The organism is Streptomyces sp. NPDC006510, from assembly GCF_040611955.1.
In the GTDB taxonomy this organism is placed as follows: domain Bacteria; phylum Actinomycetota; class Actinomycetes; order Streptomycetales; family Streptomycetaceae; genus Streptomyces.
In genome coordinates, this window is record NZ_JBEXPH010000067.1 from 1 (window position 1) to 42,669 (window position 42,669).

Below are 42,669 nucleotides of genomic sequence, written 5' to 3' on the forward strand. Positions count from 1 at the left end.
GACCAGTGCCAGGGCGGCCACCGCCGCCCCCGCGGTCAGGCCCGCTCCGGCAAGTGCTCCGCGGCGGCGGACAAGGGTGCGCCGGCCGGCCGCGACCGCCGTGTCGACGCTGGTCCGCAGAGGCGGCTCGTCACGGAGCCCGGCCTCCAGAAGGGTCTTGACATCGTGGTTGTTCATCGCAGTACGACCTTCCTTCGAGTGGAATCGGCTGGAGGGGCGAACGCCCCGAACGTGTCGGAGTCCGCGTCGTCTCCCAGGAGGGAACGCAGGCGGGTCAGTGCCCGCGCGGTATGGCTCTTCACCGTGCCGGTGGAGCAGCCCATGGCCGCGGCGGTCGCGGCGATGTCCAGATCGGCCCAGTAGCGCAGCACCACCACCGCCCGCTGCCGCGGCGGCAGGACGGCCAGCGCGGCACGTACCTGGAGCCCCAGTGCCGGGTCCGCACAGGGCTCGGCGCGGTCGGGCAGTACGCAGGAGGGCTGTTCGCGACGCCAGCGCCGCCGCATGTGGTCGACGCAGGCCCGGGTCAGTACGCGGTGGGCGTACGCCTCCATGTTCCGTATCTGGCGTCGCCGCCCCCACACGGAGTACAGCTTCGCCAGTGCCGTCTGCGTGATGTCCTCGGCATGGTGCCAGTCACCGCACATCAGGTAGGCGGTGCGGCGCAGGTGCACCAGCCGCTCCTGGGCGAAGCCGCGGAATTCCTCCAGGTCACCGGTACGCAATGCGTGCCTCCGTTCGTCTCTGCCCCCTTCGACGGAGCGGGCCGGATGCGGGGATGTCACGAGCCGCCAGATCTCTCCGAATATTTTTTTCTGACGCCCAGTGACCTCCCCGCGCCCGGCCCGCTCCGTCGTTCCTGTCGAGACATGGAGACGACCGGCGCCCGCGTCCGGAGCGTCCGCCCCCGCGGTACGGGCGGACGCTCCCGCGGGGCCACGCGATTGAGAGGACACGTATGCGAGGCATACGTACGGCAGGCCCGCCGACCGCCGTCGTGCTGGGCGCACTGCTGATCGGTACGGCGGCCGCACCGCCCGCCGGGGCGGCCCCGCCCCGCGCGGCCACGGCGGCCGGGGCGGGGTCGGTGGTGCAGATGACGCTCATCACGGGCGACAAGGTCACCGCCCGGGTCGGCGCCGACGGCACGGTGTCCGTGGTCACGGTACGGCCCGGCCCCGGGCGCGAGGACATCGCGTTCACCCAGCAGGGCTCCGGCGGTTCGGTGTCGCTGGTGCCGCAGGACGCGGTGGCGCCGCTGCGCGCCGGGCACCTGGACCCACGACTGTTCGACATCACGGGGCTCGTGGCCCAGGGGTACGACGACGCCCACAGCCCGCAGTTGCCGCTGATCGTCACCTACGACAAGGCAGCGGGCGGGAGAACCGCTCCGCAGCCGCCGGCCGGGGCGCCGGCCGTGCGCGCCCTGACGAGCGTGCACGGCGCCGCGCTGCGGGCCGACAAGAAGCGGGTGTCCCAGGTCTGGAAGGAGTGGGGCCCCGCCGCGTCGAAGCGGAAGTCGGCGGCCGCCCTCGCCCCGGGCGTGGCCAAGGTGTGGCTCGACGGCAAGGTCGGCGCCAGCCTGGACCGCAGCACGGCCCAGGTCGGCGCGCCGCAGGCATGGAAGTCCGGCTGGACCGGAAAGGGCGTGAAGGTCGCGGTGCTGGACACCGGAATCGACTCCACACACCCCGACTTCTCCGGCTCGATCGGCGAGTCGGCGGACTTCACGCAGGGCAACGGTGCCATCGGCGGCGCCGTCCCGGACGGCGACGGTCACGGCACGCACGTGGCCTCCACCGTCGCCGGGAACGGCACCGCGTCCGACGGCCGCTACCGGGGCATGGCCCCCGACGCCGAACTGCTGGTCGGCAAGGTGCTCGACGACAACGGCGGCGGGCAGGAGTCGTGGGTCCTCCAGGGCATGGAGTGGGCCGCGGCACGGGCGCCCATCGTCAACATCAGCCTGTCCGGCGCCGTCACCGACGGAACCGACCCCCTCTCGCAGGCCGTCGACAACCTCTCCGCGAGCCACGGCACGCTGTTCGTCACGGCGGCCGGCAACCTCGGACGCCCCGGTACGGTCAGCACACCCGGTACGGCCGATGCCGCACTGACCGTGGGCGCCGTCGAACGCAACGACGCGCTCGCCGGCCTGTCGAGCCAGGGGCCGCGCCTGGGCGATCACGCGGTCAAGCCCGACCTGACGGCACCGGGCATCGGCATCGTCGCGGCCCGCGCAGCCGGCACCGGCGGCACCGACGGCACCGACGGCAACAACACGGCCAACGACCGCTACACCGCCCTGTCGGGCACCTCGATGGCCACGCCGCACGTCGCCGGCGCCGCCGCGCTGCTCGCCCAGGCCCACCCGGACTGGAAGGGGCCGCAGCTCAAGGCCGCACTGACCTCCTCGGCGAAGCCGATCGCCGGGCAAAGTGCGTACGAGCAGGGCGCCGGACGCCTGGACGCGGCGCGGGCCACCGCCCAGAGCGTGTTCGCCACCGCCGAGGAAACCGGCGTGTACTTCACCGACCCGAAGGCCACCGAGCCGGTCACCCGCACCGTCACGTACCACAACACCGGCACGGCGAAGGTCTCCCTCACCGTGGCCGCCGCCACCACCGGCCGGGCCGGCGAGCCGGGGCCCAAGGGTCTGCTCACCGTGTCGCCGACCGGTCTGACCGTCCCCGCCGGGGGCACGGCCCAGGCCACGGTCACCATCGACCCGGGCGCCGCGGAGGCCGGCACCTCCTTCAGCGGCCGTCTGACCTCGACCACCGAGGACGGCACCGTGGTGACCGGCCCGGCCTTCGCGGTCACCAAGGAGGCCGTGCACCGCCAGGTCACGGTCGAGGCCGTCGACCGCAACGGTGCGCCCCTCGGCCCGGGCTCACGCGAACAGGGCTTCTCCTCCGTACAGTTGACGAACCTCGCCGACGGCCGGACGTTCCGCCTCACCTTCGACGACGGCACGGCCACCGCACGCGTGCCGGAGGGCCGCTACAACCTCGGCGGCACCCTGGTCACGCCCGGAAACGACGACGCCGCACCGACGTCGACCATGTTCCTCCAGCCCGAGCTGGACATCCGCCAGGACAGCAGACGCACGGTGGACGCCCGGCAGGGCAAGCCGATCACCGTCGCCGTCCCGGACCCCGGGGCGCAGCCCTACTCGCTGTCGGCCGGCTACTGCTACCGCCCGGCCGGGGACGGGACGTGCACGGATCAGGGCGCCCTGCTCGGCAGGCCCGGACGGCTCTACGCCGTACCCGGCAAGCAGGTGTCCGACGGCACGCTCGACTTCTACGTCCGCAGCATCCAGAACGGCGCGCAGGCACCGAAGGGACGCCTGCCCGACCGCTACGACCTGCTGCTCCTCACCACCGGTTCCCTCCCCGACCCGGCCTTCCGCCTGGCCCGCAAGGACCTGGCCGCCGTCAAGAACGACTACTACGCGCAGGGGCCCGGTACGGCGGGCAGCACGTCCAGCTGGCCCACCGAGAACGGTCTGGGCGGGATGAGCATCGCCGAACCGGACTTCGCGCTGCCCGCGGCACGCACCGAGTACATGACCGTGCGCGGGCAGCAGCGCGAGACGTACTTCAGCCAGCAGACCGGCGGGGGTGGCGAGTACGTACCGCTGCCCGTCACCCAGACCGGCATCGTCTCGTGCACGGCCGGCAGCACCTGCGCCGACCGGTGGAACGCCGCCGTCATCGGCCCGGGCCCGGCGCCCGTCAAGAACGACGCGCCGTCGTTTCGCCGCGCCAGTGACGGCACCATCAGCGCGGAACCGCAGCTGTTCAGCGACGCGGCCCCCGGGCACTACGGCGGCCCGATGCCCGACTGGCTGCAGGACACCGTGCACATCACCCTGGCGAGGAACGGCCAGAAGCTGGGCTCCAGCGACTCCCCCAGGGCCGCCTTCGCCGTCCCCGAGGACGCGGCCACCTACCGGCTGACCGCACGGGCCACCCGCGAGGAGCCGTGGGCATCGCTGTCGACGACAGTGGAGACGGCATGGACCTTCCGCTCCGCGGCGGTCGCACCCGGCCCCGACGGCGCGGTGCGCACCGACGCGCTGCCACTTGATGTCGTACGTTTCATCGCCCCCGTGGACACCACCAACCGGACCGCCCGGACCGAGCACACACTGACCGCACGGGTGGAACGGCAGGCCGGCGCCGCGGCGTCCCGGACCAGGAGCCTCACCGTGCAGGTCTCCTTCGACGACGGCGCGACATGGCAGGACGCCCCGGTCACCCCGGACGGCACCGCGAGCCATCGCGTCACCATCACCCCGCCCGCAGGGTCCGGCTCCTTCGTCTCCCTGAAGGCCACGGCACGCAGCACCGATGGCGGAACCGTGGAACAAACCATCCTGCGCGCCTACCGTCTGGCCCCCTGACCGCGGCGAACCGCCCCGGGCAACACACCGTCCACTCCCTGGGCCGCCCCGGCAGACACTGACGCCGATGGGGAATTCAGATGTTGGGCCCGGCGCGAGCCGAAGCTCGCACCGGGCCCTTCCGTCCAGGCCGGTGCTCGTACGAGGATGCGTGAATGGTGACGGAGGCGGAGTGGGAGCGAGTCCAAGGTGAGCTGCGCTTCGGTCAGGTCCTCACGGGCACAGTCGTCCGGGTGCCCAAGCCCGGGGTGATCGGTGTCTTCGTGGACATCGGCCTCAGTGTCGAAGGGTTCGTCGACGTCGTGCTTCTGCCTCGCGGGCGAAGCGAGGACTGGCCCGTCGAGGGGACTGTGACCGACTTCGAGGTCTGGTGGGTGCACAGTGATCACCCGCAGATACGGCTGAAGCCGGCTGATCCGCAGTACCTGTGCGAGGACTTCGCCGACTTCGTTGCCCGATACAGGCCCACTTGGCCATCCGAAATCGGCAAAGCTCTAAAAGGCCCGAAGCCATCAGCTCCGTAGGAACTGCTCAGCCCCAAGCCCTGCAAGGCGGTTGCCCGTCACCGACCCACGCTTCCTGGCTTTCGGATCCCTCGGCCGGACGGACCGCGACCGCGTCGATCTCGAAGGGCGTCCCGGGCAGCGCGAGCGAGGCGACCCCGCTGAGCGTCGGGGCGGGCAGCCGGTCGGCCCAGGCCCCGTGCAGCGCCCTGCCGAGGATCTCCAGCTTCTCCGGGTCATGGTCGACGATGTACGTGCCGAGCCGTACGACGTGTTCGAAGCCGAGACCGACACCGGCGAGCGCGATGCGCAGGTTACCGAAGGACCGATCGAATGGTTCTGACATGCCCGAACTCCAGCGCCTCCGCCCCGACCACGCGCCCGCCCTGCTCACGTTCGAGCAGGAGAACCGCACGTGCTTCACCACATCCGTACCGGACCGGGGCGACGCCTACTTCACCGGCTTCGACGCCCGCTACACCGCCCTACTCACCGAACAGGCCACCGGGCTCTGCCACTTCCGCGTACTGGTCGACACCGACGGCGAGGTGCTGGGCCGCTTCAACCTGGTCGGCTACGTGCGGGACTTGAGTAGAGGTCCCGAAGTCGGGGCTGGATAGCCACCACCTCAACCAAGGCATAGGCGGACCAGCGGTTTGTCAGTCCGACTTGATACAACTGCATGCGTAGCTGACGAGACGAGGGGACTCCGTCATGCCCAACGACATGGCAGGCAACGCGGCTCCGGTCGCCGGGCTCTACGAGACGCTGATCACCCGGCGCCTCGAAGATCGCATGAAGCAGTTTGACTTGGCAGGCTGGCGCTCCATCGACGAAGTGGTTGGCGCTGAATCTGCGCCAGCCGTGCTGACGCGCCACATTGCGAGCGTCGTGCGAAGGGTCCTCCAGGGTCTCTCACCTGCGGAGCAAGTAGTCGCCGCCAACCACATACTGGATTCGCTCAGCACCATCGAAGGCGCAACCGAGTGGGTCGATCTCGTCATCGAAGGCCCCCGACAGTTGCTGGCAGTCGCAGAGCAAGAGGCTCCCGGTGTCTACGCAATTCGCCCGGCGACGCCCCTCTCCGAGACAGCACTGATCACTAATTCCCCCGAAGACCCGAGCCTGGGTTTCGAACTGCGAGCCGAGTTGGCTACAGCAGACCGCGTTGATCTCCTCTGTGCCTTCGTGAAGTGGCATGGACTCCGAGTTCTTGAGCAGTCGCTCTCCTCCGCGCGCGATCGCGGCGTCCCCATCCGCGTGCTGACAACCACCTACATCGGAGCCACCGAGCGTCGCGCGCTGGACCGTCTGGTCCGTGAATTCGGTGCTGAGGTGAGGGTCAACTACGAGCTCCGCTCGACACGCCTGCACGCCAAGGCGTGGCTCTTCCGTCGCGGCAGTGGCTTCGATACCGCGTACGTAGGTAGCTCGAACCTGTCCAAGGCGGCACTGCTGGATGGGCTCGAATGGAACGTGCGACTGTCATCGGTGGCCACCCCGTCTGTCATCCGCAAGTTCGAGGCAACATTCGATGCCTACTGGAGCGAGCGCTCCTTCGAGCCGTACGACCCCGACAGTGACGCATCACGACTCGACGAAGCGCTCGCCCAGGCTGGCGGGTCCAGTCGGAACGGAAGCACCGCCATCACACTCTCTGGACTTGAGGTTCGTCCTTACCCTCACCAGCGCGACATGCTCGAACGCCTCGAAGTGGAACGCATCGTCCACGACCGGCACCGCAACCTCCTCGTTGCCGCGACCGGGACGGGCAAGACCGTGATGGCAGCCTTGGACTTCAAGCGCCTGCGGCAGACGCTAGGCCGCGATCCGCGACTGCTCTTCGTCGCTCATCGCAAGGAGATCTTGGAACAGTCTCTGCGCGTTTACCAGAACGTATTGGTGGACGCGAACTTCGGCGAACTCTTCGTCGGAGGGGAGATCCCCGACAATTGGACGCACGTCTTCGGTAGTGTCCAGTCACTCAACTCACGTGCGCTGGACCGCCTCGCTCCAGACCACTTCGATGTCATCGTGATCGACGAGTTCCACCACGGCACCTCCCCGACGTACCGGAGGATCCTGGATCACTTCGAGCCGCAGGAGCTCCTCGGGCTCACTGCAACCCCGGAACGCATGGATGGACTGAACATCCAGGACGAGTTCTTTGGCGGCCGGATCGCCGCAGAGATGCGCCTCTGGGAAGCTCTAGAGAACGACCTGCTCAGCCCCTTCCACTACTTCGGTGTCACCGACAACACCGACATGAGCGCCATCGCCTGGAAGCGTGGATCGTACGACGCCGGGGACCTCAGCAACCTCTTCACTGGCAATGACGCACGAGCCAGGCTCGTCGTGCAAGCCGTGAGGGACAAGGTTGCCGACCCGGGCTCGATGCGCGCCTTGGGCTTCTGCGTGTCGGTCGCGCATGCAATCTTCATGGCCGACTTCTTCCGTCGAGCCGGCCTCAACGCAGTCACTCTGTCGGGCGAGACCCCGCGTGATGAACGCAAGAAGGCCCTGGATCAGCTCAAAGCAGGAACAGTCCAAGTCATCTTCTCTGTCGACCTGTTCAATGAGGGGCTCGACATCCCAGACGTCGACACCCTGCTTCTCCTGCGCCCCACTTCCAGCGCCACAGTGTTCCTCCAGCAGCTGGGCCGAGGCCTGCGTCGGACCGAGGACAAGGCCGTCCTCACCGTCCTGGACTTCATCGGTCAGCACCGCAAGGAGTTCCGCTTCGAGGAGCAGTTCCGCGCGCTGACCAACCTCACCCGCAATCGTCTGCTCGCCAACATCGAGCACGACTTCCCGCAGCTGCCATCTGGCTGCCAGATCATCCTTGAGTCGAAAGCCAAGGATCTGATCATTGACAACATCCGCAGCCAGATCAGTGTCAACGTCGCTCAGCTCGCCCGCGAGGTCGCCGACTACGCCGAGCCTCGACTCACCCAGTACCTCCAGGAGAGCCGCCGGGAGCTCAAGGAGTTGTACCGGGGCAACGGGAACTCATGGACAGGTCTGCTCCGCAGAGCAAAGCTCCTCCCAGAGTCCGGGCCAGACGGAGAATCCTCACTGCTGAAGCGCGTCTCAGCCTTTCTCCACGTCGATGACCCACTCCGAGTCGCCGCGTACAGCAAGCTGCTCACCGACGATGCCCCCGCGTACAGCGATCTCAGCGAGCAAGAGCAGGCATTCGCCCGAATGTTCTTCTTCTCGCTGTGGCCACTGGGCGGCGGCTTCAGCAGCTACCAGGAGGGATTCGACACCCTCCGCCCGCAACACGCCTTCCGCGACGAACTCCGCCAGGTCCTCACTCACGTTCTAGACCAGGCTGACCACGTGCCCGTCCCGCTGCTCGGCAAGCATGCGAGCCTGCCGCTGTCAGTCCACGCCTCGTATAGCCGAGAAGAGATCCTTCCCGCCCTCGGACAGTCCTACGTCGGTGGCTTCATGCCCGGCCACTTCCGCGAGGGCGTGAAGTGGTGCGAGAACATCCAGACTGATGCGCTGCTCATCACCCTCGAAAAGGATGAAAAGGACTTCTCCCCGGAGACTCGCTACAAGGACTACGCACGGAACGAGCATCTGTTCCACTGGGAGTCCCAAAACCAGACCTCAGAGACGTCCCCCACCGGCATCCGCTACCAGACCCACAAGGAGAAGGGCACCCACGTCCTCCTCTTCGTCCGCCGCTATAAGAAGACGGACATCGGCGGACCTCAGCCGTGGATGCTTCTTGGCCCTGCCGAGTACGTCGAGCACAAGGGCAGCAAGCCCATGGGAATCGTCTGGAACCTCCGTCACGAGATGCCAGCCGACGTGTGGACCTACTCAGCAATCGCTGCGGGTTGATCCACTGAGGCGCGGCCAACGCAATGAGCTGGGCCTCTGGCACGGCGACACGCATTGGCCTGCCAGACCTGTTGACCTAAAGGCTCTCCGAGCGATCTGCCCATCTAGATCGATGTTGCCCCAGGCAGGCTGTGTCGATCTGATGCTCCCGCTCCACGTAGAGGTCGCCGAGCACCTGGCGGTTGAGGGTGTCTATGACCTTGAGGTCATCAGTGATGAGGCGCGCCCCGTTGTCAAAGAGAACATGACAGTTCGGGCAGAGACACAAAATATTGCTACGGACGTCACGACCATCGTGTGGCCTGCCTAACGCATGTATGTGCGCGCCCTCGCTGTACCTCGCGCCATTGATGTCGACCACAACTGGGACGCGACACATCTGACAGGTGTTGTCGTAGAGAGCTTTTATGGCGCGAGCTTCCTGAGTGTTGCGCACGAGCCGCTGGGTGCTGACATACCTCGCGGCTGCTACCTGCCGAGCCAGGGCCGCCTGGTCATCCGCAGGTGTGTCGCTCACCTCGGCCGCGTCCCAACGCTCCCCGGCCGAGGACTTCGCGAGGCGGAACTGCCACATGAGGTGCCCGCGTTCAGTGCGCACATTCCAGTAATCCTCAACGAGGTAAAGACCGCGGTATACGTACCCTTCGGTCGCCTTACCCCGCCTGATCCCAAGTCCCCGTACGTATCGGATGGGTAGCCCCTCCCGATAGTTGATCAGCATGCCCTCATTGACCCCAGACAGGGACTGGTCCTCCGTGAGATGCCCACCCTCGTCCGGCTTTCCTCCTTGCGCCGTATAGATGATGACGTCGCCCAAATCCTCGTCACCGGCATAGCCTCCACTGGCAACTATCGAGTCGACGCCCTCATGTGAAGTCCCTGAGATCCCCCGACCCCGAAACCGGTGCACGTCTGCCGCGTACAGGGCATCGTGCGTTCGGAACCACTGCTCCTCTCTCACATTTGGAGGCGGGCCGAAATAGATGGGCTTCGATGGCGACATGCGAACATGCTGCCGATTACTGACGTTCGATCAAGCTTTTCAGCCGATCATGGCCATTTCCCATCGATCAGTGTCCCGAAGCAACCACTTTTTTCCGGTGCCCTGCGGAAGGGTGAGCGACCCCACCCCACCGCCATGGCACCCGTGAGCCCGCCACCTGACGCCGAGCCTCGGATGTCGCAGCTGACATCCAGGTCATCTAGCTCCTAAGCGATTTCATCGAGTTCAGCGAATGGCGTTGTTTCACACTGAACCTGCCGCCTCAGCTTCGAAGCGAGTTTGTGCGCAGTCGAGGGCATCGTCCGGATCACAGCCATGGGCACGGAACCAGTGGAGGAGATCGACGATCAGGCCGATTGCCAGCTCCCTCCCCAAGGCCAGACTCAGCCGCTCGCGACGCGCGCTCGCCGGGACACTGCCAAGCCCGCAAAGTCCCAATAAGGCTTCTGCCTTGGCAACTTGCGGGCCGTGAACGTGATCGCTTGATGACTGAAGGCCGGTAGACAACTCACACCAGGTGACCTTGGAGTCACCGCGGAGGATGACGCCCCAGCGATCGGCCACACCGTCCACAAGAGTCATTCCCCTCCCCACCTCACTCCCCTCCGCCGCCGCGACGAGCGTCGGAAGCCCCTGCAGGTCGGGGTCGCTCACCTCGATGCGAAGGCGACCACCGTTCATCGACACAGCTAGACAACATGGAGTTCCGGGGCCCACATGCGTAACTACATTTGAGACCAGTTCCGTAACGCAGATCTGTGCCGCGTAGACGACTTCTGGCAGGCCCCAGAGCTCCAGGTGCGATCGCATCACTTGCCGCAGGCCGGCGAGCCCTTCAGCCTCAGCCGCGAACGCCAGATCCCACGCCTTCCTGTCCACCCCGAAACGACACTCACCCAAGCTGCTCACTCCTACACTCACTAGATCGTCACTCTGCGCACCTGACATCTCTCATACAGTTGCAGTGAAACTCTCAAAATGGAACTCCCACATCGGCGCTTGCGGAAGCACACCAGCTGACGCGCGCCCCCGAAGTGCGCTGTCTTGCTCAATGCGCTCCACACGATGCACGCTCTTGAGGATCAACACGAGGGACCAAAGCCATGCCAGTTGGACCAACCACCCGCAGACGCCAACTCGGCGCAGATCTGCGCCGCCTCCGCGAGCACAAAGGCCTCACTCTGGAAGAGGCCGGGGCTCGGGTTGGCATCTCCAAGGCGACCTTGAGCCGCTACGAAACGAAGGAAGGCACGGTCAAGTGGCCAGCCGTCGACGCCCTCTGCCGCGAATACGGCGCATCAGATCAAGAGCGTGCGTCGCTGGTCGAACTGGCCAAGGGAGCTCGAATCCAAGGCTGGTGGCGGTCACTGGCCGACCCGATTCCCGAGTCGATGAACCTCATGCTGACCCTCGAAGACGAGGTGGTCAGCGAGGACCACTACGCCTGCATGTACGTGCCTGGCTTGCTCCAGACACGCGAGTATGCAGAAGCGGTACATCGCGCCTCGGAGAGGCGATGCACTGACCAGGAGATCCACCACATGGTGGACATCCGCATGAAGCGGCAAGAGCTCCTCGCTCGGACCGAGCCACCACACATCTGGGCGGTGATTGATGAAGCAGTCATCCGGCGCATCGTGGGTGGCCGCGACGTCATGCGCGAGCAGGTGAAGCATCTATGTGCACTGGCCGCCCAACCGCACATCACGGTGCAGATACTGCCGTTCGAAGCAGGCGCCCACGCGGCAGCAGTGGGCAGCTTCGTCGTCCTCGGTGGCCCCGCACCCGAACTTGACGTCGTATACGTGGACATCATTGGTGGTGGCCTCTTCATGGAGAAGACGCAGGAACTTGCGCGCTATAAATTGGCGTTCGAGTACCTGCGTGCGCAGGCGTTGGATATCGATCTGTCTGCCACGTTCCTGAATCGAGTCTGTGGAGAGCTTTGATGGATCACGAACAAGCACACTGGTTCAAGTCGTCGTACAGCGGCGGGAGTGGCACGGAGTGCGTCGAGGTCGCAGACCTGGCATCGGTCATCGGTGTGCGCGACTCGAAGCAACCCCGGGGGGCTCGACTGACTGTGCAACGAAGCGCCTGGACCGAGTTCGTACGGGGCCTGCGAAGCTCCGCGCCCGGGAAGTGCACAGTGCACTCGTGACCAGGCATGACGCCCTCTGGTAGCAGTCAAGCCAAGCGAGCGCCCTTAGACGCAGTGCACGTCAGCGAACGTCGATGCTCCGGCGGGCCTGGGCGATCGCGCGTTGTGCGTCGACTCCAAAGACGGCGGATTCACTCAGGGCCTGCCGCGCCTGCTGGTATGTGGCGATGGTGTCGGTGTCGTCCAGCCACAGTTCGGCATACCAGTCCTCGGTGACCACGAGGCGGCCGTCGAAGCACCAGATGCCACTGGCCGGAGGGACCTTCGCTGTTGCTTGGAGGGGGCCGATTCCGAGGTGGATGGTGTCCATGCCGATGACGCCGTCCAGGCGGTCCAGCTGGGCGGCGAGTACATGAGGAGGGCAGATCAAGGTGTGCAGCACGGCTTCCCACATCAGGGCGTTGAGGAGCTTGCCCGGACGGTATAGCCTCTCCTGCCGCTTGATTCGGGAGCGGGCGGCTTCTTCCGTGCCTCGGACCGAGTTCTGAAGCTCCGCGTACCTGAGGAACACATGGCGCGCATAGTCAGCCGTCTGGAGCATGCCCGACACCGTGGTCGGTTCCCGCTTGACCGCCCCGCAACACACTCCCCGCTCCCTCGGCACGAGGATGATCACCGTCCGCCCGTGAACGCCACGGCGGATGGATGGGGTGGGCATGAGCGCAGGGTTCGGCACGGGTCGGGTAGGTAGCAGTCGTCGTGGCGTGTTGGCCGGGCTGGGTGCTGTGTTGCTCGCTCTGCCGCTGTCCGGGTGCGTGCTTGGGCGGTACGCGGATGTGCCGGCCGTCACCGGGGTCTCGGCTGCGGAGATCGTCGGGACCTGGCGGTGCGTCGATGGCACGGAAGTCACCATGCGGGCGGACGGTACCGCTGTCGTGAAGCGACTCGACGGACAGGACTTCGACTTCGACGAGCAGTGGCGGATGTCCGGCACCGGGACGTGGGAGCTGACCGACCGGCCCATGGGCTGGAGCGACGGTCAGCACGTGTCCTTGAGCGTCACTCGGTGTACGTCGTCGGCATGGCGCGAGCCGACGGGTGCGGCGGACGAGACGGTCGTCGGCGACGACTCCAGGGAGCCGCTCCGGACTCGTACACCTGGATCCTGGAGCTGGAGCGACGCGAGGAAGGGCTGGCTCTGTACTTCTTCTTCAGCGACCCCGACAACCGCAACACGTACGTCCTGGAGAAGGCACGGTAGCCGTCAGCCTTCGCCCGGTAGAGCCGCCGGTGTTGTGTTGATCCTTGCGAAGCGTTCTCGCCACGGCAGGTGGTCGGGCTCCGGTGAGGGGGCTTCGGCGTACATGGTGTTCGCTGCGATCAGGCGGCACGGGGTGCATTCCGTCTCGTCCAGCAGGGGGCGGAAGGCGTGCTTCTTGCCCGGGCCCTCGCACTCGATCAGTTCGCGGGGGCGTACGGGGTCGAAGGACTGCGGGGTTGTCCGAGGTTCGGGGAGTTTTTGGACGAGGCGGTAGCGGAGGAAGCCGACTGCCGATCGCACGCCTTCTCTCGGGCGTTCGGCGAGCAGGGCCTGACGCAGGTCGGACTCGCTCAGGCCGCGCTCCAGCCACTTGACCGCCTCGACGGCCAGCTTGGCGGCCTCGCGTACGCCCAGGTGCAGTTCACGGCGGGAGTGGCGCAGGGAGAGCAGGACGCGTTCGGCGCGGGCCAGCAGGGTGGGGTCCGCCGTCGAGGCCGGGCGCTCCGGTTCGGAGGGTGGGTGGGGAGTGGTTTTATCACTGTGGTCTTCTACCGGTTCATAGCCACCGGCCGTCCGGGCAGCCGGTTCGCCGACCGTCGGAAAGTGCGTACTCGGTGGCACGGCGACGGGCGAGGGGGCTGGTGGGGTTCCTCGTACGTGGGCTGCCTGCTCACCCGTCAGGGCGGTGTTCGCGACCAGTTGCTCGGTGATCCAGCGGCCGCCGTCGGCCTGGCTGCGCCACTCGTGTACGTAACCGTTCTCGACCAGCTGTTGCTTCGCCTTCTGGTACGCGCGGCCCTTGATGCCGAGTTTGTGGGCCAGTTCGCTCAAGGGCTTGAAGGTGGTGTGGTCGGGGAGGCCCTGGACGTACAGGAGCAGGATCTTCGCGTCACTGCTCAGACGCGGGTGGCGGACGACATCGTGTGATGCCTTCGTATAGCGCGCGGAGGGCGCGATAGCATGACGCAGCATTTCCGGTGGCTCTCTTCCACTGGTTGTGTAGGCCCTCGGATTGGTGTTGGCGCACCGCTGAGGGCCGCCCTATGTGCGCATGAACACACAGAGCGTGACGATTTCGTCACCGTACCGCATATTCTTCATCTGCCGCCACGCGTGCGGGACTTCATCCCCAGCGGCAGCCAGGACCCGCGCGCCCCGATGGCACCAGGTCGGTGTGATTTGACTTTGGCGCTACATATTGCGAAAGCTAGATGCGTAATGCAGGAGGCTCGGGAAGGCAGGGCGATGGAACCACTGGCCGTACACAAGGCGCTCGCCAATCCCGCGCGCCTGCAGTTCATGCAGTGGCTGAAGGAGCCGGAGAAGCATTTCGACGAGGACTCCTACCGACAGCAGGGGCTCGGCTTCCACATCGGCGTATGCGTCGGTGACATCCAGAAGCGCTCCGGGCTGGCCCAGTCGGTGGTGTCCGGCTATCTGCAGACCCTGAAGGACGCGGGGCTGCTCACCTCGGAGCGCATCGGCAAGTGGACGTACTACCGGCGCAACGAGCCGGTGATCGCCGAGTTCGCCGCGTACGTCCGCGACGAGTTGTAGTTCACCTCCGGCTCCCACGTACACCCTTGACCGCCACCCTGATGCATCTACTTTTCTAGATTCGATGAAAGGTACTGATCGTTCCGATGAGAAAGACCTCCCTCACCGTCCTGGTACTCGCCCTGGGCGTGTTCGGGATCATCACCACCGAGATGGGCATGGTCGGTGTACTCCCCCAGGTCTCGGCCGAACTCGGTGTCACACCGTCCGCCGCCGGCTGGCTCGTCGGGGTGTTCGCCCTGGTCATCGCGGTGTCCGGGCCGTTCACAACGCTGCTCGCCTCCGGCATCGACCGCAAGAAGGTGCTCGCCGCCGCAATCGCGGTGTTCGCCGTCTCCAACGCCGTCTACGCGCTCACCACGCAGTACGAGGTGATGCTCGCCTTCCGCGTCATTCCCGCCCTCTTCCATCCCGTGTTCTTCGCGGTCGCGCTCGCCACCGCCGCGCGGTTGGTACCCGCGAAGGACGCGACCCGGGCCACGACGACCGTGTTCGCCGGTGTCACCGTCGGCTTCGCGTTCGGTGTGCCGTTGTCCTCCTACCTCGCCGAGCATCTCTCGCTGGCTTCGGCCTTCTGGTTCGGCGCCCTCGTCAACCTGATCGCCTTCCTGGGCATCCTGCGGTTCGTACCGTCGATGCCTGTCGGCCAACGCGTCTCCTACGGCGCACAGTTGAGCGTTCTCAGGCGGCTGCGGATGTGGCTGACCATCGCGTCCATCGTTCTCGTCTTCGCGGCGATGTTCTCGGTCTACGGCTACTTCGCCGAGTACCTGGGTCAGGTGACGCACATGGACGGTACGTGGGTCAGCGCCATGCTGATGGCGTTCGGCATCGTGATGATCCTCGGGAACTTCGCCTTCGGCAGCCTGCTGCGACGCAACCTCGTCCGCACCGTCGTCGCCTACCCGGTGCTGTGTCTGCTGGTGTACGTCCTTCTGTACGCGGTCGGCCCGCTGCTCGCGCCGATGGTTGCGGTGGTACTGATCTGGGGCGCCGTGCACTCGGGCGGGCTCATCGTGAGCCAGAGCTGGCTGGGACGGGACGCGAGCGACGCGCCCGAGTTCGGCAACAGCCTCTTCATCTCGTTCTCCAACCTCGGCATCACCATCGGGACCGCGGTCGGCGGGTGGGTCCTGGCGGAGTACGGGGCCCGTCACCTCGCCTGGGTCGGAGTCGGGTTCGCGGTCGCTGCTCTGATCGTGATGGCGCTGCGGCTGGGACTGGATCGCGGCGGTGAGCGGCAGGGGACGCCGGCCGAGCGGGGCTCGCTCGCTGCTGGGGAGGTCCGGGCCTGAGCGACGGGGCTGCCGGGGGCGATGGGGGCGACGGCACGCACGGGGACGCTCTCTCATGTGCGGCGTGCCGGAAGCTGCAAAGCGTGTCACGCGGAGTGTCAGAATGCCGTGGCCATGACAACATTGGGTTCCTTTCGCCCTATCCCCCCACACACGGAGGCGACGATGCGTCGCAGCATTCGGGCCGGCCTGGCCCTCCTCTTCGCGGGGCTCGCGGTCATGGTTCCCGCGGCGTCGGCACACGCCGACGCCGTGGTGACGGTGAACGTTCCCAGCGGCCTTCCGCTCCAGATACGGTCCGCGCCGGGCCTGGGCGCCCAGGTGATCGGCAGCCTCGCCAACGGCAGTGGCGTGACGATCAGTTGCTACGGCCGCGGCGACACCGTGGAGGGCATCGGCGGTGCCACCGACATCTGGAACAAGCTCCCGAACGGCGGCTGGATCACCGACGGCTTCCTGGAGACCGGCTCGAACGAACCGGTGGTGCCCGCCTGCTCCGGCGGCACCCCGTTCAGACTGCCGTACCGGGTCGGCAGCGCGTACACCGTGACCCAGACCCCGGGCGAGGGCTACTCGCACAACGACGACTACAACCGGCACGCGGTCGACTTCGCCACGCCCACCGGGACCCCGATCGTCGCCTCGGCGGGCGGCACCATCTACTTCGAGGGCTGGAACGGCGCGGGCGGCATCATGGCGCTGGTCGACCACGGCAACAACCAGTGCACCCAGTACGCCCACCTGAGTTCGACGATCATCAACACCGGCGACACGGTGGCCCGGGGCCAGCAGATCGGAACCTCCGGCGCCACCGGCAACGTGACCGGTGCGCACCTGCACTGGAACGTCGTGTACTGCGACAGCCAGCTCAGCCGCGAGATCCCCAACACCGTGGAGACCGGTACCAGTTACCCCACCGGCTCCGCGCCGGTGAGCCAGAACGGCTGACGGCCCCGGTCGCCTGCCACCCGTGCTTTCCGCATCCCGCGTCCCCCGCCACCGCCCGGTGCCGGGGGACGCGCTCGTTCCCTCAAGGTGTGCCGCGCCGGCCCTGTCGCGCGCAGTGGGAGTCGGGCGGCACGCGGAGCGCGAGGGAGCGGCTTGCCGATGCAGCGGGTGCGGCCAAAAGAGTGCCTCCCACGCCATCTCCTGGGCACGATGCCAGGACTTTCGGGAGACTGACGGCCAGTGCTGGCGGGGTCCCTTGAACAGTTCGTACCGAGAGGCGATTTCCGGCCACAACACAACACCCCTTACCCTGCGATACATCGGTCACCAACGGTCGGCCGGGACAGAAGGGCGACAACATGACCTCCGAGACCAACACATTGGTCACCATCGATGCCACAACTACCTTGCTGGAGGCGGAACTTCCTCGCCTGGAGCAGCACCAGAAGAGTCTGGAGAAGGAACTCGCGACCGTCACCGAACGTCTGGAGTCGGTGCGGACCGCACTGACCGCACTGCGTGCACTGTCGGCCGCTCCCGCCAACACCCCCTCCACCGCCCCCGCCCACGCCCCCGCCTTCTCCGCGGGCGTGGACGCGAACGCGGTGGCGGAGTCGGGTGGGACGGACGACGTCAACGCCGGGGCAGCGAGCGCTCCCGCCCCCAAGATTCCGCAGCAGGCGCAGGATTCCATCGATTCCAGCGCCTCCGTGGAATCCGTGGACTCCGTGGACTCCGCCGCCCAGGCGGAGACCCCGCAGGAGCAGGCGGCACCCGCCCCCGCGCGCCGCGCCGCCCGCAAGGCACCCGCCGCGCCCAAGGGCCGCAAGCAGGCCGCCGCCAAGCCGAGGGCCCAGCGCGGCCAGGCCAAGAAGGACGTCGCGGCCAAGCCCGTCGAGGACGCCAAGGACGCCAAGGACGTCAAGGACAGCAAGGACGCCAAGGACACGGAGTCCGCCGCACCGGCCAAGGCCACCAAGTCGGTCAAGGCAACCAAGCCCGCCGCACCGGCCAAGGCAGCCAAGGCGGCGACCAGGACGGCCAAGCCCGCGAAGGCCAGGGCTACGAAGAAGGCCGCGACCGCCGCAGCCGCCGCACCGGCCGTCGACGACAGCGGCAGCCTCACCGAGCTGACCATGAAGGTGCTCGCCGAGTCCGGCGACACCCCCGTCCGCGCCCGTGACGTCACGAAGGCCCTCGGGCGTGAGCTCACCCCCAACGGCATCAACACCGTTCGCAGCACCCTGGACCGGCTCGTCGCCACCTCCCGGGCCCACCGCGCCGGCCGGGGCCTCTACCAGGCCCCCGCGAACTGACCCTGCCACAAGGGGAGTTCGCCGGATGCCTGGTACCGCCCGCTCGACGGGCGGCGCCAGGCATCCCGGTGGTGCGAGCAATGAGGCCGCGGCGCGGGAAATCACCTGTCCGATGCGACAGGGCATCGGTCTGTAGGTTGCCCGCATGTCTTCATCACTGCGCCTCGAAAAGGTCACGCCGGACAACGTCGAGGCCGCCTGCCAACTGAAAGTACGGCCCGATCAGGACGGACTCGTGAAGCCGGTCGCCTGGTCGCTGGCCCAGGCCTACGCGACACCCGACATCGCCTGGCCCCGGCTGATCTTCGACGGCGAGCAGCTCGTCGGCTTCGTCATGGCCTTCTTCGACGTCCGGTTCCACCCGGACGACCCGAACGACGACAGGCTGCGCTCCGGGCTCTGGCGGCTGAACATCGCCGCCGATCAACAGGGGCGGGGATACGGCCGCTTCGCCGTCGGGGCGGTGTGCGAGGAGATCCGGCGGCGGGGGCAGACGCGGGCGACCGTGTCCTGGGTCCCCGGCGAGCACGGGCCCGAGCAGTTCTACTTCAAGCTCGGATTCCGGCCGACCGGGGAAACGAGCGGGGATCAGGTCGTCGGTGAGCTGGAACTCGGCGACGCGTAGTGGCATGACGTGGCGTGGCGTGGCGTGGCTTGTCATGGCGCGGCATGTCGTGACGTGACGTGGCATGACGTGGCGCGGCATGTCGTGACGTGTCGTGGCGTGACGTGTCGTGCTGTGGCCGGAAACGATCAGTGGGACGGCGGGACGGTGGGACACCGCCCGGTCAACCGATGTGAGCTGCGATGATCCGCGCGCACTCCATCGGCTCGCTCCGCGTCGTGTCCACCTCCAGGTCGTAGGTCACGCCCTGGTGGACCACGTCCGCCTGTGAGACCGCCATGCCTGGGACACGGTCGCCCCGCGCGATCTCACGGGCAGCGGCGACGGCGCCCTCGCACCGGACGCCGACCCACAGCACCCGGAGTCCGCCGAGCGCCTTCTGCCACCGCTGTTGGGACGCCGCACCGCCGAGGAACACCTCGTCGACGATGACCCCGGCTCCCGTACGGGCCATCGTGGCGACCCCCTCGATCCATGCCGTCTCCAGCGTACGGAACCCGGGGCCGACGACCACCTCGCCGTCCGGGGCGAACTCGATGCCCGCGTCCGACGCGCGCATGGACGCGGGCATCGCCTGGATCAGGGTGTCGACCCCGAAGGTCAGCCACGGGTCCGGCAACACCGCCTGAAGACACCGGGCTATGCCGGACTTCCCTGAGCTGGAGCCACCGTTGAGCACGATCATCTGCGTCTTCACCGGGCCACACTACAACCTGGCTGCGGTGCGATGTGGTGCAGGGCGAGGTGGTGCGGTGCGAGGTGGTGCGGTGCAAGTGATGGGGGGCCGACGCGAATTCGCCCGTGGTCCGCCCGGCCCTCGGTGGTCAACACGGTGAGTCCGAGGCATGACCGTATGGCCGTCGGCAGAACCGATTCAGCAGCTCCCGTCCGGGTGACGGAACCTCACATTCGGCAGTAGTCGCAGGTCAGCGGCACAGACTTGGGCCGTTTCCGATCCCCGCACAAGGAGTTCCCCTCATGCGTCTTCGTTCCACCGTTGCTGCCGCCTTCGGCGCGCTCGCGCTCATCGTCGCCGTGCCGACCTCGGCCGGCGCGGCCACCGGAGACTTCACGTACGCCTACACCGGTCTCGACGGCGCCCCGCGACTCGGCTACCTCGTCGACCCGCCGAGCCGGATGTGCATCACCCTGCCCGAGGTGGCCGATCCCAATTCGTCGAACCCGGCCCACACTCCGTGGAACTTCACCGACTCCAGCGCGACCGTCTTCACCGACCCCGGCTGCGAGGGCGACTACTTCACCCTCCGGCCCGACGGCGGCCACGCCGGCAGCCGGCTGAAGCTCCGCTCGGTCGTCTTCAGCTGATCCCACCGCACCGCGCAACCACCACCCCGGTACGAGCCGCCCCCGCGCCCGTGCCGGGGTGGCTTGCGTTTGGTGAAGTCTGCCCGGGGCGACTTCACCGGCGTTGGTGGCTCGCTTTCGTAGCTCGCGTTCGTAGCTCGCGTTCGTAGCTCGCGTTCGTAGCTCGCGTTCGTGGCGAGGTGGTTGTCACGTCCCTGCCTCGCGGGTGCGGGAATGGGGGCCGGTCGTCGCAGGTTGACCGGGTATGCCGACGCCACCTGTGATTCTCCTGCTGTCCGGAAGCCTGCGCAGCGGTTCCTCCAACGAGACCGTGCTGCGCACCGCGCAGGCCGTGGCGCCCGCCGAGGTGCGGACCGTTCTCTACGACGGCCTCGCGGGGCTCCCGCACTTCAACCCCGATGACGATGCCGATCCGCTGCCGGGTCCGGTGGCGGAGCTGCGGGCGGCGATCGACGAGGCGGATGCCGTTCTGGTCTGTACGCCGGAGTACGCGGGGACCCTGCCGGGGGCGTTCAAGAACCTGCTGGACTGGACGGTCGGCGGTACCGAGATCTGCGACAAGCCCACCGCCTGGGTGAACGCCGCGGCTCCCGGCCGCGGCCGGGGCGCGGAGGCCACGCTCCGTACCGTGCTCGGCTACACCGGTGCGGACATCGTGGAGCCGGCCTGCGTACGGATCCCCGTGGGCCGGGACGCGGTCGGCCCGGACGGGGTCATCACCGATCCGGGCGCCCGTGAGCAGCTGGGGCAGGTGCTCGGGCTGCTGACGAAGCGGGCCGCGGAGGTCGGGCGGGACGGGTGAGGGCGCGTACGCGCCCTCGACGAACGGCCCGTACGCGCCCTCAACCCCCCTCGCTCGCGGACGGTCACATCGCCAGCGTCCTCCGCAGTGCCTCGGCGAACTCCTTGGGCTGTCCCAGGAAGCCGCCGTGGTCGCCGGGGAACACGACCGGCCGCGTGCCGAGCAGTTCGGCCAGGGCGACGGACGTCCGGTAGGTGACCAGGCCACCCGAGTCGGCGCCGAGCCCGATGACGACGCGGGCCGGGGCAGCCGTCATCGCGGCGATGTCGGGCACGTAGCGGGCGGTGCCCCGCAGGTCGTGGCCGAAGAAACGGGCGCCGTTGGCGATGTCCCGGAGCGAGGGCTCGTCCGGTTGTGCGGCGGGGGCGCCGTCGTCGCAGCCGTCGTTGTCGAATCCGGCACCGGCCATGAACTTCATCCATGCCGCGCCCTGGCCCTCCTTGTGGAAGGTCTCGATGATGTCCTCGGTCATGGCGCGCTGTTCGGCCGCGTCGGGGAGGATCTCCAGGACGGGCGGCTCGTGCGCGACGAGCGTACGTACCCGGCCGGGGTGCCGGGCGACGAGCGCCAGCCCGGTCACCGCGCCGCCGCTGCTGCCGAACACATCGGCGGAGCCGGCCCCGAGCGCGTCGATGATCGCCGCCACGTCGTCCGCCCGCCGGTCGGGTGTGGTGTCCTCGTCGGGGTCGTCGAGCGTGCTGCCGGAGATCCCCCGCGGGTCGTGGGTGACGACGGTGTGGTCGTCGGCGAGCGCGTCGGCCAGCGGTGCGAAGGACGCGGCGTCCATCGGCGACCCCATGACCAGCAGCAACGGTCCGGCGCCGCGCACCTCGTAGTGCAGGTGCGCGCCGGGGACGTGGAGGGTGTGGGTGACGGTCATGCCGGTGGTCCTTCCTCGATCGGCGGCCCGCGTCCGGGGCGCCGTTGTGCTGACAGAGGTAGGACTCCGGCCGCCGGGGAAACTCATCGCCCACCCCCGGCCGCCCGACAACGGGACAGCCGCTGACAGAATGGGCGAAATGGCGACACCTTCTGAGCCCCCGCCCCAGCCCTGGCCGGACGGCGAGCCCCTGCACGCCGACCTCCTCGCGGCGAAGAGGCTGGTCTACGACCCGAGCGGGCTCGTGTGCACGCGGCCGGTGCCCGAGGCGGAGAGCGTCGAGTACGGGGCGCATGGGTTCACCGTGGACGGCTCCGCCGTCAGGTTCCGGGTGGCCCGGACCACCCCGACGAAGGCCGGCCAGTTCGTGACGGTGTGGAAGCGGTCCGCGGGCGGTGAGCCGATCCGGCCCTACGACTCCGTCGACCCGGTCGACCTCTTCGTCATCAGCACCCGTGACACCGGCGGCTTCGGGCAGTTCGTGTTTCCGCGGGACGTGCTCCGCGAGCGGGACATCGTGTCGACGGGCGGGTCCGGCGGGAAGCGCGCGTTCCGCGTCTATCCGCCGTGGGTGACGACGTCCGGTCGACAGGCCGGCCGTACGCAGGAGTGGCAGGTGGAGTACTTCCTGCCGGTCCGGGAGGGCGAAGCCGAAGGCGAGGGCGAGAACGAGGGCAAGAACGAGGGCGAGGCGGTCGACCCGGTCCGGTGCCGGGCGCTCTACCGCCCGTGACGGCGCCCGCCGTCAGCGGTAGTCCTCCGGGTGGCCCTGCATCCAGGTGTTGACGCGGTCGCGGGTGCCGATCAGCTCGGAGCGGTGCTTCTCCAGGTTGTCCGTGGAGATGTCGCCGTTCAGCGTCCTGCGCAGGGCGGCGATCCGGGCGATCGGCTCCTTGAAGTGGCCGGGACCCTGGGCGTCCGCCTTCATGGCCTTGTCCAGGCGGGCCAGTTCGTCGTGGACCCGGCCCAGGAAGCAGCCGCGGTCCGACGCGCCCGGGGTGCAGTTGTCGTTCAGCGTGGCCTGGAGCCCCGCGAAGGCGTCGCGTACGGCCTCCGGCCTGGTTGCGCTCCACCTCGGCCGCCTCGGCCGCCTCCGCCTCCGCACTGGCCTCGTCCGCACTGGCCTCGTCCGCCGCGCTCTGCGCCACGACGGCCTTGTCGGCGGCCTTGGACGCGGCTGCGGCGTCCACGGACGGCGCCACATACGGAACGTCACCACCCGGCCCCTGCGAGGTCCCGGCGGCCGAGCAGCCCACCAGGAACGCCCCGAGAACTACTGCCGCGACCAGGGTCGTCGCAGTGCCGCGCGACCGGAAACCCGGGCGCCGCGTCAGCCTCGGAGAGACGCCGCGTTAGCCTCGAAGACCCGGGCCACGGGCCCGGACAACACGGATGAGAAGGCGAAGGTGGCAGCGATGGCGAAAGTTCCGGCAGCGGCGGTGGCGGCGAGCGGGCTGGTCGGCGGGTACGCCGTCGCGCGGTGGACCAGGAAGCGGCCGCTGGGCGGGGTCGCCCTCGCCGCCGCGGGCACTGTCGCCGCGTACGAGTGGAACCGGCAGGCCGGGCCGCGCGCGGCCGCCGCGCTGACCACGGCGTATGTCGCCGCGTTCGCCGGTTCGCACCCGCTGGCCAAGAAGATCGGCGCCTGGCCGGCCGTCTTCGCCGTGGCGGGCGGCATGGCCGCCGCGTCGTGGGCGGTCACCCGCCGGGCCGCCTGAAGCACATACGGCAGGGGCGGGGACTCCGAAGAGCCCCCGCCCCTGCCGCTGTCCCGGCTCCGCTACGCCCCCAGCACCCACGACACCGTGTAGATCAACAGGCCCGCCAGTGCACCCACCACCGTGCCGTTGATCCGGATGAACTGCAGGTCGCGGCCGATGTTTGCCTCGATCTTCTTCGACGTCTGGCCCGCGTCCCAGCTCGCGACCGTGTCACTGATCAGCGAGGTGATCTCCGCCCGGTAGGTCGTGACGACATAGACCGCCGCGTCCTCCAGCCAGCCGTCCAGCTTCGCCCGGAGACGGCTGTCCGTCGCCAGCCGCGCCCCCAGCGCCATCAGTGAGGCCCGCGCCCGCAGCCGCAGCTCGCTCTGCTCGTCCTCCGCCGCCGCGATGATCATCGTGCGCACCGACGACCAGGCCGAGGCGATGACGTCCTGGACCTCACCGCGTCCCAGGATCTCCGACTTCAGCCGCTCCACCCTGGCCCGGGTGTCCGAGTCCGTCTGGAGGTCGTCCGCGAAGTCCGTCAGGAAGGTGTCGATCGAGGCGCGCGCCGGGTGTCCCGGCATGTCCCGCATCTCCGTGACGAAGCGCAGCAGCTCCTTGTAGACCCGCTCCCCCACCCGCTTGTCGACGAACCGCGGCGTCCAGCCCGGAGCCCCGCCCTGCACCGCGTCCATCACGGAATCGCCGTGCAGCACCAGCCAGTCGTGGGCGCGTACGCAGATCAGGTCCACCATCCTGCGGTGGCCGCCGTCGGCGACGATCTTCTCCAGCATCTTGCCGAGACCGGGCGCGACTTCCGCCGCGTTGGCCCGCCGGGTGATCGCCTCACCCACCACGGCCTGCACATCGGAATCCCGCAGCACCTTCAGCGCACCGCGCAACGCGGTCGACAGCTCGGCGGTGACCCGGTCCGCGTGCTCCGGCTCGGCCAGCCAGGCACCGAGGCGGCCACCGACACCGAGCGCGTGGATACGGCCCCGTACGACATCGCCGGAGAGAAAATTCTCGCCGACGAAGGAACCCAGAGAGGCTCCGAGCTGGTCCTTCTTGGTGGGGATAATGGCGGTGTGCGGGATCGGCAGGCCGAGCGGACGCTTGAACAGCGCCGTGACGGCGAACCAGTCGGCCAGCGCACCCACCATCCCCGCCTCGGCGGCCGCGGCGACGAAGCCCGGCCAGCCGCCCACACCCGCGTTCTTCGCCCAGGTGGCGAGTACGTACACGAGCGCGACCAGCAGAAGGAGGCCCGTGGCCGTGGTCTTCATCCGGCGCACACCGCGCCGCTTCTCCTCATCGGCCGCCGTGTACGCGAACGAGGCGAGGGGGGCAGGACGGCCACCGGGCACGGGACGGGCCGCACCCGCCACCTGCTCCCCGGCACGCCCCTGCGGCCGCGCGCCCTGTTCGCCGGCTCCGGCCCGATCGATCCGTTCCATCCGCTCCACCCGTCCGCGTACGCCTCGCCCCCGGTGTCCCGTACGCATTGTCCCTACCTGACCTACTCCCGGGCCGCACGTCAAGTCCCCGACGCCCTGCCCCATCATGGGATCAGTCCGATTGATCACGAGGAGAAACACCGCCCATGCCCAGGCGCCAGGGGTACGCCCTGCTCATCGCCCTCGTGGCGGGCACCGCCGCGCTCGCCGCCGCCGTGGCGTTCGCCGGCCCCCTGCTGTTCTCCGGCTCCGGCACCCGGCCGAAGCAGCTCGCCGTACCCGATCCGCGGTCCGTGGCCCGTACGCCCGCCGCCCCCGCCCACTCCACCGGCCTCTGGGCCGCGACCTGGACGGCGGCCCCCGTCGCCGGGGTGGTCGACTCCTACAACGGCAGCGCCCTGCACCGACGCACCATCCGTAACGTCGTACACACCAGTATCGGCGGCGACGCGGCCCGGATAACCCTCTCCAACGCCTTCGGCACCCGCCCGCTGGTCGTGGACCACGCCACCGTGAACACCCGACCCGTGACCTTCGGGGGCGCCGGCACCGTGACCGTCGCGCCGGGCGGGCAGATCGTCAGCGACCCCGTCACCGTCCCGGTCGCCGCCGACTCCGACCTCGTGGTCACCCTGCGCACCCCCACCGCCGAGGGGCCCGTCACCATCCACGAGCGCAGTCACCAGACGTCGTACGTCGACACCGCGTGGGGCACCCGGCGGACCGACGGCTGGCGCTACCTCACCGCGGTCGACGTGCACACACGGGCCGCCGGCGGAACGGTCGCCGTGATCGGCGACTCGCTCACCGCGGGCACCGGCTCCACCCTCGACACGAACAGCCGCTGGCCCGATGTGCTCGCCGACCGGCTGCACGGCCGGTACGGGGTGGCCAACGCGGGCATCGCGGGCAACCGCATCCTGCGCGACGGACGCGGCGTACGGGCGACCGCCCGCTTCGACCGCGACGTACTGGACATCGCCGGGGTGAAGACCGTCGTCATCGCGCTCGGCATCAACGATGTGCAGATGTCCCCGCAGGAGTCCGACCCGCAGCGCATCGCGGACGCCCTGCGGTCCATGACCATGCGCGCCCACGCACGCGGACTGCGGGTCGCCGGGGCGACACTGATGCCGTACGAGGGATTCCCCACCTGGACACCCGCGCGCGACGGCGTACGGGAACGGGTCAACGCGCTGATCCGGGCGGGCGGGATCTTCGACCACGTCATCGACTTCGACGCGGCGGCCCGTGACCCCTACCGCCCGACCCGGCTCCGGCCGGCGTACGACAGCGGCGACCATCTCCATCTGAACGACGCGGGCTACCGGCAGCTGGGGTCCCTGGTGGACCTCACGGCGCTGGTGCCCGACCGGCCCGAGTCCGACCAGCTCTGACGACGGGGCGCCGAAACGGCCTGCCGGCGGGGCGCCGGGGCAGAGGGCAACGGGGCGGGCGCTCCCCCGGTTCAGTCGTCGGACCGGCCCTTCTCCAGCCGGCCCCGCCCCTGCCCACGCTCCCTGTCCAGCTCCCGCAGCCGCTCCAGCTCCGCCTTCCTCAGCCGGTTCTTCTCCGCCTTGCTCCGCTTGCGCTCCACACCGACGCCACCCATCAGCGCCAGCCCGGTGATCCGCACCCGCGGGGCGTCCGGCGACGGAACCCCGTCGTCCTTCGTGCGCTCCCCGAAGCCGCCCATGATGCCGATGCCCTTGACCTCGACATTCAGCTCCGGCGGCACCGTCACCTGCATACCGCCCATGATCGTGAAACAGCGGATGACCACCTCGCGGGCCTCGAAGTTCGCCTCGCGCAGATCGATCTCACCGCCGCCCCACATGGTGAACGCGGTGAACTTCCGGCCCACCGTCCAGTTCCCCCGGCGGCCGAACCCACTCCACATCGCGAACGCGCCGCCCGATGTGGCGGGCCTGCCGATCCGGTCCGCCCACCGCATCGCCGAACCGGTCCGCGCCGGCGCCGGACCCACCGGGGCCACCGCCGCACCCGGCGCCGGAAGATCCCGGACCAGCGGCTGCAACTCCCCATGCGTACGCGCCTTGTAGGTCGCTTCGAGCCGCTGCTCGAACTCGTCCATCTCCAACCGGCCCTCGGCAACCGCCTCGCGCAGGATCTCGGCGACGCGCTCACGCTCGGCATCGGAAGCACGCATTTCCGGAAGGTCACTTGTCATACCGCGCAGCTTATTGAACGCCTACACCCTCGTCACAGCCCTACATGCCGGTCGCGGACTCATACATCTTCGCGATCACGGCCTCGATGTCCGGCTCCCGCACCGACAGGTCGACCAACGGATAGTCCGCGGCAATCCGGGCGACCAGCGGAGCGGCCGATTCCGAGGCCGGGAAGGCCAGCCACTGCCGCGGCCCCTCCACCTTCACCGTACGGACCGAGGGCGCCGACTCCAGCCGGATCGGCGGCAGTTGATGCTCCAGGTCGACCACCAGCGTCCGCTCGCTCTCGCCCACCTCATGCAGACCGGCAAGGGCGCCGTCGTACATCAGACGGCCGTGGTCGATCACCATCACACGCTTGCAGAGCTGCTCGATGTCCGTCAGATCATGGGTCGTGAGCAGCACCGTCGTACCGCGTTCGGCGTTCAGGTCCCGCAGGAATCCCCGGACCTTGGACTTGGAGACGACGTCCAGACCGATCGTCGGCTCGTCCAGGTACAACACCTCGGGATCGTGCAGCAGCGCCGCCGCGATGTCGCCACGCATCCGCTGCCCCAACGACAGCTGCCGCACGGGGACGTCCAACAGCTCACCCAGGTCGAGGAGTTCGACACAGCGATCCAGGTTCTCCCGGTAGCGCGCGTCGGGAATCCGGTACATCCGGTGCATCAGCCGGTACGAGTCGCGCAGCGGCAGGTCCCACCAGAGCGTGGTGCGCTGGCCGAACACCACACCGATCCGGTGCGCCAGCCTCGTACGCTCCCTCGAAGGGTCGATGCCCGCCACCCGCAGCCGGCCGCCGCTCGGGGTGAGGATGCCGGTCAGCATCTTGATCGTGGTCGACTTCCCCGCGCCGTTCGGGCCGATGTAACCGACCATCTCGCCACGCGCGACGCGGAAGCTGATCGAGTCGACCGCCCGGACCTGACGGCGTTCACTGCGCAGGAAACCGGTCTTGCGACGCACGTCGAAGACCTTCTCCACGTTGTCGAGCTCGATGAAGCCGGTGTTGACGCCGACATCGGTGTCGGTTCCGGAGCGGGTCTCTGTTTCCATGTCCATGTCCATGCCCTGCCTCGCTGGATGTTCCGGATCAATTTCCTGTGCTGCGGTACGCGCGCAGGCCCGAGCGCCAGGCCAGACCGGCCGGCAGCCAGAACAGCACCGCCACCACCGGGGGCAGGAACGCCACCCGGTCCGGCAGTCCCAGCGGGTACTCCCGGCCCAGCACGTACAGCGCGGGCAGCCAGTTCACGAAGGCCAGCGGCACCACGAACGTCACACCGCGCACCAGGTCCTTCGCGAAGACCGACGGCGGGTACTGGAGCAGGGTGTTCCCCCCGTACGTGAAGGCGTTCTGCACCTGGGAGGCGTCCTGCGCGATGAACTGGAACGCCGCCCCGGCCACGAACACCGCCCCGAAGATCGCCGCCCCGCTCAGCAGCATCATCGGCATCATCGCCACCTTCAACGGCGTCCATGCGATGTCCAGCGCCACCAGCGCGTACCCCAGCACCAGCACCCCCTGGACCACCCGCCCCATCCTGCGCAGCGCGAACCGGTCCGCCGCCACCTGGGCCAGCACCGGGACCGGCCGTACCAGCAGTGTGTCCAGCGTGCCGTCGCGCACCCGGCGGCCCAGCCGGTCCATCGAGCCCAGCAGCAGGTCGGCCAGACCGAACGCGGTGCCCGAAACCCCGTACAGCAGGGCGATCTCGGGCAGTGTGTAGCCGCCCAACCGGTCCACGTGCGAGAACATCAGCAGGATCGCGACGAAGTCGAAGGCGGTCGCCGCGAAGTTCCCGAACGCCGTCATGGCGAACGAGGCGCGGTACGCCATCGTCGAGCGCAGCCACATCATCGCGATCAGCCCGTACGCCCGGACACCCTCGACGAACCTCGGCCGATCGGCGAACACCGCCTCGGGCCAGTCCGCGGGCCGGCCGCCGGGGGCACTCGCCGTCCCGGCCACCTCCACCGCACCGGTCGTATCAGCCACCCTGGACCACCACCCTCCTCGTCGCCACCGACTGCACCATCCGCCCCACCGACAGCAACGCCAGCGCCCAGCCGGCCTGGAAGGCGTACGCCCGCACCAGCTCCCACCCCGGGTACTTGCCGAGGAACACATCGACCGGCACCTGGAGCAGCGACGACCACGGCAGCACCCGCGCGACATCCCCCAGCACCCCGGGGAACAGCGTCAGCGGGAGCAGCATCCCGGAGAAGAACATCCCGGCCAGCCAGGCCATCTGCGCCATCCCCGCCCCGTCCAGCAGCCAGAACGCGGAGAGCGCCACCAGATAGCGGATCCCGAAACTGACCACGACGCCCAGCGCCACCGAGACGAGGAAGGCCAGCCAGATCCCCGGCGAGGAGGGCAGCGCCAGCTCGAAGGCGAGCGATCCCACCAGCATCGGCACGATGCCGCGGCCCAGCAGATGGAACGCGGCGCGGCCCAGATCGCCCGCGAGCCACCACAGTTGGAGATCCGCGGGCCGGTAGAGATCGACCGCGATGTCGCCGGTGCGGATCCGCTCGATCAGCTCGTCCTCGAAACCGCCGCCCATCATGGAACAGGTCATCAGCAGCGCCTGCCCCAGCCAGACGTAGCTGAGCGCCTGGGACATGTCGTAACCACCGAGCTGCGGCCGCTCGTCCCACAACGCCACATAGGTGTACGCGAGGATGAACCCGAAGACGGTATTGGTGAAGACTCCCGCCGCCGTGGCGGTCCGGTAGGTGGCGTAGCGCCGGAACTGTCCCGCCGCCACCACCGCGTAAAGCCGCATCGCATACACCCCCCATCGCCCGGGTGCCCAACGGCTTTGGACACCAAAGCGCAAGACCCTAGTCCAAGGGAGACGGCCGCCGCGACCGCTTTTCGGGCGTCGATCCGGGGGCGATCCGGGGGCGATCCGGGCGTCGATCCGGGGGTCGATCCGGTGCTTATTCCGTAGAAAAGGGCACTATGGGGGAACTGACCGCGGCCGAGGAGTCTGCACGGACATGAGCGACGAGCCACAGCAGCCGAGCGGGGAACACGAACCCCGGGGCTGGGCCCCCAGGGATCCGGCTGCCCACGGCGGCGCCGGTGCGTCCGGCAGGCCGGACCGCGAAGGCGGCAGGGCGAAGAAACCCAAGCGCACCGGATGGCGCCGGGCCGTCCCCACCTGGCGGATGACCCTCGGCGCCGTCCTCCTCCTCGCCCTGCTCCTGATCGGCGGCTTCATCGCCGGGTACGAACTCGTCGACATCCCGCCCGCCAACGCCAGCGCCACCGCGCAGTCCAACGTCTACCTCTACAAGGACGGCAGCGTCCTCGCCCGCTCCGGCGAGATCAACCGGGAGAACGTCAAACTGGCCCAGGTCCCGCTCACCGTCCAGCACGCCGTCCTCGCCGCGGAGGACCGCGACTTCTACTCCGAACGGGCCGTCGACCTCAAGGCCATGACCCGCGCGGCCTGGAACACCCTCACCGGCAAGGGCAAACAGGGCGGCTCGACGATCACCCAGCAGTACGTCAAGAACTACTACCTGGGCCAGGAACAGACCGTCGTCCGCAAGGTCAAGGAGTTCTTCATCGCGGTCAAACTCAACCGCGAGGAGTCCAAGAACCAGATCCTTGAGGGCTACCTCAACACCAGCTACTTCGGCCGCAACGCCTACGGCATCCAGGCCGCCGCCCAGGCCTACTACTCCAAGGACATCGGCGAGATCACCACCGCCGAGGGCGCCTACCTCGCCTCCCTGCTCAACGCCCCCAGCGCGTACGACGTCGTCGTCCACCCGCAGAACAAGGCCGCCGCCCTCGGGCGCTGGAACTACGTACTCGACGGCATGGTCAAGGAGAAGTGGCTCGGCCCGGCCGAACGCGCCGCCATGAAGTTCCCCGTACCCGGCAAGGTCAAGCCGTCCACCGGACTCTCCGGACAGCGCGGCTACATCGTCCAGGCCGTCGAGGACTACCTCACCAGCAACAAGGTCATCGACGAGAACACCCTGGCCACCGGCGGCCACCGGATCACCACCACCCTGGAGAAGAAGAAGCAGGACGCCCTCGTCGAGGCCGTCGACGACAACGTCATGTCCCAGACCAGCCCCGACCGCAAGGCCGACCGCAACGTCCGCGTCGGCGGCGCCTCCATCGACCCCGGTACCGGCCGCGTCGTCGCCATGTACGGCGGCGTCGACTACACCAAGCAGTACGTGAACAACGCGACCCGCCGCGACTACCAGGTCGGCTCCACCTTCAAGCCCTTCGTCTTCACCTCCGCCGTCGCCAACCGCTCCACCACCCAGGACGGCCGGCGCATCACCCCCAACACCATCTACGACGGCACGAACAAACGCATGGTCCAGGGCCCCGACGGACCCACCGGCTACGCCCCCGCCAACGAGGACGACATCAGCTACGGGCCCATCACCGTGTCCACCGCCACCGACAAGTCCGTCAACGCCGTCTACGCGCAGATGGCCGAGGACGTCGGCCCCGGCGAGGTCAAGCAGACCGCCATCGACCTCGGCCTTCCCGAGAACACCCCGGACCTCACCGCGTACCCGTCCAACGCACTCGGCGTCTCCACCGCCAGCGTCCTCGACATGACCGAGGCGTACGCCACCCTCGCCAACCACGGCCGGCACGGCGCGTACGTCCTCGTCGACCGGATCAGCAAGGACGGCGAGGACCTCCAACTCCCCGACAGCGGAAACACCGAACAGGCCGTCAGCCGCGAAGCCGCCGACACCACGACCGCGATCCTCCAGAGCGTCGTCGAGGGCGGCACCGGCACCGCCGCCCAGGCCGCGGGCCGCCCCGCCGCGGGCAAGACCGGCACCGCCGAGGAGGACAAGGCGGCCTGGTTCGCCGGCTACACCCCCGACCTCACCACCGTCATCGCCGTGATGGGACAGGACCCCGAAACCGGCGTACAGAAACCGCTGTACGGAGCACTCGGACTCGCCCGCATCAACGGCGGCGGCGCGCCCGCCCAGACCTGGGCCCAGTACACCGAGGCCGCCCTGCGCGGCACCACGGCCGAGGACTTCGACCTCGAACTCGAAAGCGGCGCCGAGGAACCCGCCCCGCCCACCGGCGAGGAGACCAGCCCCGAGGGCACCACATCGCCCTCCGAAACCACCTCCGGCACCGCGCCCAGCACCCCCGGAAGCACCCCGCCCAGCAGCCCGTCGAACCCCGGAAGCAGCGAACCCGCCACCGGTGGCACGAACACCGGCAGCCCGACCTACGGCACGACGGACAACGGCGGCGCACAGAACGGCGGCGGGGACGGCGGCCCCCGCGGCGGCGACAACGGCGGCGCGGACGGGGGCGGCGGGACGGGCGCGGGCGGCCTCAACGGCGGCGGGGACGACAACAACCTCCTCCCCGGCACCCAGGGCACCCCGGCCCCGCGTCAGTGACCCGAGGTCGCCTTCAGCCCCACGACGGCGACCAGCAGCAGACAGACGAAGAAGATCCGGGCGGCGGTCACCGGCTCGTTCAGCACCACCATGCCCAGCACCGCCGCACCGGCCGCGCCGATCCCGACCCACACGCCGTACGCCGTACCGATCGGCAGCGTCCTGGCCGCATGGGACAGCATCACCATGCTCGCCACGATCCCGAGGCCGGTGAACACGCTCGGCCACAGCCGGGTGAACCCCTCGGTGTACTTCATCCCGATCGACCAGGCCACTTCCAGCAGACCGGCGACAACGAGCAGAACCCAGGCCATGACGGCACCTCCGACGAGACAGAACACGCGAACAACACAGGTGCGTCGTCTTTTCGAAGCCCGGTACGGCGCGTCTCGTCGGGGTCCCCCCACCGTAGCAAAGAACAGGCAAAAGGCCTGGTGACACCGGTCACCAGGCCTTGCACCCACAGCTGCGGACAGGGACTACAGATAAAGCCCGGTCGAATCCACCGACCCCTCGAACCGGTCCGCCGCCACCGCGTGCAGATCACGCTCGCGCATCAGCACATACGCCACACCGCGCACCTCGACCTCGGCACGGTCCTCGGGGTCGTACAGCACCCGGTCGCCGGGCTCGACCGTCCGCACGTTCTGGCCCACCGCGACCACCACGGCCCAGGCCAGCCGACGGCCGACCGCCGCCGTCGCCGGAATCAGGATGCCGCCACCGGAACGCCGCTCGCCCTCGGGCGTATCGGACCGGACCAGCACACGGTCGTGCAGCATACGGATGGGCAACTTGTCGTCGGTGTTCTCGCTCACGCCCCGCAACCTACCTGCCCGCCGCGGTTCCACGCCTCTCCGGGGTGCGCGGACCGCGGCATCAGCTCTTCCGGCGCCGCTTCGACGCCACGACCAGACCCACGACACCCGCCGCGAGCAGCGCCGCCGGAATCACCCGCTCCAGACGCGGGGCCCCGTCCTCGGACACGAACTGCGCCTTCACGTCCGACACGGCCCGGTTCACCGCGACGAACGCCCGCCCGGCCGTCCGGTCCACGGCCTCGGCGGCCTTGGCCTTCACATCACCCATGATCGTATTCGGGTGCACCCGCACCCCGATCTCATCGAGCACCACCGCAAGCTGCTCACGCCTGCTGATGATGTCCGCCTCGATCTGCGCAGGGGTCCTGGCATCCGACACTGCGCCGCCTCCGTGGTCGTCGTCCGGTAAACCTTCATCGCCAGTCTGTCAGCTCGACCGCCCACGCACCCGGCGGCACCCCTATTACGCTCGGTCCCGTACACCCCACGTGCCACCTGAGGAGAACCATGAGCGAGCGACTCCAGCCCGGCGACACCGCCCCCGCCTTCACGCTCCCCGACGCCGACGGCAACGAGATCACGCTCGCCGACCACAAGGGCCGCAAGGTCATCGTCTACTTCTACCCGGCCGCCCTCACCCCCGGCTGCACCAAGCAGGCCTGCGACTTCACCGACAACCTGGAGCTGCTCGCCGGTGCCGGATACGACGTGATCGGCGTCTCCCCCGACAAGCCCGAGAAGCTCGCCAAGTTCCGCGAGAAGGAGAACCTCAAGGTCACCCTGGTCGGCGACCCGTCCAAGGAGACCCTTGAGGCGTACGGCGCCTTCGGCGAGAAGAAGCTCTACGGCAAAACAGTGACGGGCGTCATCCGCTCCACGATCGTCGTGGACGAGGACGGCAAGGTCGAGCGCGCCCTCTACAACGTCAAGGCCACCGGCCACGTCGCCAAGATCATCAAGGACCTCGGCATCTGAGCCGAGGTTCTGCCCAGCCCCGGAATGCCCTGCACCGCTTCAGCCCCGGCCGAAGCGGTGCAGGGCATTCCGCATCTTGTCGGATATCGGACGTGACACTCCGGTAAATGACTCGTTGATCCGTACGAGGCTGCGAACACGCGGCCGGACGCGGAGGGGAACGTGGCAGTGAGCCCATACACGCGCGAGATCCTTGAGCGGGCCGCCTCGTCATCGCGGACGCTGTCCGAAGCACTGACGAAGCTCGGGGTCGATCCGAAGAGCTCGACGCGGCGATACATCGCCGATCGCATGAGGAAAATGGGTATCGCCACCGGACACTTCGAGCGTGAGGGCACACGCTGGACCAGAGAAGTCCTGGAGCCTGTGATCGCTTCCTCGACGAACATGTGCCAGGTGCTGCGGAGCCTCGGCCTTGAGGTGGTGGGTGGCCATCACGCCCATATCAGCCGCCGGGTGAAGGCCCTCGGCATCGACACATCCCACTTTGCACCGCCCTCCAGGAAGGGGGAACGAAGGCGCCGTCGCCCCGAGGAGCTTCTGGTCGACCAGAATCCGTCCCATGCCCGCCGAATACCGGGTGACCGACTCAAACGAGCCTTGGTTGCCGTCGGCGCCGAGCAGCGCTGCGCGATGTGCGGCACGGAGCCCGTCTGGCGAGGCCGGCCGCTCCCCCTCGAAGTCGATCACATCGACGGCGACTGGCGGAACAATCAAGCCCGGAATCTACGTCTCCTCTGCCCCAACTGCCACTCGACGACGGACACTTACCGCGGCCGAGGCAAGGGAGGTCGCAACTCGGCGCCGGGTAGGACGCGATGACCACCGGCACCCGATACACGCGCGAGCGGCTGGTCGAAGCAGCAGAGAAGTGCGGCAGCATCGACGAAGTCATCGCGTTCCTGGGCACACGCCCCTACGGACACCTCCGTCGGTATCTCTTCAAGCGTTTCAAGCACTTCGGCATCGACGTCTCACACTTCCGCAGCCGTGTCCACCACGGAAGCGGGCCGCGTCCCTCCAGGGCGAAGCTCGCCGAAGCCGTCGCCGCGTCCGTCTCCCTGGCAGGCACACTCCGGCTACTGGGCCTGGCCGACACCGCGGGAGCAAGGAATCGTCTGCGGCGTTGGCTGGCCGAGGACGGCCTCATCACCGCACATTTCCTGGGCCAGGGGCACCAACGGGGACGAGTCGGCCCCACCCCGCCGAAGACGCCCGAGCACGTGCTGATCAAGCACGATGGCGAACGCCGCACGAAGACCGTCCTGCTCCGTCGCGCCCTGCTGGAGATCGGTGTCCCACAGGAGTGCGCCGAGTGCGGAACCGGCACCGTGTGGCAGGGCAAGCCGATGACCCTGGAAATCGATCACATCAACGGCGACTGGAGCAACGACCGGGCCGAGAACCTCCGGTTGCTGTGCCCGAACTGTCACGCCACTACCGACACCTGGTGCCGAGGGGGCAGTACCCGAAGCACCTTTTGACGCCCTTCGCTCCCACCAACTCCGCGTAGCACGGTAACCTTGGCTTCGTTCTGCGCCCGTACGCCAACTGGTGAGCGGCGACTTTTAGGTAGTCGTGTTTGTGTCGGTTCGAGTCCGACCGGGCGCACCGAATAGCCGAGCACGCCCGGCCCTCTCAACGAGGGGCCGGGCGTCGCTGTCTCACCCCACCAGCTCCCGCACCACCGGCACCAGTGCCCGGAACGCCCTGCCCCGGTGGCTGATCGCGTTCTTCTCCGCCGGGGTCAGTTCCGCGCAGGTGCGGGTGTAGCCCTCGGGCTGGAGGATCGGGTCGTAGCCGAAGCCGTTCGTGCCGGACGGGGTGTGGCGCAGGGTGCCCGTCAGGCGGCCCTCGACGACGCGTTCCGTGCCGTCGGGGAGGGCGAGGGCGGCCGCGCAGGCGAAGTGGGCGCCGCGGTGGGCCGCGTCGATGTCGGAGAGCTGGGCCAGGAGCAGGTCCAGGTTGGCCCGGTCGTCGCCGTGGGTGCCTGCCCAGCGGGCGGAGAAGATGCCGGGGGCGCCGCCGAGCACGTCCACGCAGAGGCCGGAGTCGTCGGCGACGGCGGGGAGGCCGGTGGCCTTGGCGAGGGCGTGGGCCTTGAGGAGGGCGTTCTCGGCGAAGGTGACGCCGGTTTCCTTGACGTCGGGGACGTGCGGGTACGCGCCCGCGCCGACGAGCTCGTGGGTGAGGCCGGCGTCGGCGAGGATCGCGTGGAGTTCGGTGATCTTCCCGGCGTTGCGGGTGGCGAGGATGAGGCGGGTCATGTCACCCAGTATCGGGGGTGGTCAGGGCGTGCAGACCTTGCCGATCTCCGCGGCGGCGTCGGTGACCGGGGTGATGTCGGGGGTGGCGTCGCCCTTGTCGATGGAGTCGCGGACGTTGCCGACACCGGCCTGGAGGTCGTCGACGGCCTTGCCGAGGTCGGCGTTGTCGGTCTTGTCGCCGAGCTCGCCGAGTGACTTCTCGATCTCGTCGAGGGCTTCGGCGGCCTGTGTGGGGTCGCCGGCGGCGTTGGAGACGGCCTGCTGGAGGTTGTCGACGCTGGTGGCGATGGCGTCGGCGGTGCGGACGCAGTCCAGTGCCTTGTCGACGGCGCCGCAGCCGGACGCGGCGGTGAGGGCGAGGGCGGTCAGGGTCAGCGCGACGGTGATGCGGCGGTGGCGGGCGGCCTTGGCCATGGTGCGGTTCCTCCCCGGATGCGGATGCGCGGACGGGCGCACGGTTCGGCCCGTGCGCCCGTGTTCGTAACGACGCCTGTGGTGCGTATTTGGTTGCTTCTTTACTCGCCCGGGGTGTGGGCGAGGGCCTCGTGCTGGATGGCGGTCAGGTCCGCGCAGCCGACCGTGGCGAGGTCGAGGAGGGCGCCCAGTTCCTTGCGGTCGAAGGGGGTGGCCTCGGCGGTGCCCTGGACCTCGACGAAGCGGCCGTCGCCGGTGCAGACGACGTTCATGTCGGTCTCGGCGCGGACGTCCTCCTCGTAGCAGAGGTCGAGGAGGGGGGTGCCGTCGACGATGCCGACGCTGATCGCGGAGACGGTGTCGGTCAGCGGCTTGCGGCCGTGCTTGACGATCTTCTTCTGCTGGGCCCAGGTGACGGCGTCGGCGAGGGCGACGTAGGCGCCGGTGATGGCGGCGGTGCGGGTGCCGCCGTCGGCCTGGAGCACGTCGCAGTCCAGGACGATGGTGTTTTCGCCGAGGGCCTTGTAGTCGATGACGGCGCGCAGGGAGCGGCCGATGAGGCGGCTGATCTCGTGGGTGCGGCCGCCGATCTTGCCGCGTACGGATTCGCGGTCGCCGCGGGTGTTGGTGGAGCGGGGCAGCATGGAGTATTCGGCGGTGACCCAGCCTTCGCCGCTGCCCTTGCGCCAGCGGGGGACGCCTTCGGTGACGGAGGCGGTGCAGAAGACTTTGGTGTCGCCGAAGGAGATGAGTACGGAGCCTTCGGCGTGCTTGCTCCATCCGCGTTCGATGGTGACGGGGCGGAGCTGTTCGGGGGTGCGGCCGTCGATACGAGACATGGCGTCGACTTTATCGGGTGCGGGGGTGGCGTCCGTTCGGGTGCTGGGGCGCTCCTGCGGGGCCGCCGTCCGGGTGCGGCGCAGGCCCCGTCCGGGTGGGCGGGGCCTGTGCGGTGCCGGGCGGCCGGTTCAGTGAAGGGTTCGGCGGCCGTTCACATCATGTCTTCGATGTCGGCGGCGATGGGGTCGGCGTCGGTGCCGATGACGACCTGGATCGCGGTGCCCATCTTGACGACGCCGTGGGCTCCGGCGGCCTTGAGCGCGGCTTCGTCGACCTTGCTGGGGTCGTGGACCTCGGTGCGAAGGCGGGTGATGCAGCCTTCGATCTCGTCGATGTTCTCGATTCCGCCGAGCCCGGCGACGATCTTCTCAGCCTTGCTGGCCATGGCCTTCTCCCTGGTTCTCCACATGCGTGCGACGGCCCACCCTGGGTCCGTTTCGTCACCGTAACGCACGTTTGGCCCAGCTTCGCGAGCGGGTGGCTGGACCGTCCCCAATGATGACGATCACCGGTGCCCTGTCTTCCAGGCGGGTTACGCACCGTACCTCAATTGGTCTACACCAGTCTGCAACGACCGCCGAACGCGCCTTGTTCCGGGAGGATGCCGATGAGCTCAAGCAGCGCCGCAGTGCCGCAGAAGACGTGGTGGAACGGTTTCTTCCAGGGCCTCCAGAAGATGGGCCGCAGCCTCCAGCTCCCGATCGCCGTACTGCCGGCGGCCGGCATTCTCAACCGGTTGGGCCAGCCGGACGTATTCGGCGACGAGGGCCTGGGCTGGAACAACATCGCCAAGGTGTTCGCGGCCGCGGGCGGCGCGCTGCTCGACTCGGGGCTCGGCCTTCCGCTGCTGTTCTGCGTCGGGGTCGCGATCGGCATGGCGAAGAAGTCGGACGGTTCGACCGCGCTCGCCGCGGTGGCCGGCTTCCTCGTCTATTACGCGGTGCTGCACGCCTTCCCGGTGGATTGCGCCCCGGGTTCGACGTTCACTTCGGGCGGCACCTGGTTCGGCACCTGTGTGACCGGCGACGCCAAGGTCACGGCCGCCGAGTACCAGAATCCCGGGGTGTTCGGCGGCATCGTGATGGGCCTGCTGTCCGCCTGGTTCTGGCAGCGGTACCACCGGGTCAAGCTGGTGGACTGGCTGGGCTTCTTCAACGGCCGCCGGCTCGTCCCGATCATCATGGCGTTCGTCGGCCTCCTCTTCGCGGGGCTGTGCGCCTGGCTGTGGCAGCCGATCGGTGACGGTCTGACCAGCTTCTCCAAGTGGCTGGTGGATCTGGACTGGGTGGGCTCCGGCATCTTCGGTATCGCCAACCGCGCGTTGCTGGTCATCGGCCTCCACCAGTTCCTGAACACCTTCGTCTGGTTCCAGTTCGGCGACTTCACCAAGCCGGACGGCACGGTCGTGCACGGTGACATCAACCGGTTCCTGGCGGGCGACCCGACGGCCGGCCAGTTCACCTCCGGCTTCTTCCCGATCATGATGTTCGCCCTCCCCGCGGCGGCGCTGGCGATCTACCACTGCGCCAAGCCGCATCGCCGCAAGGCGGTCGGCGGCATGATGCTGTCGGTCGGCCTGACCTCGTTCGTCACGGGGATCACCGAGCCGATCGAGTACTCGTTCCTCTTCGTCGCGCCGCTGCTGTACGGGATCCACGCGGTGCTCACCGGTGTCTCGATGGCGGTGACGTGGGCGCTCGGGGTGAAGGACGGCTTCAGCTTCTCGGCGGGGCTGATCGACTACGTCATCAACTGGAGTCTGGCGACCAAGCCATGGCTGATCATTCCGATCGGCCTGGCCTTCGCCGTCATTTACTACGTGATCTTCCGGATCGCGATCACCAGGTTCAATCTCCAGACGCCGGGCCGCGAGCCCGACGAGCTGGAGGAGGAGATCGAGAGGAACCTCACGAAATAGCACGTGGGCGGGCCCCCGTCCCGCCCGGAGCAGGCTTTCCAAGGCCCTCGGACCCCAGGTGGTCCGGGGGTCTTCGGCATGTCACCGAGCGTGGGTGATAGCTCATGCGAAGTAGTCGGAATTTGCAGGTTCCTTATCCAGCGCTCACCGTGCTACAACTGGTCTACACCACTGAGTGGTCCAGACCACGTGGCGCTCTGCCGCGTTTTTCGAGTCGCCGCCTTTCCCCCCCGTCAACGACCTGGGCGGCGCCTTGTCCCATGGAGGAAGTTGATGTCCACGGCAGACACCGCACCCGCGGTCACCAAGAAGAAGGGCGCCGGCGTGATGTCGGTCATGCAGCGCATCGGCCGCAGCCTCATGCTGCCGGTCGCGGTGCTGCCCGCCGCCGCACTGCTGGTCCGGCTCGGCCACGACGACATGCTCGGCAGGGCCTCGTTCCCCGGCTTCGTCACCAAGATCGCGAGCTTCATGGACGCGGGCGGCAACGCGATCCTCGACAACATGGCGCTGCTGTTCGCCGTCGGCATCGCGATCGGCTTCGCGAAGAAGTCGGACGGTTCGACCGCGCTCGCGGCCGTCACCGGCTACCTGGTCTTCCAGAAGGTGCTCGCCACCTTCACCGACAGCAACCTTCCGCAGGTCGCGACGGTGGTCGACGGCAAGATAGTCATGACGGACGCCCCCGTGGACGCCAAGGTCCTCGGCGGTGTGGTGATGGGCATCGTCGTCGCGCTGCTCTACCAGAAGTTCTACCGGACGAAGCTGCCCGCCTGGGCCGGCTTCTTCGGCGGCCGCCGCCTGGTCCCGATCCTCTCCGCCTTCGCGGGCCTGCTCATCGGCATCGTCTTCGGCTACATCTGGCCGGTGCTCGGCACCGGGCTGCACAACTTCGGCGAGTGGCTGGTCGGTTCCGGCGCGGTCGGCGCGGGCATCTTCGGCGTCGCCAACCGTGCGCTGATCCCCGTCGGCATGCACCACCTGCTGAACTCGTTCCCGTGGTTCCAGGCCGGTGAGTACCACGGCAAGAGCGGCGACATCAACCGCTTCCTGGCCGGTGACCCGACGGCCGGACAGTTCATGACCGGCTTCTTCCCGATCATGATGTTCGCCCTCCCGGCCGCCTGCCTCGCGATCGTGCACTGCGCCCGCCCGGAGCGCCGCAAGGTCGTCGGCGGCATGATGTTCTCGCTCGCGCTCACCGCCTTCGTGACCGGTGTCACCGAGCCGATCGAGTTCACGTTCATGTTCATCGCCCCGGTGCTGTACGCGATCCACGCGGTGCTCACCGGTGTCTCCATGGCCCTCACCTGGGGGCTCGGCATGAAGGACGGCTTCGGCTTCTCGGCGGGTGCCGTCGACTTCTTCCTGAACCTCGGCATCGCGAGCAAGCCATGGATGCTGGTGCTGGTCGGCCTCTGCTTCGCGGTGGTCTACTACGCGGTCTTCCGCTTCGCGATCACCAAGTTCAACCTGCCCACTCCGGGCCGTGAGTCCGACGCGGAGCTCGCCGAGCTGCTCAAGGCCGAGGCGAAGTAACCCTCGCCCGCCGCACGATGAAGCCCTCACCTCCCACGGCGGGAGGTGAGGGCTTCATCGTGTCAGCGACGCGGCACACCAAGGCGGTACACCTGGCTCTCGTACGCCGCTGGGGTCTGTCCGACCCTGATCCGCCGGCCAGACCCTAGACCTCGTACACCGCGCCCGGCACCGCCACGTCCGCCGGTCCGTCGAAGACCACGCGGGCGTCGGCCAGGTTGCGGTCGGCGTCGGTCCACGGCGGGATGTGGGTCAGGACCAGGCGCCCCACGCCGGCGCGGGCGGCGGTCTCGCCCGCCTCGCGGCCATTGAGGTGGAGGTCCGGGATGTCCTCCTTGCCGTGGACGAACGACGCTTCGCACAGGAACAGGTCGACGCCCTCGGCGAGTTCGTCCAGGGCGTCGCAGGTCCCCGTGTCGCCGGAGTACGCCAGCGAGCGGCCGCCGTGCTCGATCCGGATCGCGAAGGTGTCGACGGGGTGGCAGACCTTCTCCGTACGGACCGCGAAGGGGCCGATCTCGAACGATCCCGGCTTCAGCGTGTGGAAGTCGAAGACCTCGCTCATCGCGTGCTCGGACGGGGTGTCGGCGTGGGCGGTGGTCAGCCGCTGTTCGGTGCCTTCGGGCCCGTAGACCGGGAGGGGGGCGGGACGGCCGCCGTCGTGCCGGTAGTAGCGGACGACGAAGTACGCGCACATGTCGATGCAGTGATCGGCATGGAGGTGACTGAGGAAGATGGCGTCGAGGTCGTAGAGACCGACATGGCGCTGCAGCTCACCGAGGGCGCCGTTGCCCATGTCGAGGAGCAGCCTGAAGCCGTCGGCCTCTACGAGGTAGCTCGAACACGCTGATCCCGCGGACGGGAACGAGCCGGAGCAGCCGACGACGGTGAGCTTCATGGAGCGTGAACCTCCGAGACGTGGGAACGGGGAGGGTTCGTGCGGTCTGTTGAGCGGTTCGTCGAGCGTAAAGCGCGAAACAGCCGGTCGCTCCTCCACGGCCGTCCGTTGTGGGGGAACTCACCTGCGCTGTCACCGGTTCGATGGAAGCGGTGGGGACGCCGGTACGGTCGGGGCATGGACATGTCCTGGTGGTGGATCGCGCTCGTTCTTGTCGTGCTGCTCGCGCTCGTCGCCGCGGTCGCCGATGGCCGGGGGCGGGGCGGGCGCGGGCCCCGTGGACGTTCCCGCGGGACGGCGGGGACGCGCTCCGGTGGGCGTCCGGGCGGGCGGAC

43 protein-coding genes, 1 tRNA gene, 3 pseudogenes and 1 riboswitch are annotated in these 42,669 nt (G+C 68.6%); of the genes and pseudogenes, 25 read left to right on the forward strand and 22 right to left on the reverse strand.

Annotation, left to right across the window (positions count from 1 at the left end):
- Positions 1-173: 173 nt before the first annotated feature.
- Positions 174-725 (reverse strand): SigE family RNA polymerase sigma factor, encoded by a 552-nt coding sequence (locus tag ABZY11_RS20915; RefSeq protein ID WP_356480565.1) that lies wholly within the window; start codon positions 723-725, stop codon positions 174-176.
- Positions 726-958: 233 nt separating this feature from the next.
- Between ABZY11_RS20915 and ABZY11_RS20920 the strand changes: the two genes are divergently transcribed.
- Both ABZY11_RS20920 and ABZY11_RS20925 read left to right on the forward strand, forming a co-directional pair.
- Positions 959-4,411 (forward strand): S8 family serine peptidase, encoded by a 3,453-nt coding sequence (locus ABZY11_RS20920; protein WP_356480566.1) that lies wholly within the window; start codon positions 959-961, stop codon positions 4,409-4,411.
- Between the two features lie 155 nt (positions 4,412-4,566).
- Positions 4,567-4,935 (forward strand): hypothetical protein, encoded by a 369-nt coding sequence (locus tag ABZY11_RS20925; protein WP_356480567.1) that lies wholly within the window; start codon positions 4,567-4,569, stop codon positions 4,933-4,935.
- Between the two features lie 7 nt (positions 4,936-4,942).
- On the opposite strand, the pseudogene ABZY11_RS20930 reads toward ABZY11_RS20925, so the two are convergent.
- A pseudogene (locus ABZY11_RS20930) lies at positions 4,943-5,239 on the reverse strand (Rid family hydrolase); the annotation flags it as partial.
- A gap of 19 nt (positions 5,240-5,258) precedes the next feature.
- Here ABZY11_RS20930 and ABZY11_RS20935 point away from each other — a divergent pair.
- Both ABZY11_RS20935 and ABZY11_RS20940 read left to right on the forward strand, forming a co-directional pair.
- Positions 5,259-5,486: pseudogene (locus tag ABZY11_RS20935) on the forward strand (GNAT family N-acetyltransferase); the annotation flags it as partial.
- A 142-nt stretch (positions 5,487-5,628) separates the two neighbouring features.
- Positions 5,629-8,769: a DUF3427 domain-containing protein gene (locus ABZY11_RS20940; protein WP_356480568.1), complete on the forward strand. Its 3,141-nt coding sequence runs from the start codon at positions 5,629-5,631 to the stop codon at positions 8,767-8,769.
- Between the two features lie 76 nt (positions 8,770-8,845).
- Here ABZY11_RS20940 and ABZY11_RS20945 read toward each other — a convergent pair whose 3' ends face one another.
- Positions 8,846-9,772, reverse strand: a complete 927-nt coding sequence (locus ABZY11_RS20945; protein ID WP_356480569.1) for a YDG/SRA domain-containing protein — start codon at positions 9,770-9,772, stop codon at positions 8,846-8,848.
- A gap of 243 nt (positions 9,773-10,015) precedes the next feature.
- Positions 10,016-10,681: an ATP-binding protein gene (locus ABZY11_RS20950; protein ID WP_356480570.1), complete on the reverse strand. Its 666-nt coding sequence runs from the start codon at positions 10,679-10,681 to the stop codon at positions 10,016-10,018.
- Between the two features lie 194 nt (positions 10,682-10,875).
- On the opposite strand from ABZY11_RS20950, the gene ABZY11_RS20955 reads away from it, so the two are divergent.
- Both ABZY11_RS20955 and ABZY11_RS20960 read left to right on the forward strand, forming a co-directional pair.
- The gene (locus ABZY11_RS20955; RefSeq protein WP_356480571.1) at positions 10,876-11,721 is read left to right on the forward strand and encodes a helix-turn-helix transcriptional regulator; all 846 of its coding nucleotides are present in this window, start codon (positions 10,876-10,878) and stop codon (positions 11,719-11,721) included.
- Positions 11,721-11,933 (forward strand): DUF397 domain-containing protein, encoded by a 213-nt coding sequence (locus ABZY11_RS20960; RefSeq protein WP_356480572.1) that lies wholly within the window; start codon positions 11,721-11,723, stop codon positions 11,931-11,933. The genes ABZY11_RS20955 and ABZY11_RS20960 overlap by 1 nt, the downstream gene beginning before the upstream one ends.
- 61 nt (positions 11,934-11,994) lie before the next feature.
- Here the strand turns inward: ABZY11_RS20960 and ABZY11_RS20965 are convergent, their stop codons facing one another.
- Positions 11,995-12,897, reverse strand: a complete 903-nt coding sequence (locus tag ABZY11_RS20965) for a DUF5753 domain-containing protein (protein ID WP_356480573.1) — start codon at positions 12,895-12,897, stop codon at positions 11,995-11,997.
- 57 nt (positions 12,898-12,954) lie between these two features.
- Between ABZY11_RS20965 and ABZY11_RS20970 the strand changes: the two genes are divergently transcribed.
- The gene (locus tag ABZY11_RS20970) at positions 12,955-13,134 is read left to right on the forward strand and encodes a hypothetical protein (protein ID WP_356480574.1); all 180 of its coding nucleotides are present in this window, start codon (positions 12,955-12,957) and stop codon (positions 13,132-13,134) included.
- A gap of 3 nt (positions 13,135-13,137) precedes the next feature.
- Here the strand turns inward: ABZY11_RS20970 and ABZY11_RS20975 are convergent, their stop codons facing one another.
- Positions 13,138-14,106: a hypothetical protein gene (locus tag ABZY11_RS20975; RefSeq protein WP_356480575.1), complete on the reverse strand. Its 969-nt coding sequence runs from the start codon at positions 14,104-14,106 to the stop codon at positions 13,138-13,140.
- A gap of 273 nt (positions 14,107-14,379) precedes the next feature.
- Here ABZY11_RS20975 and ABZY11_RS20980 point away from each other — a divergent pair, with 273 nt between their 5' ends.
- From ABZY11_RS20980 to ABZY11_RS21000, 5 genes are all read left to right on the forward strand, one after another.
- A complete protein-coding gene (locus ABZY11_RS20980; protein WP_356480576.1) occupies positions 14,380-14,691 on the forward strand; it encodes a helix-turn-helix transcriptional regulator in 312 nt (103 codons plus the stop codon).
- Positions 14,692-14,777: 86 nt separating this feature from the next.
- A complete protein-coding gene (locus ABZY11_RS20985; protein WP_356480577.1) occupies positions 14,778-15,986 on the forward strand; it encodes an MFS transporter in 1,209 nt (402 codons plus the stop codon).
- A gap of 165 nt (positions 15,987-16,151) precedes the next feature.
- Positions 16,152-16,934 (forward strand): peptidoglycan DD-metalloendopeptidase family protein, encoded by a 783-nt coding sequence (locus tag ABZY11_RS20990; protein WP_356480578.1) that lies wholly within the window; start codon positions 16,152-16,154, stop codon positions 16,932-16,934.
- A gap of 359 nt (positions 16,935-17,293) precedes the next feature.
- Entirely contained in the window at positions 17,294-18,250 is a 957-nt protein-coding gene (locus ABZY11_RS20995) for a hypothetical protein (protein ID WP_356480579.1), read from the forward strand.
- Positions 18,251-18,395: 145 nt separating this feature from the next.
- Positions 18,396-18,875 carry a GNAT family N-acetyltransferase gene (locus ABZY11_RS21000; protein WP_356480580.1) on the forward strand — a complete coding sequence of 160 codons (480 nt, stop codon included), beginning with the start codon at positions 18,396-18,398 and terminating at the stop codon, positions 18,873-18,875.
- Positions 18,876-19,038: 163 nt separating this feature from the next.
- On the opposite strand, the gene cpt is transcribed toward ABZY11_RS21000, so the two are convergent.
- Positions 19,039-19,560 carry a chloramphenicol phosphotransferase CPT gene (gene cpt, locus ABZY11_RS21005; RefSeq protein ID WP_356480604.1) on the reverse strand — a complete coding sequence of 174 codons (522 nt, stop codon included), beginning with the start codon at positions 19,558-19,560 and terminating at the stop codon, positions 19,039-19,041.
- Between the two features lie 293 nt (positions 19,561-19,853).
- Here cpt and ABZY11_RS21010 point away from each other — a divergent pair, with 293 nt between their 5' ends.
- Together ABZY11_RS21010 and ABZY11_RS21015 are read left to right on the forward strand one after the other, a co-directional pair.
- Positions 19,854-20,201 (forward strand): hypothetical protein, encoded by a 348-nt coding sequence (locus tag ABZY11_RS21010; protein WP_356480581.1) that lies wholly within the window; start codon positions 19,854-19,856, stop codon positions 20,199-20,201.
- Between the two features lie 244 nt (positions 20,202-20,445).
- A complete protein-coding gene (locus tag ABZY11_RS21015) occupies positions 20,446-21,003 on the forward strand; it encodes an NADPH-dependent FMN reductase (protein WP_356480582.1) in 558 nt (185 codons plus the stop codon).
- Positions 21,004-21,067: 64 nt separating this feature from the next.
- On the opposite strand, the gene ABZY11_RS21020 is transcribed toward ABZY11_RS21015, so the two are convergent.
- Positions 21,068-21,883 (reverse strand): alpha/beta hydrolase, encoded by an 816-nt coding sequence (locus ABZY11_RS21020; RefSeq protein WP_356480583.1) that lies wholly within the window; start codon positions 21,881-21,883, stop codon positions 21,068-21,070.
- Positions 21,884-22,022: 139 nt separating this feature from the next.
- Here ABZY11_RS21020 and ABZY11_RS21025 point away from each other — a divergent pair, with 139 nt between their 5' ends.
- Positions 22,023-22,616, forward strand: coding sequence for a MepB family protein (locus tag ABZY11_RS21025; protein ID WP_356480584.1), 594 nt, complete (start codon positions 22,023-22,025; stop codon positions 22,614-22,616).
- Positions 22,617-22,628: 12 nt separating this feature from the next.
- Here the strand turns inward: ABZY11_RS21025 and ABZY11_RS21030 are convergent, their stop codons facing one another.
- Entirely contained in the window at positions 22,629-22,988 is a 360-nt protein-coding gene (locus ABZY11_RS21030) for a hypothetical protein (RefSeq protein WP_356480585.1), read from the reverse strand.
- Positions 22,989-23,298: 310 nt separating this feature from the next.
- On the opposite strand from ABZY11_RS21030, the gene ABZY11_RS21035 reads away from it, so the two are divergent.
- Positions 23,299-23,601, forward strand: coding sequence for a hypothetical protein (locus ABZY11_RS21035; RefSeq protein WP_356480586.1), 303 nt, complete (start codon positions 23,299-23,301; stop codon positions 23,599-23,601).
- 62 nt (positions 23,602-23,663) lie between these two features.
- On the opposite strand, the gene ABZY11_RS21040 is transcribed toward ABZY11_RS21035, so the two are convergent.
- On the reverse strand, positions 23,664-25,046 hold the full coding sequence (locus ABZY11_RS21040; RefSeq protein ID WP_356480587.1) for a DUF445 domain-containing protein: 1,383 nt from the start codon (positions 25,044-25,046) through the stop codon (positions 23,664-23,666).
- Between the two features lie 146 nt (positions 25,047-25,192).
- On the opposite strand from ABZY11_RS21040, the gene ABZY11_RS21045 reads away from it, so the two are divergent.
- Positions 25,193-26,443: an SGNH/GDSL hydrolase family protein gene (locus ABZY11_RS21045; protein WP_356480588.1), complete on the forward strand. Its 1,251-nt coding sequence runs from the start codon at positions 25,193-25,195 to the stop codon at positions 26,441-26,443.
- A 71-nt stretch (positions 26,444-26,514) separates the two neighbouring features.
- On the opposite strand, the gene ABZY11_RS21050 is transcribed toward ABZY11_RS21045, so the two are convergent.
- The 4 genes from ABZY11_RS21050 to ABZY11_RS21065 form a co-directional block, all read right to left on the reverse strand.
- Positions 26,515-27,216 (reverse strand): DUF1707 domain-containing protein, encoded by a 702-nt coding sequence (locus tag ABZY11_RS21050; protein ID WP_356480589.1) that lies wholly within the window; start codon positions 27,214-27,216, stop codon positions 26,515-26,517.
- Between the two features lie 61 nt (positions 27,217-27,277).
- Complete coding sequence (locus ABZY11_RS21055; RefSeq protein ID WP_356480590.1) at positions 27,278-28,294, reverse strand: ATP-binding cassette domain-containing protein; 1,017 nt, start codon at positions 28,292-28,294, stop codon at positions 27,278-27,280.
- A 37-nt stretch (positions 28,295-28,331) separates the two neighbouring features.
- On the reverse strand, positions 28,332-29,237 hold the full coding sequence (locus ABZY11_RS21060) for an ABC transporter permease (protein ID WP_356480591.1): 906 nt from the start codon (positions 29,235-29,237) through the stop codon (positions 28,332-28,334).
- Positions 29,230-30,030: an ABC-2 family transporter protein gene (locus tag ABZY11_RS21065; protein WP_356480592.1), complete on the reverse strand. Its 801-nt coding sequence runs from the start codon at positions 30,028-30,030 to the stop codon at positions 29,230-29,232. The genes ABZY11_RS21060 and ABZY11_RS21065 overlap by 8 nt, the downstream gene beginning before the upstream one ends.
- Before the next feature lie 217 nt (positions 30,031-30,247).
- Between ABZY11_RS21065 and ABZY11_RS21070 the strand changes: the two genes are divergently transcribed.
- Positions 30,248-32,662 carry a transglycosylase domain-containing protein gene (locus ABZY11_RS21070; protein ID WP_356480593.1) on the forward strand — a complete coding sequence of 805 codons (2,415 nt, stop codon included), beginning with the start codon at positions 30,248-30,250 and terminating at the stop codon, positions 32,660-32,662.
- Here ABZY11_RS21070 and ABZY11_RS21075 read toward each other — a convergent pair.
- The 3 genes from ABZY11_RS21075 to ABZY11_RS21085 form a co-directional block, all read right to left on the reverse strand.
- Entirely contained in the window at positions 32,656-32,976 is a 321-nt protein-coding gene (locus ABZY11_RS21075; protein ID WP_189545185.1) for a multidrug efflux SMR transporter, read from the reverse strand. The two genes, ABZY11_RS21070 and ABZY11_RS21075, sit on opposite strands and share 7 nt — an antisense overlap.
- Positions 32,977-33,015: 39 nt before the next feature.
- Positions 33,016-33,085: riboswitch (guanidine-III (ykkC-III) riboswitch) on the reverse strand.
- Between the two features lie 56 nt (positions 33,086-33,141).
- Positions 33,142-33,480 (reverse strand): co-chaperone GroES, encoded by a 339-nt coding sequence (locus ABZY11_RS21080; RefSeq protein WP_030923137.1) that lies wholly within the window; start codon positions 33,478-33,480, stop codon positions 33,142-33,144.
- Positions 33,481-33,541: 61 nt separating this feature from the next.
- Positions 33,542-33,862, reverse strand: coding sequence for a DUF3618 domain-containing protein (locus tag ABZY11_RS21085; RefSeq protein WP_356480594.1), 321 nt, complete (start codon positions 33,860-33,862; stop codon positions 33,542-33,544).
- A 128-nt stretch (positions 33,863-33,990) separates the two neighbouring features.
- Between ABZY11_RS21085 and bcp the strand changes: the two genes are divergently transcribed.
- The 4 genes from bcp to ABZY11_RS21105 all read left to right on the forward strand — a co-directional run bounded on the left by bcp (position 33,991) and on the right by ABZY11_RS21105 (position 36,069).
- Positions 33,991-34,458: a thioredoxin-dependent thiol peroxidase gene (gene bcp, locus ABZY11_RS21090; protein WP_356480595.1), complete on the forward strand. Its 468-nt coding sequence runs from the start codon at positions 33,991-33,993 to the stop codon at positions 34,456-34,458.
- A 162-nt stretch (positions 34,459-34,620) separates the two neighbouring features.
- Entirely contained in the window at positions 34,621-35,280 is a 660-nt protein-coding gene (locus tag ABZY11_RS21095; RefSeq protein WP_356480596.1) for an HNH endonuclease signature motif containing protein, read from the forward strand.
- Positions 35,277-35,942, forward strand: a complete 666-nt coding sequence (locus ABZY11_RS21100) for an HNH endonuclease signature motif containing protein (RefSeq protein WP_356480597.1) — start codon at positions 35,277-35,279, stop codon at positions 35,940-35,942. The genes ABZY11_RS21095 and ABZY11_RS21100 overlap by 4 nt, the downstream gene beginning before the upstream one ends.
- Positions 35,943-35,994: 52 nt before the next feature.
- Positions 35,995-36,069: transfer RNA gene (locus ABZY11_RS21105), tRNA-Leu, on the forward strand.
- Between the two features lie 53 nt (positions 36,070-36,122).
- On the opposite strand, the gene rdgB is transcribed toward ABZY11_RS21105, so the two are convergent.
- The 4 genes from rdgB to ABZY11_RS21125 form a co-directional block, all read right to left on the reverse strand.
- Complete coding sequence (gene rdgB / locus ABZY11_RS21110) at positions 36,123-36,725, reverse strand: RdgB/HAM1 family non-canonical purine NTP pyrophosphatase (protein WP_356480598.1); 603 nt, start codon at positions 36,723-36,725, stop codon at positions 36,123-36,125.
- Positions 36,726-36,746: 21 nt separating this feature from the next.
- Positions 36,747-37,139, reverse strand: coding sequence for a hypothetical protein (locus ABZY11_RS21115; protein ID WP_356480599.1), 393 nt, complete (start codon positions 37,137-37,139; stop codon positions 36,747-36,749).
- Positions 37,140-37,240: 101 nt separating this feature from the next.
- Positions 37,241-37,978 carry a ribonuclease PH gene (gene rph, locus ABZY11_RS21120; RefSeq protein WP_356480600.1) on the reverse strand — a complete coding sequence of 246 codons (738 nt, stop codon included), beginning with the start codon at positions 37,976-37,978 and terminating at the stop codon, positions 37,241-37,243.
- Between the two features lie 152 nt (positions 37,979-38,130).
- The gene (locus ABZY11_RS21125; RefSeq protein ID WP_014156020.1) at positions 38,131-38,364 is read right to left on the reverse strand and encodes a PTS glucose/sucrose transporter subunit IIB; all 234 of its coding nucleotides are present in this window, start codon (positions 38,362-38,364) and stop codon (positions 38,131-38,133) included.
- Positions 38,365-38,586: 222 nt separating this feature from the next.
- On the opposite strand from ABZY11_RS21125, the gene ABZY11_RS21130 reads away from it, so the two are divergent.
- The gene (locus tag ABZY11_RS21130; RefSeq protein WP_356480601.1) at positions 38,587-39,897 is read left to right on the forward strand and encodes a PTS transporter subunit EIIC; all 1,311 of its coding nucleotides are present in this window, start codon (positions 38,587-38,589) and stop codon (positions 39,895-39,897) included.
- A 273-nt stretch (positions 39,898-40,170) separates the two neighbouring features.
- Positions 40,171-41,436 (forward strand): PTS transporter subunit EIIC, encoded by a 1,266-nt coding sequence (locus tag ABZY11_RS21135; RefSeq protein ID WP_356480602.1) that lies wholly within the window; start codon positions 40,171-40,173, stop codon positions 41,434-41,436.
- A 145-nt stretch (positions 41,437-41,581) separates the two neighbouring features.
- Here the strand turns inward: ABZY11_RS21135 and ABZY11_RS21140 are convergent, their stop codons facing one another.
- Positions 41,582-42,334: an MBL fold metallo-hydrolase gene (locus ABZY11_RS21140; protein ID WP_356480603.1), complete on the reverse strand. Its 753-nt coding sequence runs from the start codon at positions 42,332-42,334 to the stop codon at positions 41,582-41,584.
- Between the two features lie 129 nt (positions 42,335-42,463).
- Here ABZY11_RS21140 and ABZY11_RS21145 point away from each other — a divergent pair.
- Positions 42,464-42,669, forward strand: a pseudogene (locus ABZY11_RS21145) (type II toxin-antitoxin system PemK/MazF family toxin); the annotation flags it as partial.

Coding starts and splice junctions, on each gene's coding strand:
- ABZY11_RS21050 (WP_356480589.1), bottom strand. CDS start 27,216: ATGCGTGCTTCCGATGCCGAGCGTGAGCGCGTCGCCGAGATCCTGCGC.
- rph (WP_356480600.1), bottom strand. CDS start 37,978: ATGTCTCGTATCGACGGCCGCACCCCCGAACAGCTCCGCCCCGTCACC.
- ABZY11_RS21025 (WP_356480584.1), top strand. CDS start 22,023: ATGGCGACACCTTCTGAGCCCCCGCCCCAGCCCTGGCCGGACGGCGAG.
- ABZY11_RS20960 (WP_356480572.1), top strand. CDS start 11,721: ATGGATCACGAACAAGCACACTGGTTCAAGTCGTCGTACAGCGGCGGG.
- ABZY11_RS21130 (WP_356480601.1), top strand. CDS start 38,587: ATGAGCTCAAGCAGCGCCGCAGTGCCGCAGAAGACGTGGTGGAACGGT.
- ABZY11_RS20985 (WP_356480577.1), top strand. CDS start 14,778: ATGAGAAAGACCTCCCTCACCGTCCTGGTACTCGCCCTGGGCGTGTTC.
- ABZY11_RS20925 (WP_356480567.1), top strand. CDS start 4,567: ATGGTGACGGAGGCGGAGTGGGAGCGAGTCCAAGGTGAGCTGCGCTTC.
- ABZY11_RS20970 (WP_356480574.1), top strand. CDS start 12,955: ATGGCGCGAGCCGACGGGTGCGGCGGACGAGACGGTCGTCGGCGACGA.
- ABZY11_RS21015 (WP_356480582.1), top strand. CDS start 20,446: ATGCCGACGCCACCTGTGATTCTCCTGCTGTCCGGAAGCCTGCGCAGC.
- rdgB (WP_356480598.1), bottom strand. CDS start 36,725: ATGACCCGCCTCATCCTCGCCACCCGCAACGCCGGGAAGATCACCGAA.
- ABZY11_RS21070 (WP_356480593.1), top strand. CDS start 30,248: ATGAGCGACGAGCCACAGCAGCCGAGCGGGGAACACGAACCCCGGGGC.
- ABZY11_RS21140 (WP_356480603.1), bottom strand. CDS start 42,334: ATGAAGCTCACCGTCGTCGGCTGCTCCGGCTCGTTCCCGTCCGCGGGA.
- ABZY11_RS21100 (WP_356480597.1), top strand. CDS start 35,277: ATGACCACCGGCACCCGATACACGCGCGAGCGGCTGGTCGAAGCAGCA.
- bcp (WP_356480595.1), top strand. CDS start 33,991: ATGAGCGAGCGACTCCAGCCCGGCGACACCGCCCCCGCCTTCACGCTC.
- ABZY11_RS20990 (WP_356480578.1), top strand. CDS start 16,152: ATGCGTCGCAGCATTCGGGCCGGCCTGGCCCTCCTCTTCGCGGGGCTC.
- ABZY11_RS21040 (WP_356480587.1), bottom strand. CDS start 25,046: ATGGAACGGATCGATCGGGCCGGAGCCGGCGAACAGGGCGCGCGGCCG.
- ABZY11_RS21010 (WP_356480581.1), top strand. CDS start 19,854: ATGCGTCTTCGTTCCACCGTTGCTGCCGCCTTCGGCGCGCTCGCGCTC.
- ABZY11_RS21000 (WP_356480580.1), top strand. CDS start 18,396: ATGTCTTCATCACTGCGCCTCGAAAAGGTCACGCCGGACAACGTCGAG.
- cpt (WP_356480604.1), bottom strand. CDS start 19,560: ATGATCGTGCTCAACGGTGGCTCCAGCTCAGGGAAGTCCGGCATAGCC.
- ABZY11_RS21035 (WP_356480586.1), top strand. CDS start 23,299: ATGGCGAAAGTTCCGGCAGCGGCGGTGGCGGCGAGCGGGCTGGTCGGC.
- ABZY11_RS20920 (WP_356480566.1), top strand. CDS start 959: ATGCGAGGCATACGTACGGCAGGCCCGCCGACCGCCGTCGTGCTGGGC.
- ABZY11_RS20995 (WP_356480579.1), top strand. CDS start 17,294: ATGACCTCCGAGACCAACACATTGGTCACCATCGATGCCACAACTACC.
- ABZY11_RS21075 (WP_189545185.1), bottom strand. CDS start 32,976: ATGGCCTGGGTTCTGCTCGTTGTCGCCGGTCTGCTGGAAGTGGCCTGG.
- ABZY11_RS21055 (WP_356480590.1), bottom strand. CDS start 28,294: ATGGAAACAGAGACCCGCTCCGGAACCGACACCGATGTCGGCGTCAAC.
- ABZY11_RS20975 (WP_356480575.1), bottom strand. CDS start 14,106: ATGCTGCGTCATGCTATCGCGCCCTCCGCGCGCTATACGAAGGCATCA.
- ABZY11_RS21020 (WP_356480583.1), bottom strand. CDS start 21,883: ATGACCGTCACCCACACCCTCCACGTCCCCGGCGCGCACCTGCACTAC.
- ABZY11_RS20955 (WP_356480571.1), top strand. CDS start 10,876: ATGCCAGTTGGACCAACCACCCGCAGACGCCAACTCGGCGCAGATCTG.
- ABZY11_RS21135 (WP_356480602.1), top strand. CDS start 40,171: ATGTCCACGGCAGACACCGCACCCGCGGTCACCAAGAAGAAGGGCGCC.
- ABZY11_RS21065 (WP_356480592.1), bottom strand. CDS start 30,030: ATGCGGCTTTACGCGGTGGTGGCGGCGGGACAGTTCCGGCGCTACGCC.
- ABZY11_RS21115 (WP_356480599.1), bottom strand. CDS start 37,139: ATGGCCAAGGCCGCCCGCCACCGCCGCATCACCGTCGCGCTGACCCTG.
- ABZY11_RS21045 (WP_356480588.1), top strand. CDS start 25,193: ATGCCCAGGCGCCAGGGGTACGCCCTGCTCATCGCCCTCGTGGCGGGC.
- ABZY11_RS20945 (WP_356480569.1), bottom strand. CDS start 9,772: ATGTCGCCATCGAAGCCCATCTATTTCGGCCCGCCTCCAAATGTGAGA.
- ABZY11_RS20965 (WP_356480573.1), bottom strand. CDS start 12,897: ATGGGCCGGTCGGTCAGCTCCCACGTCCCGGTGCCGGACATCCGCCAC.
- ABZY11_RS21125 (WP_014156020.1), bottom strand. CDS start 38,364: ATGGCCAGCAAGGCTGAGAAGATCGTCGCCGGGCTCGGCGGAATCGAG.
- ABZY11_RS20980 (WP_356480576.1), top strand. CDS start 14,380: ATGGAACCACTGGCCGTACACAAGGCGCTCGCCAATCCCGCGCGCCTG.
- ABZY11_RS20940 (WP_356480568.1), top strand. CDS start 5,629: ATGCCCAACGACATGGCAGGCAACGCGGCTCCGGTCGCCGGGCTCTAC.